Origin of the sequence: Serratia sp. (in: enterobacteria) (assembly GCF_046715635.1) — a bacterium.
Lineage (GTDB): Bacteria > Pseudomonadota > Gammaproteobacteria > Enterobacterales > Enterobacteriaceae > Chania.
In genome coordinates this window covers 56,445-112,458 of the sequence record NZ_JBKJYW010000317.1, presented here as the reverse complement: position 1 = coordinate 112,458, position 56,014 = coordinate 56,445, and the positions used below count along the sequence as shown (strand labels likewise).

58 protein-coding genes and 4 pseudogenes (1 of these 62 running past the window's edge) are annotated in these 56,014 nt (G+C 52.8%); 17 read left to right on the top strand and 45 right to left on the bottom strand.

Annotated features, from left to right (window positions below):
• Positions 1-178: 178 nt before the first annotated feature.
• Positions 179-415 carry an ogr/Delta-like zinc finger family protein gene (locus tag ACLQ7H_RS16915; protein ID WP_337925193.1) on the bottom strand — a complete coding sequence of 79 codons (237 nt, stop codon included), beginning with the start codon at positions 413-415 and terminating at the stop codon, positions 179-181.
• A gap of 73 nt (positions 416-488) precedes the next feature.
• Positions 489-1,607, bottom strand: coding sequence for a phage late control D family protein (locus ACLQ7H_RS16910; RefSeq protein WP_411753662.1), 1,119 nt, complete (start codon positions 1,605-1,607; stop codon positions 489-491).
• A 161-nt stretch (positions 1,608-1,768) separates the two neighbouring features.
• On the opposite strand from ACLQ7H_RS16910, the gene ACLQ7H_RS16905 reads away from it, so the two are divergent.
• The 6 genes from ACLQ7H_RS16905 to ACLQ7H_RS16880 all read left to right on the top strand — a co-directional run bounded on the left by ACLQ7H_RS16905 (position 1,769) and on the right by ACLQ7H_RS16880 (position 7,562).
• Entirely contained in the window at positions 1,769-2,935 is a 1,167-nt protein-coding gene (locus ACLQ7H_RS16905; RefSeq protein ID WP_411753661.1) for a phage tail sheath subtilisin-like domain-containing protein, read from the top strand.
• A 10-nt stretch (positions 2,936-2,945) separates the two neighbouring features.
• On the top strand, positions 2,946-3,461 hold the full coding sequence (locus ACLQ7H_RS16900; protein WP_411753660.1) for a phage major tail tube protein: 516 nt from the start codon (positions 2,946-2,948) through the stop codon (positions 3,459-3,461).
• Between the two features lie 69 nt (positions 3,462-3,530).
• On the top strand, positions 3,531-3,839 hold the full coding sequence (locus tag ACLQ7H_RS16895) for a phage tail assembly protein (protein WP_065685089.1): 309 nt from the start codon (positions 3,531-3,533) through the stop codon (positions 3,837-3,839).
• On the top strand, positions 3,830-3,979 hold the full coding sequence (locus tag ACLQ7H_RS16890) for a GpE family phage tail protein (RefSeq protein WP_074423370.1): 150 nt from the start codon (positions 3,830-3,832) through the stop codon (positions 3,977-3,979). The genes ACLQ7H_RS16895 and ACLQ7H_RS16890 overlap by 10 nt, the downstream gene beginning before the upstream one ends.
• A 3-nt stretch (positions 3,980-3,982) precedes the next feature.
• A complete protein-coding gene (locus tag ACLQ7H_RS16885) occupies positions 3,983-7,102 on the top strand; it encodes a phage tail tape measure protein (protein WP_411753659.1) in 3,120 nt (1,039 codons plus the stop codon).
• Between the two features lie 31 nt (positions 7,103-7,133).
• Entirely contained in the window at positions 7,134-7,562 is a 429-nt protein-coding gene (locus ACLQ7H_RS16880) for a phage tail protein (RefSeq protein ID WP_411753669.1), read from the top strand.
• A 106-nt stretch (positions 7,563-7,668) separates the two neighbouring features.
• Here ACLQ7H_RS16880 and ACLQ7H_RS16875 read toward each other — a convergent pair whose 3' ends face one another.
• From ACLQ7H_RS16875 to ACLQ7H_RS16805, 15 genes are all read right to left on the bottom strand, one after another.
• Positions 7,669-9,915, bottom strand: coding sequence for a phage tail protein (locus ACLQ7H_RS16875; protein ID WP_411753658.1), 2,247 nt, complete (start codon positions 9,913-9,915; stop codon positions 7,669-7,671).
• Entirely contained in the window at positions 9,905-10,519 is a 615-nt protein-coding gene (locus ACLQ7H_RS16870) for a phage tail protein I (RefSeq protein ID WP_411753657.1), read from the bottom strand. The genes ACLQ7H_RS16875 and ACLQ7H_RS16870 overlap by 11 nt, the downstream gene beginning before the upstream one ends.
• Positions 10,512-11,423 (bottom strand): baseplate J/gp47 family protein, encoded by a 912-nt coding sequence (locus tag ACLQ7H_RS16865; protein ID WP_411753656.1) that lies wholly within the window; start codon positions 11,421-11,423, stop codon positions 10,512-10,514. Before ACLQ7H_RS16865 ends, ACLQ7H_RS16870 begins: the two co-directional genes overlap by 8 nt.
• Positions 11,420-11,770, bottom strand: a complete 351-nt coding sequence (locus tag ACLQ7H_RS16860) for a GPW/gp25 family protein (protein ID WP_411753655.1) — start codon at positions 11,768-11,770, stop codon at positions 11,420-11,422. Before ACLQ7H_RS16860 ends, ACLQ7H_RS16865 begins: the two co-directional genes overlap by 4 nt.
• Positions 11,767-12,414 (bottom strand): phage baseplate assembly protein V, encoded by a 648-nt coding sequence (locus ACLQ7H_RS16855; RefSeq protein WP_411753654.1) that lies wholly within the window; start codon positions 12,412-12,414, stop codon positions 11,767-11,769. Before ACLQ7H_RS16855 ends, ACLQ7H_RS16860 begins: the two co-directional genes overlap by 4 nt.
• A gap of 96 nt (positions 12,415-12,510) precedes the next feature.
• A complete protein-coding gene (locus tag ACLQ7H_RS16850; RefSeq protein ID WP_202673339.1) occupies positions 12,511-13,140 on the bottom strand; it encodes a phage virion morphogenesis protein in 630 nt (209 codons plus the stop codon).
• Positions 13,137-13,628, bottom strand: a complete 492-nt coding sequence (locus ACLQ7H_RS16845; protein ID WP_411753653.1) for a phage tail protein — start codon at positions 13,626-13,628, stop codon at positions 13,137-13,139. The genes ACLQ7H_RS16850 and ACLQ7H_RS16845 overlap by 4 nt, the downstream gene beginning before the upstream one ends.
• 63 nt (positions 13,629-13,691) lie before the next feature.
• Positions 13,692-14,237, bottom strand: a complete 546-nt coding sequence (locus ACLQ7H_RS16840) for a hypothetical protein (RefSeq protein ID WP_411753652.1) — start codon at positions 14,235-14,237, stop codon at positions 13,692-13,694.
• Positions 14,234-14,770 carry a lysozyme gene (locus ACLQ7H_RS16835; RefSeq protein ID WP_411753651.1) on the bottom strand — a complete coding sequence of 179 codons (537 nt, stop codon included), beginning with the start codon at positions 14,768-14,770 and terminating at the stop codon, positions 14,234-14,236. The genes ACLQ7H_RS16840 and ACLQ7H_RS16835 overlap by 4 nt, the downstream gene beginning before the upstream one ends.
• Positions 14,763-15,011 (bottom strand): phage holin, encoded by a 249-nt coding sequence (locus ACLQ7H_RS16830; protein ID WP_411753650.1) that lies wholly within the window; start codon positions 15,009-15,011, stop codon positions 14,763-14,765. The genes ACLQ7H_RS16835 and ACLQ7H_RS16830 overlap by 8 nt, the downstream gene beginning before the upstream one ends.
• A 26-nt stretch (positions 15,012-15,037) precedes the next feature.
• On the bottom strand, positions 15,038-15,244 hold the full coding sequence (locus ACLQ7H_RS16825) for a tail protein X (RefSeq protein ID WP_411753649.1): 207 nt from the start codon (positions 15,242-15,244) through the stop codon (positions 15,038-15,040).
• Positions 15,244-15,738: a head completion/stabilization protein gene (locus ACLQ7H_RS16820; protein ID WP_411753648.1), complete on the bottom strand. Its 495-nt coding sequence runs from the start codon at positions 15,736-15,738 to the stop codon at positions 15,244-15,246. The genes ACLQ7H_RS16825 and ACLQ7H_RS16820 overlap by 1 nt, the downstream gene beginning before the upstream one ends.
• A gap of 92 nt (positions 15,739-15,830) precedes the next feature.
• Positions 15,831-16,667: a phage terminase small subunit gene (gpM, locus tag ACLQ7H_RS16815; RefSeq protein ID WP_411753647.1), complete on the bottom strand. Its 837-nt coding sequence runs from the start codon at positions 16,665-16,667 to the stop codon at positions 15,831-15,833.
• 56 nt (positions 16,668-16,723) lie between these two features.
• On the bottom strand, positions 16,724-17,755 hold the full coding sequence (locus tag ACLQ7H_RS16810) for a phage major capsid protein, P2 family (RefSeq protein ID WP_411753646.1): 1,032 nt from the start codon (positions 17,753-17,755) through the stop codon (positions 16,724-16,726).
• A 36-nt stretch (positions 17,756-17,791) separates the two neighbouring features.
• A complete protein-coding gene (locus tag ACLQ7H_RS16805; protein WP_411753645.1) occupies positions 17,792-18,652 on the bottom strand; it encodes a GPO family capsid scaffolding protein in 861 nt (286 codons plus the stop codon).
• Positions 18,653-18,808: 156 nt separating this feature from the next.
• Here ACLQ7H_RS16805 and ACLQ7H_RS16800 point away from each other — a divergent pair, with 156 nt between their 5' ends.
• Complete coding sequence (locus ACLQ7H_RS16800) at positions 18,809-20,530, top strand: terminase large subunit domain-containing protein (RefSeq protein WP_202673350.1); 1,722 nt, start codon at positions 18,809-18,811, stop codon at positions 20,528-20,530.
• A 77-nt stretch (positions 20,531-20,607) separates the two neighbouring features.
• A complete protein-coding gene (locus ACLQ7H_RS16795) occupies positions 20,608-21,633 on the top strand; it encodes a phage portal protein (protein WP_411753668.1) in 1,026 nt (341 codons plus the stop codon).
• A gap of 472 nt (positions 21,634-22,105) precedes the next feature.
• Here the strand turns inward: ACLQ7H_RS16795 and ACLQ7H_RS16790 are convergent, their stop codons facing one another.
• The 14 genes from ACLQ7H_RS16790 to ACLQ7H_RS16725 all read right to left on the bottom strand — a co-directional run bounded on the left by ACLQ7H_RS16790 (position 22,106) and on the right by ACLQ7H_RS16725 (position 32,202).
• Positions 22,106-22,801 carry a DNA adenine methylase gene (locus ACLQ7H_RS16790; RefSeq protein WP_411753667.1) on the bottom strand — a complete coding sequence of 232 codons (696 nt, stop codon included), beginning with the start codon at positions 22,799-22,801 and terminating at the stop codon, positions 22,106-22,108.
• Positions 22,802-22,960: 159 nt separating this feature from the next.
• Positions 22,961-25,213 carry a replication endonuclease gene (locus ACLQ7H_RS16785; protein WP_411753644.1) on the bottom strand — a complete coding sequence of 751 codons (2,253 nt, stop codon included), beginning with the start codon at positions 25,211-25,213 and terminating at the stop codon, positions 22,961-22,963.
• 247 nt (positions 25,214-25,460) lie between these two features.
• A complete protein-coding gene (locus tag ACLQ7H_RS16780) occupies positions 25,461-25,847 on the bottom strand; it encodes a hypothetical protein (protein WP_411753643.1) in 387 nt (128 codons plus the stop codon).
• Complete coding sequence (locus tag ACLQ7H_RS16775) at positions 25,844-26,341, bottom strand: hypothetical protein (protein ID WP_411753642.1); 498 nt, start codon at positions 26,339-26,341, stop codon at positions 25,844-25,846. Before ACLQ7H_RS16775 ends, ACLQ7H_RS16780 begins: the two co-directional genes overlap by 4 nt.
• Positions 26,328-26,522, bottom strand: a complete 195-nt coding sequence (locus ACLQ7H_RS16770; RefSeq protein ID WP_411753641.1) for a hypothetical protein — start codon at positions 26,520-26,522, stop codon at positions 26,328-26,330. The genes ACLQ7H_RS16775 and ACLQ7H_RS16770 overlap by 14 nt, the downstream gene beginning before the upstream one ends.
• Positions 26,519-28,513, bottom strand: a complete 1,995-nt coding sequence (locus ACLQ7H_RS16765; protein WP_411753666.1) for a DNA cytosine methyltransferase — start codon at positions 28,511-28,513, stop codon at positions 26,519-26,521. The genes ACLQ7H_RS16770 and ACLQ7H_RS16765 overlap by 4 nt, the downstream gene beginning before the upstream one ends.
• A gap of 274 nt (positions 28,514-28,787) precedes the next feature.
• Complete coding sequence (locus ACLQ7H_RS16760; protein WP_411753640.1) at positions 28,788-29,609, bottom strand: Dam family site-specific DNA-(adenine-N6)-methyltransferase; 822 nt, start codon at positions 29,607-29,609, stop codon at positions 28,788-28,790.
• Positions 29,606-30,457 carry a 3'-5' exonuclease gene (locus ACLQ7H_RS16755; protein WP_411753639.1) on the bottom strand — a complete coding sequence of 284 codons (852 nt, stop codon included), beginning with the start codon at positions 30,455-30,457 and terminating at the stop codon, positions 29,606-29,608. The genes ACLQ7H_RS16760 and ACLQ7H_RS16755 overlap by 4 nt, the downstream gene beginning before the upstream one ends.
• Positions 30,454-30,657: a hypothetical protein gene (locus ACLQ7H_RS16750; RefSeq protein ID WP_411753638.1), complete on the bottom strand. Its 204-nt coding sequence runs from the start codon at positions 30,655-30,657 to the stop codon at positions 30,454-30,456. Before ACLQ7H_RS16750 ends, ACLQ7H_RS16755 begins: the two co-directional genes overlap by 4 nt.
• Before the next feature lie 276 nt (positions 30,658-30,933).
• The gene (locus tag ACLQ7H_RS16745; protein ID WP_411753637.1) at positions 30,934-31,209 is read right to left on the bottom strand and encodes a hypothetical protein; all 276 of its coding nucleotides are present in this window, start codon (positions 31,207-31,209) and stop codon (positions 30,934-30,936) included.
• 142 nt (positions 31,210-31,351) lie between these two features.
• On the bottom strand, positions 31,352-31,585 hold the full coding sequence (locus ACLQ7H_RS16740; protein WP_411753636.1) for a hypothetical protein: 234 nt from the start codon (positions 31,583-31,585) through the stop codon (positions 31,352-31,354).
• Positions 31,582-31,785, bottom strand: a complete 204-nt coding sequence (locus ACLQ7H_RS16735; protein ID WP_411753635.1) for a hypothetical protein — start codon at positions 31,783-31,785, stop codon at positions 31,582-31,584. Before ACLQ7H_RS16735 ends, ACLQ7H_RS16740 begins: the two co-directional genes overlap by 4 nt.
• A gap of 10 nt (positions 31,786-31,795) precedes the next feature.
• Positions 31,796-31,999, bottom strand: coding sequence for a DNA-binding protein (locus tag ACLQ7H_RS16730; RefSeq protein ID WP_202673283.1), 204 nt, complete (start codon positions 31,997-31,999; stop codon positions 31,796-31,798).
• Positions 32,000-32,010: 11 nt separating this feature from the next.
• Entirely contained in the window at positions 32,011-32,202 is a 192-nt protein-coding gene (locus ACLQ7H_RS16725; RefSeq protein WP_411753634.1) for a hypothetical protein, read from the bottom strand.
• 85 nt (positions 32,203-32,287) lie between these two features.
• Between ACLQ7H_RS16725 and ACLQ7H_RS16720 the strand changes: the two genes are divergently transcribed.
• The 9 genes and pseudogenes from ACLQ7H_RS16720 to ACLQ7H_RS16680 all read left to right on the top strand — a co-directional run bounded on the left by ACLQ7H_RS16720 (position 32,288) and on the right by ACLQ7H_RS16680 (position 40,248).
• A complete protein-coding gene (locus tag ACLQ7H_RS16720) occupies positions 32,288-32,641 on the top strand; it encodes a helix-turn-helix domain-containing protein (protein WP_411753633.1) in 354 nt (117 codons plus the stop codon).
• Positions 32,642-32,669: 28 nt separating this feature from the next.
• Entirely contained in the window at positions 32,670-33,299 is a 630-nt protein-coding gene (locus ACLQ7H_RS16715; protein ID WP_411753632.1) for a type VI secretion system-associated protein TagO, read from the top strand.
• A pseudogene (locus tag ACLQ7H_RS16710) lies at positions 33,299-33,421 on the top strand (site-specific integrase); the annotation flags it as partial. The gene ACLQ7H_RS16715 and the pseudogene ACLQ7H_RS16710, both read left to right, overlap by 1 nt.
• A gap of 258 nt (positions 33,422-33,679) precedes the next feature.
• The gene (locus tag ACLQ7H_RS16705) at positions 33,680-34,030 is read left to right on the top strand and encodes a hypothetical protein (protein ID WP_411753631.1); all 351 of its coding nucleotides are present in this window, start codon (positions 33,680-33,682) and stop codon (positions 34,028-34,030) included.
• Positions 34,031-34,034: 4 nt separating this feature from the next.
• Positions 34,035-35,102 (top strand): tyrosine-type recombinase/integrase, encoded by a 1,068-nt coding sequence (locus ACLQ7H_RS16700; protein ID WP_411753630.1) that lies wholly within the window; start codon positions 34,035-34,037, stop codon positions 35,100-35,102.
• A 308-nt stretch (positions 35,103-35,410) separates the two neighbouring features.
• Positions 35,411-36,673, top strand: a complete 1,263-nt coding sequence (locus ACLQ7H_RS16695; protein ID WP_411753629.1) for a tyrosine-type recombinase/integrase — start codon at positions 35,411-35,413, stop codon at positions 36,671-36,673.
• Positions 36,674-36,883: 210 nt separating this feature from the next.
• The gene (locus ACLQ7H_RS16690; RefSeq protein WP_202729084.1) at positions 36,884-37,543 is read left to right on the top strand and encodes a vWA domain-containing protein; all 660 of its coding nucleotides are present in this window, start codon (positions 36,884-36,886) and stop codon (positions 37,541-37,543) included.
• Positions 37,540-38,301 (top strand): PP2C family serine/threonine-protein phosphatase, encoded by a 762-nt coding sequence (locus tag ACLQ7H_RS16685; protein WP_202729085.1) that lies wholly within the window; start codon positions 37,540-37,542, stop codon positions 38,299-38,301. Before ACLQ7H_RS16690 ends, ACLQ7H_RS16685 begins: the two co-directional genes overlap by 4 nt.
• A gap of 6 nt (positions 38,302-38,307) precedes the next feature.
• Positions 38,308-40,248 (top strand): helix-hairpin-helix domain-containing protein, encoded by a 1,941-nt coding sequence (locus ACLQ7H_RS16680; RefSeq protein ID WP_411753628.1) that lies wholly within the window; start codon positions 38,308-38,310, stop codon positions 40,246-40,248.
• 42 nt (positions 40,249-40,290) lie between these two features.
• On the opposite strand, the gene ACLQ7H_RS16675 is transcribed toward ACLQ7H_RS16680, so the two are convergent.
• From ACLQ7H_RS16675 to ACLQ7H_RS16610, 14 genes and pseudogenes are all read right to left on the bottom strand, one after another.
• Positions 40,291-41,715, bottom strand: coding sequence for an IS4 family transposase (locus tag ACLQ7H_RS16675; protein WP_411753627.1), 1,425 nt, complete (start codon positions 41,713-41,715; stop codon positions 40,291-40,293).
• Between the two features lie 109 nt (positions 41,716-41,824).
• Positions 41,825-41,989: pseudogene (locus tag ACLQ7H_RS16670) on the bottom strand (transposase domain-containing protein); the annotation flags it as partial.
• Positions 41,983-42,138: pseudogene (locus ACLQ7H_RS16665) on the bottom strand (IS66 family transposase); the annotation flags it as partial. The pseudogenes ACLQ7H_RS16670 and ACLQ7H_RS16665, both read right to left, overlap by 7 nt.
• Positions 42,139-42,198: 60 nt before the next feature.
• A pseudogene (locus ACLQ7H_RS16660) lies at positions 42,199-42,534 on the bottom strand (transposase); the annotation flags it as partial.
• 428 nt (positions 42,535-42,962) lie between these two features.
• The gene (locus ACLQ7H_RS16655; protein WP_127377369.1) at positions 42,963-43,436 is read right to left on the bottom strand and encodes an OsmC family protein; all 474 of its coding nucleotides are present in this window, start codon (positions 43,434-43,436) and stop codon (positions 42,963-42,965) included.
• 22 nt (positions 43,437-43,458) lie between these two features.
• Positions 43,459-44,511 (bottom strand): C45 family autoproteolytic acyltransferase/hydolase, encoded by a 1,053-nt coding sequence (locus ACLQ7H_RS16650; protein ID WP_411753626.1) that lies wholly within the window; start codon positions 44,509-44,511, stop codon positions 43,459-43,461.
• Complete coding sequence (locus ACLQ7H_RS16645; protein ID WP_411753625.1) at positions 44,508-45,122, bottom strand: GNAT family N-acetyltransferase; 615 nt, start codon at positions 45,120-45,122, stop codon at positions 44,508-44,510. The genes ACLQ7H_RS16650 and ACLQ7H_RS16645 overlap by 4 nt, the downstream gene beginning before the upstream one ends.
• Before the next feature lie 10 nt (positions 45,123-45,132).
• Complete coding sequence (locus ACLQ7H_RS16640) at positions 45,133-45,408, bottom strand: acyl carrier protein (protein WP_411753624.1); 276 nt, start codon at positions 45,406-45,408, stop codon at positions 45,133-45,135.
• Entirely contained in the window at positions 45,398-46,915 is a 1,518-nt protein-coding gene (locus tag ACLQ7H_RS16635) for an AMP-binding protein (protein ID WP_411753623.1), read from the bottom strand. The genes ACLQ7H_RS16640 and ACLQ7H_RS16635 overlap by 11 nt, the downstream gene beginning before the upstream one ends.
• A complete protein-coding gene (locus ACLQ7H_RS16630) occupies positions 46,912-50,166 on the bottom strand; it encodes a non-ribosomal peptide synthetase (RefSeq protein ID WP_411753622.1) in 3,255 nt (1,084 codons plus the stop codon). The genes ACLQ7H_RS16635 and ACLQ7H_RS16630 overlap by 4 nt, the downstream gene beginning before the upstream one ends.
• Positions 50,163-52,376, bottom strand: coding sequence for a class I tRNA ligase family protein (locus ACLQ7H_RS16625; protein ID WP_411753621.1), 2,214 nt, complete (start codon positions 52,374-52,376; stop codon positions 50,163-50,165). The genes ACLQ7H_RS16630 and ACLQ7H_RS16625 overlap by 4 nt, the downstream gene beginning before the upstream one ends.
• 12 nt (positions 52,377-52,388) lie before the next feature.
• The gene (locus ACLQ7H_RS16620) at positions 52,389-53,432 is read right to left on the bottom strand and encodes an FAD-dependent oxidoreductase (RefSeq protein WP_411753620.1); all 1,044 of its coding nucleotides are present in this window, start codon (positions 53,430-53,432) and stop codon (positions 52,389-52,391) included.
• Between the two features lie 31 nt (positions 53,433-53,463).
• A complete protein-coding gene (locus ACLQ7H_RS16615) occupies positions 53,464-54,819 on the bottom strand; it encodes a lysine N(6)-hydroxylase/L-ornithine N(5)-oxygenase family protein (protein WP_411753619.1) in 1,356 nt (451 codons plus the stop codon).
• A gap of 31 nt (positions 54,820-54,850) precedes the next feature.
• A protein-coding gene (locus tag ACLQ7H_RS16610; protein ID WP_411753618.1) for an MFS transporter crosses the window boundary here: on the bottom strand, positions 54,851-56,014 show its 3' portion. Its footprint extends 105 nt past the window's final position; the window shows 1,164 of its 1,269 coding nt (coding positions 106-1,269); its start codon lies beyond the right edge, outside the window; the stop codon is at positions 54,851-54,853.

Sequence of the window (56,014 nt, the reverse complement as noted above, 5' to 3'; positions counted from 1 at the left end):
GGTACCAGGAAAATAAACTAAGAATAATCAAAGCAATATGTAGTAATGTCGTACCGCCGAGAGGCGGTTTTTTTGTGCCTGCAAAAAGGTGAATGGCTCCTAAATGGCTCCATGGTGGCGACGGTGTTTTTTGGGATGGCAATTTCGGCATGAAAAAAACCGCCGAAGCGGGTTGGTACTAAAATTCTAAGCCCATCTGATCATCACCCAGGTGGCCAGGATGAAAAAGCTCTCTTGGCAGTTCTGCGCCCTCGGTAGGCTTGGCGTCAGTCAGTACCTTTTCAACCTCTTGCAGGGTGGTAAAGCAGGTGCCGCAAAGCATGTTTTGGCACTGGTGATAATTACGCTGGGTTCTCTCTGATAGCCGTAAGCTGGTGCGGGTTCTGGCTACCGCGTTGCACTTAAAACATCTCATCATATCGGCATTCTCCCCGATATTTACTATTACTGTGAGTATATCACCGTTAGGCAATAGAGCACTCTTTCGGTTATTCACCCTGATTATTTTCCTCTGGCATCATATCAACATCGGTTATCTTCACTTCCAATGTGAGCCCGGTAATAAATCCATTCTCATCAATAGTGTGAGTCACTTGGGTGATTATCCAATCGGCATTATCGATCTGCGGTTTAAATCCCATGACCTGTGCGTGCAACTCAGGGAACAGATCGGCGCGCCCCTCGGCCAGCGTAATTGAAAACTCCGCCGCCCCCCGTTGTAGCTGTCGCCATTTTGCTGCAGCTGCACGTCGAGCGGCCCGCTCTGTCTTGAAGGTGGTACGCATCACAAACGTATTACCCTCAGCACCCTCTAAATAGTTTCCTTCCTTGCTGCTTGATGCCGGTTCTTTCTTTTTTGGCGTGGTCTTTTTCTTCCTGGGTTTACGGGTGATCTTGGTGGGGCGTGTCTTGCCGAAGTCCAGATCCAGCCAGTAAGCGGTAACGCCGGTGTAGGCGTCGCGGTCTGCCATACGAAAGGTGTGACGGTCGCCGGATGCGCGGGTGATGGTGATGATTGGCAGCAACTTGCCGCTGGCGGATACTGCTTTACCTGGCCAGATGAATAACAACATACCGTTTTTAATGGTGGCAATGGCGCCCAACATCTCTGCCATGCGGGAAAGAAAGCTGATGTCGCTCTCGTTGGTCTGGTCGGCGTGGTCGATCTCGACGTCGGCCAAGTCCTCACTGACGGCAGCGCGTAAATCGTAACGTGTCGCCAGTGTGGCCACCAACTTACCGACGGTGATGTCCTTCCAGCTCTGCTCCCGCTTGACGTTGAAGGTATCGCGAAAATCGGCGCTGCGGGCGGTGATGATCAATTGATCTGGCGGCCCCTGGTGCTGTATCTCATCAACAACAAAGATCCCCTTGGGTGTCAGCGTCTCGCCGCGCCAGCCGATGGCCAGCGCAATGGCGGTTCCCCTGGTGGGCAGGTTCAGGAGGTGATCGGTATCGTCAAGAGTGAGCTCCAGCGTGTCAGCCTCAAAGCCGCGGTTATCTGATAGAGATAGGCTGATCAAGCGATCATTGACTGCCGTCACTGTCTTGCCATTGATCGCAATGTCGAAGGCTGGTGCCCGGTATTCATCAATGCTGAAATCCATGCTGCTCACTCTGCCGTAACCGTTTGTCGCATCTTCTGATGGTATGACTGGTGAAGTAACCCGGCTGTGATTGTAGGGCGCTTGAGACAATGCTCATTGCGTGTTCTGCGCGCGCGAGGCGGCGATGATGGCGGAGCCTATTAAATTACAGGGGTTATCCTATGAGCGATTTTCATCATGGCGTGACTGTGAATGAAAGCGTTAATTCATCCACGATCATCACTGATGTTGCGTCTGCTGTCATTGGCGTGGTGTGCACGTCAGATGACGCCGATGCCGATGTGTTCCCGCTAAATACGCCGGTACTGCTCACGCGTGTGCGCACCGTTCTCGGCAAGACCGGGACGACGGGCACGCTAAAAACCGTGCTGACCGCCATCTCGCAGCAAGCCAGCCCGCCAACCATTGTCATTCGAGTGGAGGAGGGGACGGACGAAACCGAAACAACCGAGAATGTGATCGGCGGCGTGGGTGCCGACGGTCGTTACACCGGTCTTTTTGCCCTGCTGGTTGCCGAAATGCGAACCGGCATGAAGCCGCGTATTCTTGGCGCGCCTGGTCTGGATTCGCTTCCGGTCGCACAACAACTGGCAACCTTCGCGCAGGAGTTGAAGGCGTTTGCTTACGTCAGTGCCGGTGACAGCGCCACGATTGCAGAAGCTAAAGAGTACCGCGCCAACTTTACTCAGCGCGAGGTAATGATCATTTACCCGGACTGGCTGGCCTATGACACCAAAGCTGGCGTTAACGTTGTTGTCCCGGCCACTGCGTATGCATTGGGGCTACGGGCTCGTATCGATGCGCAGATTGGTTGGCATAAAACGCTATCCAACATCGCCGTTAACAATGTGGTTGGCACGTCTCAGGATATCTATTTCGCGCTGCAAGGGACGGATACCGATGCAGATGCGCTGAATGCCGAGCACATCACCACGCTGATCAAACAAGACGGCTTCCGCTTCTGGGGTAACCGTACGGCGGATAAAGAAACCTTTATCTTTGAGTCGTATACCCGTACCGCTCAGTTGATCGCCGACACGATCGCCGAGGCGCATTTCCCGTATATCGATAAGCCACTTACGCCTAGCCTGGCGCGCGACATTATCGACGGCATTAAGCGCAAGCTTTCCGCCTGGGTCACCGCTGGCCGCTTGTTGGGCGCTGATGTCTGGTATGACACCGACCTCAATACCACTGAGTCGTTAAAGGTCGGCAGGCTCACGATCAAGTACCGCTATACCCCCGTTCCCCCACTCGAACACCTGGTGTTAGAGCAGGAGTTTACGGACGAGTATTTCGCTACCTTTGCCAACGCCGTAAACAGTTAAGGGGATCGTCATGGCACTACCGCGCAAATTGAAGTTGTTTAACTATTACCTCAACGGCAATAGCTATCTCGGCCAGGTTGAGGAGGTCACGCTGCCTAAGTTCACGGTCAAGACCGAGGACTATCAGGGCGGCGGGATGCTGGGATCGGTGGCCGTTGATCTCGGCTTTGAGCCTGGCGCTCTGGATATGGAAGTCACCATGGGCGGCATCATGTTCGAGCTGATGACGCAATACGGCATCCCTAACGCTGATGGTCTGCAATCGCGCTTTGCGGGTTCCTATCAGGCCGAGGACAGCGGCGACGCAATTCCGGTTGAAGTCCAGACGCGTGGCCGCTTCGTTGAGATTGACACCGGTAATGCGAAGCAGGGGGAGAACACGCAGCATAAGTATTCGCTGAAAAATACCTACTGCAAGCTGACGCATAACGGCACCGTGCTGATCGAGCTCGATATCATCAACATGATTTACATCGTCAACGGCGTTGACCGCATGGCGCAGCACCGGGCCAACGTCGGCCTGTAATCGCGTATTACTTACCCGATGCCAGTCTGCGGCAGTGGGCTGGCCTAACTTGCTATATGGAGATATCACATGAGTGAATCGATTACCCTGCAAACACCTATCAAGCGTGGCGAAACACTGATCGCGGTGGTGTCCATCACTGACACCATGAAACAGGCTGGCAGTCTGCGCGGCCTGAAACTTATTGATGTGATGAACAGTGATGTCGACAGCCTGATCACGCTGTTGCCACGCGTCACCGAGCCCGCGCTCACGCCGGTGGAGATTGCCGGAATGGATACCTGGGACTTTGCGCAGATGGCGCTGGGTGTGTCGGCTTTTTTACAGCCTACCTCTGTGGAAAACAAGACCCCGGAGCCCGCGTCGAAATCAAAATAAACAGCGTAGAGGATGCTATCGCCGACATCGCGACTATCTTTCATTGGCCGCCACCCGATCTCTGGTCTATGTCCCTTGTGGAGCTAGCTGAATGGCGAGAACGGGCGGCGCTCCGCAGCGGTAACACAGAAGAAGAGTAACCTATGGCCGACCGCAAACTACAGATACAAGTGGCTTTGGGGGCGGTCAATAACCTGAGTCGCCCTCTTGATGCGGCACAAAAGAGCAGTGCCGCACTCGCCAGCCAGATCAAAAGCACCCGCGCCAGTATCAAGCAACTGTCTAGCTCGGCAGACAGCTTTGACAAGCTCAGCGCCGCCAGTGCAAAGACGACGGCGCGCATTGAGAAAATTCAACGTGCTGCCGATGCAGTCCGATCGCTTGAAAACCCTACCCAGAAACAGATCGCCGCCGTCCAGCGTTGGGATGAGCGCCTGGTAAAACTGCGTGGAACACAGGAAGGGCAGATCCAACGCCTGGTGCGCCTGCGTGGTGAACTGAAACAGCACGGTGTGTTTGTTGATAAGAACAGCAACGCCACTCAGGCGGCCGCTCGCTATACGGAGCAATACAACCGCCAGCTCGCCGAACAAGAAAAACGACTCAAACAAATCGGTGATGCCCGAACCCGCTACGCCGAGGGGAGGGAATTTGCCAGTAACCTGCGTGGGGCTGGCACGTCTGCCTTGATGGTCGGCGCGGCAATGGGTGCGCCAATTGCCCTGATCACCCGACGATACAGCTCACTTGAAGATGCCATGAAAGGCGTGGCAAAGCAGGTTGACGGTCTGCTCACCGACGATGGCCAGCGCACGGCGCGCTATTACGAAGTGCAAAAACTCATTCAGGAAGCTGCGGCAGTCACACCGCTGCCGGGTGGTGGCCTGGATTATGCGGCGCTGATCGAGGGCGGTGGCCGCATGGGGGTAGCCAAGAAGGATGACACCTGGGCGGATCAGCGGCGTGACCTGTTGGCGTTTGCGGATACCGCCGCCAAAGCGTCCAAGGCGTTCGAATTGCCCGCGGGTGAACTGGCGGAAGATCTCGGCAAAATCGCCAACCTTTACCGCATACCGATCAAAGATATTGAATCGCTGGGCGATGCGATCAACTACCTGGATGATAATGCGCAGTCCAAGGGTGCGGATATTATCGACGTACTGAAACGCATGGGGGGCAACGCCGAGCGCATGGGCTATAAGCAGGCGGCCGCTCTCGGTTCGACGTTCCTGTCACTCGGTACTGAGCGGGAGCTTGCCGCCAGCGCCTCCAATGCGATGGTGCGCGAGCTGTCCATCGCCAGCATGCAAAGCGACAAGTTTACTGAGGCGCTGAATGTCCTGGGGATTAACGCCAAAAAACTTGAAGTGTCCATGGCCACGGACGCGATGGGAACTATTCGCACCGTGCTTAATGCGGTCAGCAAGTTGCCAGAAGCCGACCGCCTGAAAGTGCTGACGCAGCTTTTCGGGAAAGAGTTCGGTGATGATGCGGCGAAGCTGGCCAACAATCTGGGGGAGCTTGATCGCCAATTGGCCCTTCTTGAGGGCACCTCTGCACGCGGATCGATGGCACGTGAGGCGAATATCGATAAGGACTCCCTCTCGTCACAGTGGGGGCTGCTAAAGGCTGGGTTGAGCGGGCTTGCAGAAGCCCTTGGCAGCACGTTGCGGCCGCAACTGATGGCACTGATGGCGTGGGCACAGAAGTGGCTGACGTCGGCGCGAGCATGGGTGGCGCAGAACAAAGAGACGGTCGGGACGGTGGTTCGTCTTACTGCGGCGATTGCCGGTCTGTCTGTTGGGTTCGGGGCTCTACTGGTCACGACGGCAACGATAATGAACCCCTTGAAGGCGATCCAACTAGCATTCAGTCTCATTACCGGCGGGGGGGCACCGGGTGCGGTGGGTTTGCTTGCCCATGCATTCACGTTCTTAAAAACATCGATGCTGGGTGCTTTTAATGGTGTCATGATTTTTCTAGGCGGGCTTACCTGGCCGATTGTCGCGATTGGTGCAGCGATTTTCGCGATTGGCGCAGCGCTAATCGCGGTAGGGCTGATCGTTTATAAATATTGGGAACCCATCAAGGCGTGGTTTTCTGGGCTCTGGTCTGGGTTGGCTGAGTCCTCCGTCGGCATCATTCGTGCACTATCACCGTTAACACCAGTTTTTGATGCCATAGGGCGTGCGCTTGGCTGGGTGTGGGAAAAGCTAAAAGGGGTATGGGACTGGTTTACCCGATTAGTAACCCCCGTGAAATCAACACGCGAGGAACTCGATAAAGCGACGGAGTCGGGTAAAAAATTCGGTATGGCGTTAGGGGAGGCCATCTCGATGCTATGGGCGCCGTTCGCGTGGCTGAAGGATCAGATTATTTGGGTGCTGGAAAAACTCAACGCGATCCCTGAGCAGGCTGAGCGCATCCGTATTGCAGCGGCTCGCGCCAATGGCATGAATAACGCGATGCCGAATGGGGAGTACACCCCTAAACCGGCAGTAATGCGTATATGGGATGCGAAGGCAAAAAAATGGACAACGCAGGAATGGAAGCCTAACGCAGCCGTTAAGGCCGGAGGGGATAAACCGACGGAGAATCCACCACCGAACCCACCTCCCAAGCCCCCCGCTATAAAGCCAGCAGGTGCAATCTGGGGTAAGAATCCGGACAGCGGCAAGTCAGGGGCGGGAGTGGGTGTGGCGGGTAAGGAGGCCGAGAAGAGGGATCCCAACAAGCTCGGCGATATCGTCTTTAAGAACGTGGCGCCGCATATTGCCCTTGCATCGCCCTACCTGACCGCTCAGCGTGAGCAGGCGCGGGCGATCAATGGGTTAACCAAGGCGGCAGATGCGCTGCGCAAATCAACGACGGGGCTAGACAAGTTCGGCAGTATCGGGCTTGGCCAGGGGAGTTTTGCCGGGGTGTTTGCTGAACCGCAAAAGCAACAGACCAGCCTGCTTACTCAACTTCGAATGGCGGCAAGTGGCATGCTCCAGCGCGCCCAGGATTGGATTGGTGGCGGTACTCAGTTGGCATTTGCGGGGGCGGGTGCTGTTCTTGCCCCGCAAGCCAATCAGCGCACGCTGTTGGCCCGTTCTGAGCCCGTAGCGATCGAGGGTAATACCTATCACCTGTCGTTTGATTTAAAAGAAGCCGGCCAGCTTGATGAGCGCAAGATCGCGATGCTGGTCAAAGAGCAGATCACCGATATTGAGCGGCAGAAAGCCATGAGAAACCGTTCACAATTGCGTGACCGCGAATAAATCAAAGGGGGGTTATATGTTGCAAATGCCTATGATGATGGCGCTTGGTTTGTTCGTGTTCATGCGTTCAACGGCTCCTTACCAGACGTTGGCGCAGGAGCGTACCTGGCGCCATGCGAAAAATGATCGCGTTGGCCGCTCGCCTAAGTATCAGTATGTCGGGCCTGGAGAGGACAAAATCACTCTGTCTGGCATCCTATACCCGGAGATCACCGGTGGTGATATCTCACTCGGCTTACTGCATACCATGGCGTTTACCGGCTCGGCCTGGCCATTGATCGAGGGCACCGGCGCTATCTATGGGATGTATGTGATCACGTCGATTCAGGAAACGCGCACTGAGTTTTTCAAGGATGGTAAGGCCCGCAAGATTGAGTTTACCCTTAACCTGGAACGCGTCAGCGAGGATTTGCGCGAGGCGTTGGGCGATCTGTCGTTAAGTTTGGATAAGCTGATCTGAGTGGGGTTGTCTGTGCTGGCCAACCTGGCGGTACAGACCGAGTTATCTATACTGCAGGCGACAAAAAGCCAGCTTTCTCGCTGGCTTTATTCTTGTTAAATAACCGTTACCTGACGACGCCCGGGCTTTCTATCATGAGTCGCGCCTGTTGAAACGTGGTTAATGCGCGATCGCTTGTCGCGTTGTGACTGAGGGTTATCTTGTATGCCCTGCCATCTGCTCTGACTTTAAACAGCGGTCCATACATCAGGTTTAATCCTGCCGTACATACATGAGTCACCTGCCCGATATTAACGGTGTCGGCCCAAAATTTCATGGTAATTATTTCACCTGCGGCCATGCCATTTAAACCAATAAAGGGCACCAGATCGTAACAACGCCCATCGGATGCTGAAAAAATCCCGGTGACGGGATCGTAAATGTAGTTTGTTCCTTCTAATGAGTCTTCAAAAATCAAGTCCGTATCTACATTGGGTGCGATATTTTGTGCAACTTTCCGGCGCATCACGGAATAATACTTATCATCAATTCCTCGCGGGATATAGCGACCGGGTTTACCGATCCTGTCCAATGCGGGCTCTTTAATGATGGCCCTTACGGCACCGTCAGCAATAGCGATCACGTTAATTTCAACCAATATCCTGTCTATTGTACTGCTGGGAATAACACCTAGCTCGACATAGGCCAACTGATCGTTTTCTCTCAGGGTGAATGTCCTGCTGTTAGAGGTGATATCCGTTGCACCTGACTTCGCATAGATTGAGAGCCTTATCTGTGCATTAGTCAGTTGCAGAGAGGATGGGCGGAGCCAGAAACAAAAAGGGGTATATATTTTTGTTGGCTTGATGAAATAATTCTGGCTAAGGGTGGCCTTTGCTCCAGCCAGCGTTCCTGCGCCCCCGTTAATATCCAATGTATTGCCACTTTCCCCCGGGCTAAATGTGATGCTGGCATTATTGAATGCAGAGGTGTCGACCGACCATTTATATGGTGCCTGATGCGAATCTGATATTTTATCAAAGCGTGAATTAATCAACAGGTTTTCGCCGCCGCTGTGTTGCAGTGCGGTGGTGATAGGCTTATACCTTGCAACCCATTCTGTTGGCGTAACAACGGCGATCTCTTTGCTTTTGATATAAATCATCAGATCGGCCAGCCAGCCGGGATCGAGGTGAGTATAAAAACATAAATACGTGTTCGTTGATATGGCGTAATCAACCAGTGATTTTGCATGTTCCAGCGTTATTGCTTCGATGCTGACGCGCTTCATATTATAAACGTCATCCGTTAACCGGTTGACGGAGAGCGTGGGTTGCGTCTTGGTGACGCTTCGGGTAAACGCATAATCGTGTTGCACCCTCAGTTCATTGTAGAATTTACTGTCAAAAACGGAGTCTGGGGCAACAAAACCCGCAATGTTGAACCCCATTTGAACCAGCGCGCTCTTGCCTGCCCGGATCAGAGATTCACCATAGGACTGTGGAACATCACTGTTTAGCACTAGCCCGTTGGATGAATGACTTAGCACCTCACCACCGGTGTCCTTAATGAACTGGTGGGCATCTTCCATTCTTACGCGATTGTAGGAACTCCCCATACCATAGACAAACAAGGCCAGTGCGGCTTTGAATTTGTGTGTCACGGCCAGCGGTATCAAGACGTTTTTTGATACATCTGTCCCATCGTCAAAGACGATTGATACCGCCCCTTGCAAGTGTGTCAGCCCAATATTCCTGACTGCGGAAGCCTGGACAGACTCGCCTGCCGTTTTTAATTCACTCAACCCGCCAGCAATGAGGGGGTATTGTGTGTGTGGGTTTTCCTCGGCAACATGTTGATTCATTGCATTGGTGGTAGTATCTGACGCGTATTTTTTTGCGGCTGCACTGGCGTCATCAACATATTTTCGGGTGGCCAATACGATGGCCGGATCGATTTTCACCGTCACGCTGGATGTATTGCTGACAATAATCACCATGCGAACTGTCTGGGTGCGCCCCGAGCCTTCTTGCAACAAGGGTTTATAGGTTTCCGGGCAGTTGGATACCGCAACCAGATCGCCATCCTCGTCATACAGACCGACTTCCTTGATCCACCAACCGCCAATATTCTCAGGGATCACCTGCTCAACAATGATCTGTGCATCGTTAAGTGGGTCAATAGATAACTGATTGATGGGCGCTCTACGACGTTCATTTACCAATGAAGTCTGGTCTGGGGTTGGTGTCGGTAGCGAACCTCCGCCATCGCCGACGGCCATTTCGGTAATATTGAGCTTGATGCCCAGTGCTGCCGCATTGGTTATCTTTGCAACGCCAATATTGGTTAGTAAGGCAAAATATCTAGCGCTCATTGGTCACACTCACTGTATCAATCAAATGGATTGCCGCACCGGCGTAGGTTTCTGGTGAGCCCACTTCCAGTAACTCAGGGAAATAGGGGTAAATTGTCAGCTCATCCCCCAGGTAATTAGCCGCCCCCGCGTAAAGCGGGGCGATTGTTTTCAAACGTATGGCGAGGCCAATCAGATGGCGGCTACGTGGTTTTGCAGAGTCAATCAGGCGCTCTAGTTCGTCATGCATGGCTTCGGTGATGCCTTTGTCCATGACGTCAACGATGGCCCGCCAGGTTCCCGGCTCGTCGTCAGTTTCCCACCATTCCGTTGGGGAAAGCTCAAAGCCCAGCGGCATGATGGCGCGACGCACGGCGCCCATGGTTCCCTTGCGCTGATGCAGCACAAAGGCGGCCTTGACCACGGCGCGCTTGGTAGCCTCTGACCATGAGTCATCCCAACGATCGACAGATCGCGCCCAGGCCAGATAGGGCAACAAGGCAACCGGGCATGTGTCCGGGTTCCAGGTGTCCCGCAAAGGAACGGGGATATCATCAATACCTGCGCATGCTTTCGCGACATTGTGTTCAAAGGGAGAGGCTGAAATAGGAAGTAGGCTATTCATCCGAACCACCAACCGTTATTTGGTAATCAGTGCAGTACGCCGCTTGTGTACGATCAAGCACCACATCCTCCAGCGGGGCGGCTAACTCAACGCGCTGCACCCCTTCGGTATGCAAGGCGGCATAAATTGCCGAGCGGCGAATATCACGCCCCAGACGTCGCTGCTGGCTGATGTATTCCACCAACCGTACCTCTGCGTTTTCCCTGACGAGTGCCGCCTCCGGGCCGGGGAAGAGAAAGAGCATGGCATCGATACGGTAATTCACGATGCTGGCTGATTGGATCAGTAACCGATCGGCAACGGGGCGGATTTCCTCACTGTTCAGAGCCCTGTCAACGATGGAGAGCAGAGCATCGGACGCGGTGCCGTCGCCCTCTCGGGATAGCACCGTGATCGTCACGTTCGCGGGGGAAGGGCTCAAGGCGCTGGCATCTGCTACGCGACCGTCGGCACTCGCGGCATGGAATTCATAAGCCCCGGTTGGCCCAGCCACAGACATCCCCTCAAAAGCGGCAGGGATCCGCATTCGAAAATCACCGTCAGACTCCATGACAGCAGCCACCGGCGGTATGGCTTCCTCATTGCCAGGGGTGATCACCAGCCGTTCCACGTTGTTGTTGGCGCCAAGCTGATCCAGATCGCTGAGTTGTGAATAAGCCACCATGCCCGCCAGTGCGGCCTGATTGACACGCTGGCGCAACAGCAACTCACGGTAGGTACTTTCCTGCAACAGCTTGACCAGTGGCTCAGACTCCAGTTGCAGCGTCCTGGCGATAGCATCCCGCTCGGCCCCTTCGGGGTACAGGGCAAGCAGCCGGTTTTTGTTCAGCTCAAACAACACCTCAAAACTGAGCTCCTCAATCACCAGTGGGGCGGGAAGGCGGGACAGGTCGATCACGCTCATTGACCAGCCTCCAGGGGGATATCAAGGGTGAATGGCTGGTTGTTGCTGCTGATCCTGCCGATTAATCTGGCGGCCAGGTGTGCATCATCCCCGTTTAGGGTGATAGAAGAGAGGGCGATCCGCGGCTCCCATTGCAATACGGCACTGTAAATGGCTGACATCACCTTAAGCTGTGTCGCGGGGTTCTGCGGATTATCCAGCAGGGAAAAAATCAGAGAGCCGTAGGTTCTGCGCTGGATCCGTGAGCCGATTGGCGTACAGACGATGTCGGCAACGGATTGCTTGATGTGAGCCATGTCCGTCATGGCTCGGCCCGTGTGGCCGTTCATGCCGAGATAGGCTGTCATACCGGATCCCCGCTGATATCGTCGCCCGCTTTAACGCCGCTGTGACCATGGCGGTCAACGGTGATGCCATTGGAGGTCATCTTGCCGCCGCCCTGGGTAACCTCACCGTTAACGATGGCATCACTGTTAATGCGTAGCCCGGTGCCGGAGGTTTTGCTGTTAAAGGCGGTATCGGCGTTGAAAACAATGTCTTGCGCATTAAAAGCAATGTCCTGCGCATTGAAAACCATGCTTTTTGAAGAAATACGCAGCGTGCCGTTTGCATCAATGCGCAAATCCACCACGCCCGTTATATCGCCGGTGCTGCTCGCAGGGTCATACCCGAAAGTGGCGCCATCCGGGTAGCGCGTCAGGTTCACTGCGGGGTTATCGCTGGGAGCGGGGGCGCTGTCGCCATACAAGCCAAGGAGCGCAACAGCGGTGGTAAGCTCCCCGCTCGCCGCTAAAACGACGACTTGCTCACCGACCGTTGGCGCCCACCAGGTGACGGCATTACCCGCACGCAGTGCCAGCCAGGGGATCCAGGTGGTGACCAGTTCACCGGTGGCGATACGTACGCGCGGCGGATCCATTTGGACACTGTCAACAGTACCAAAGCGAATGAGGTTAGCCAGGCGGCGCAGGATTTCGGCGATATCGTTCATGAGTTACCGGCAGTGACGAAAAGTATGCCGGTATTGTTGCCCCCTCGCGCGCGGGCAGGCAACGTGGGGGCATTGTAGGGGGGCTGCTACAAGCAGTTACCACCGCTTATCGACAATGAAGTCGAAAACAGCATCTAGCATCAACTCCCGATCCTGCGGGGTGACGCCCAACAGTTCTCGCAGTGGGTAGCGCATGCGCACGCTAGGGTTGACCTGATCCTCAAGGCCAAGCTGATGCACGTTCGCTATCTGTGCGGCCACACCATCAAAACCGACAACGGCAGAATCTCCAGAGGCTCTGGCGCGCAGAAATGAGGCGGTACGCAGGCGGCGGAACATGGGTTGAGGCTTTCTAACGCGCTTTGTGGTGGTAGCTGTTTCAACCGAGATATAACGCTCAATACGGTTGCGCAAGAAAGTACGAATTGCGCCGCGCTTGTTATCCCAGCCGGTGATCCGGTCGTGCCCGCGCTTCCAGTTCTTGAGGTCGCGCAACTCACCAAAGTAGATAAAGCGCAGGCGCTGTTGCGTGACTTCGGTGCGTGGGCTGCGCGCCTGGTACTTGGTGCCATCGGTGTTCTGCTGTTGGGCAATGCGCTTTTGCTGCCCCTTGCGGAGTGTCTGCGCCAACTTCTTGACCATCAGGCGACGGCGTGCCGGTTCGACATTGCGTAACATGTCTTGCAACTCTTTTTCGAGCTGTGCCAGATCGTTGGTATTGCTCATGATTTACCACCTACCTGCTGACTTACCCAGGTGTTAACCATCTCCCCCACGCTGTCTAACGTCCACTCACTGACATCGGCATGGGGGTCGTGAGGGGGTTCAGTGCGGTGCGTGACGATCAGCTCACCGTCTTTCTTGGTGACAATCGCCGCCTCGGTCAGTTGTAGGGTGATCAGCAGGTCAACGGTTCCGTTGCCCAGAATATCGACCTTGAATTTAACCCCTGTCTCCCGCAAGTCTGAGTTGAAATGCAGATCCGGCTGGTGTTTACGGATCCACAACTGCACCGGCAACATGACAGTATCCACATCATGGGGGTAGTCAATCACCAGCAGGTTGGTCTGATAGCGGTATTCGTGCGACAGGGATTTTTGCCCGGTAGAAACAGTCTTTCCCTCTGGAATCCAGATAGTCAGCGAATCGGGGTTCATTCGCAGATAGGTATTGGCGGCGCTGATGGCCTCGCGCAACAGTTGGGGTTTTAGCATGGTGTTCTCCTTCGTCTGCAGCACAGCTATTTTTGGCTATGTCTGCCGGTATGGCCAAGACAGTCATTTTTGACTGTGATCGATGGTGTCCCCGGATGAACGCGCCTTTTCAGCGGCCCGGATGGCGGCCAGGCGGTTGTTGGCCTGCTCAATGGCATCAAGCAACATCGGCAACCATTCAAGCGCCTGCGCGTAACTCAATCGTCTGGCGGTAGTGGCACCAGTATTGGCGTGGTCAGGCTGGATGGGAGGGGTTGGCAGGGCGACGGCACGTAAACGGTGGGTGAAGTAGAACAGCCGGTCACTAACATCACCAGGCAGATACTGCACAGCGCAAGGCTCTTTTTTAATGAGGGTGCGTATTTCGGTACGCACGGTGTCGTTTTTGGCGCTGGCTTGGCGGTTGTCATGCTCGGTAGCCTCGGAAATGGTATTGAAAATGCGTGATGTGGCGGCCTGGGTGCTGATGATGGCACGGGATTTCTTAAGGTCTATATCTAGCGTGCTGACCTGTTTCGCCAAGTTGGCGTTACTTTTACGCAGTAGCTTGGCGTCAACGAACAGCGCGACAATCAACAACAGTCCCGCCACGGTAAGCCAGCGATTCATGATGATGCCCCACTTAAACAGTGGGCCATTTCGATATTTCTGCGGATCTCAAGGCCACGCAGGCGCTTGCCGCCGGAGTAGGAAAAATCGGGGATGCGTTGACACATGGCAGGCCAGTTTTTTACCTGCGCATATTGGTAAATTTGCGTGGGGCGCTTGGCTTTGCTGTTCCAGCGCATCCCGGCACAGCCCAGGTTAAACGCCAAGGACGTCATGGCCTCAAAAGTAGGCTGCGGCATGTCTCGGCCATTAAACCGGCTATTGACGCAACTCTCGGCGGTCTTGATGTCGTCTACCCATCGGCGGGCGATCTCTTCATCACTGTAGCGCTTTTCCGGGTTCACACTTCCAGTGCTCCCCATACCTACGGTTAATACGCCAGCAGGGCAGTGGTAAGGGTCGCGGATGCACCCCTCGGCATTTCCTATCATGGATAGCCCAGCCTCACCGGTTCGGATCTCGCCCAGGAACAAGGCTAGCACCAGTGCAATGATCGCCGTGACCGAGCAGCCTGCCAGTTGTTTTTTACTCACGATATTCTCCTTTGAATGCCTGGCGCTTTTGCTCGTACTCAAATTCGAACATCTTGATACGCCAGGCGTGCTCCGCAGCCCTGCGGGCCTCTTCACGGCGCTTGTAATAGCGGTTGGTCAAGTAGGTGCCCAGACCGGTAAGGATCCCGACCAATACCGCCCATTCATTGAGGGAGAGCCCCCCAAAAACTGCCAACAGCAGTGACCAGAGGTAGGACGCTGCGGAGCTGTACTTTTCCATGAGAGAGGCTCTAAAAGGCATGATGATTAGTCCCAAAGCTGGATCATTTGTGTGTCCGTTGCCTGTTCAACCTGGTTCGGCAATTCAACCGGTGTTCCTGTTGGCAGTATCGGGCCCAGCTCGGCCAGGTGTGGATTGGCGGCTAACACCGCCTCCAGCGCGCCCGCCAGCGCGCCGTAATAGCGATAACAGATGGCATCCAACGTGTCGCCTTGCACGGCCATGACACGCATTACACCAACTCCGCAATGCCGCGCTGATTACCCTGAATATCCTGTATCGCCCACCGTGCGTCGCGCCACAGATCGGTAATGGTGGTGCTTAGCTTCTCTGCGAGGTTGTCACCGTCGCCGGTGGTGTCCACATCCCTGCGGCGCTCAACCAGGTTGGCCTTGGTGTGGCAATACACTGCGCGCCGGTAACGCTGGATCAACACCGACTCACCGTCGATCTGCTCATCATCGCTGACGGGGACATCCTTCAGCGCTTCAAAACCTGCGGCCTGCTGTTTTACCCGCCATTCGGCCAGCTCGTTGTTGACGTTAGTCATGGCTTCGATCGCAGCGTGGTGCAGACGCTCTGTGGTGACTTGCCCGTCAAGGCGCATGACCTTGCGCAGATCCCCTAGGGAGATATCTGGCCAGAATGCGGCGTTGGTGATGACGGTATCGGTATCGATCGGCGTTTCGCTGGCCGGGCGCGCCGGTTCTGTCGCTAAAAAGCTCATCTCGTCACCTCAAAAAAAAGGCGGGCGGTGGACGCCACAAACAGAGAACTCTCTTTGTGGACGTGCCGCCCTGACGTGCGGGGCACGATACGTTAAGCGCGGGGCTTTTTGCCTGGCGCGGTTGTTTTTTTACTTGCTGCGGGCTTTTTCGGCGCTGGCGCCTTTGTGGTGGCCGCAATATCTTGCACCTTGCCTGCGGTGTCGGCTGTGATTTCTGGTGGCGGGTTGCCGCCCCCCTCGTCACCGATCTCGGTGCGCGAGGCTTTGCTGATGTCGCGGATCAGATTCTGCACGTCCTTCACTACGCCGATATTGGCGTTAAGCGCCATGGCACGCTGCAACCAGCTCAGTGAGGCTGCGAGGTCTGGCTCCTCTGTCTTGTCACGCAACGTGAAGCCAATCGCCTTGTAGAGCTTGGCGCGCGCCTCATCCGGCATATCAAGGCCATCAGTCAACCGCTCGATACGCAACAGAATATCCAGGCTGACCGGGGCGCTGGCGGTGTCGCCAATCTTGAAGTGGCTCAAGGCGGCGTCGGCAATTTCATCAACGATCAGGCAGGCCGCGCCGCGCTCGTAATGGTCTGGTAATGGGATGCCGTGACGGATCACATACTCGGCCAACGGCAACGCCGTGCCGTAGTTACCCGCATCGATATGCCAAATCATGCAGGTAGTGACAATCTCGTCAGCTTGGCCGCTATCGGCTTTTAAAACGCCTTCCAGCCAGCCCTCATAGGCGGGCAGAAGCTCTTTTTTCAGCTCCACCTTGGCTTTAACCGACTCGATCCGCTTGAGTCGACGCTTGTCGTTTTCCAGGCGGAAAAGCTGTTGCTCGTATGCGGTTTCAGACTGGCGCAAGGGTGCGTCCACGTCGCCACGGCGCTGCGCCATAATGCTTTCAAAATGCCTGCGTGCAGGTGTCAACATAATATGCCCCGTTAGTGTGTTATGGGGCGGCGTCGGGCGCCGCCCGGTTCCCGGCGTTACTCGGCAGGGGTAATGTCTTCGATCAGACAGCCGCAGCCGTAATCCTCAATGACATAGGCATCGTTGCTTGATTCATAGGTCGCAATACGATCCCATTCCGGTTCGTCCTTGATCATCCGGCGGTGTGTATCTTCCTGCCAGTAGATCGAGAGGTTGTCGAAGCGGGTGATCAGCATCGCGTTGGGCGGGAAATACGGCACCCGATAGGTTGGCATTGCCCCGATCTGCTGTTGTGACAGCAACACTTTGCCCGCCAACGCCTCGGTGTTTGGATTGGTTTTGCTGAGGGTGTTCAGGATCGGGAAATAACGGTCAGACAACAGATTGCGGCCACAGATCACAACCAGATCGGTATCATCTTGGAACCAGGGGTCGATCATGCTGTTAACGGCGTCATAGGCCAGTGAGTCAAGGTTGCCATAATCGCCTTTAGCAATAATGACGTTGTCCTCATCGCGTGACGTGACCGTTTTCCCTGCCAATACACGCTGCGGCGAATACAGCCGGTATTTTTCTAACCAGCCGACGTTTACGTCTTGCAATAGCGGATTCTGCGCCTTATTGGACTTGGCGGCGCGCGTAACCCCGTTCAGACCGATCATGATGCGATCCAGCCCTCGGCGCTTGACAATCTGGTTGGTAACGCGGGCCTGGAAGTCCTTGAACTTCGCCCAGGCATCCAGACGCGCATAGCGAATGAATGTATCGCTGTTGGTCTGCTCGCAACGGTATTTCCCGCTGTCCAGACTTTCAACGCTGGCAGGCTGACGGCGCTCGACAGTGGTGTCCGTCGTGCTGGCGATAGGGTCATCGACACCCAGACCGAGTTTTTCACCCTCCTGCTCTGAGACGGGGGAAATATTGATACGGGTCAGGAATTCGCTGCTTTGCTGAATGCGGTCTTCCAACGTCTGAGTGATGGACGGATCAACGGAAAACTTGGCCATGACCGAACTCACTGGGACGTGGTTGAGTTCGGCCTGTCGGCTCAGATATTGGTCAAACTTGACGCGTGTTTCGTTTTTCATGGGTTCTTCCTGTCAACAATGGGCTAATAGCGCCGCTTAGCAGTCGGTCAGCTCTGACTGATCGCCCTCGGTGTGGCTACCGGCTGCGGGTGGGCGTTTTTTCCCTGGCTCAGGTTGACGGCTCAGAGATTCGGTAAGTGTGCTGAGGTCGGTGGTCAACTTGGCAACGGACTGTTTCAGTGTGGTATTTTCGGTTTCAATCGCTGACAGCCGGGTTTGACCGTCCAGCAGTTCCTTTTGGCTCAGTGCGATTTGCTCAACGGCTTGCTGGATCTGGCTGATATCACCGGTGGTTTTTTGCTGGTTGCCGGTCAGGATCCCCTTGATCCGATTGAAAAATTGCATGCCGGTATCTGCCGGAGCCGGGGCGGTTTCTTCCAGCTCGATGCTTAAATCCATCGTTTCATCAACCGCAGCAATCAGGCACTCGGCATGCTGTTTACGGCCGGTGAGCGGGTTATCTTTTGCCTTTGAGCAAAACTCCAGCATTTCTGTGCCCAGACTGGCGGGGGTGTCCGTGAGGGCCAAGCCCATCAAGTAGGCGCCGCCGGTATGCTCGAATTGCGGATGAAACTGGATTGATGGGTAAACCTTCTGGCGCTTCTTGTTCAGAGCGATCAGATCGTCGGTAGCGTCAATCTGTGCGTACAGCGCCAACTTGCCTTTGAGTGGCCCGTCTGCGATCACCTCGGTTTTCAGCGGTGCCAGGACATCACCATAGGCGCGGAACACACTATCGGGGGCGTAAGCTTTGATGTGCTCCAGATCGACGCGAGCGCCATACAGCGCCGGGTCATAAGTGGACGCGATGTCCAATAGGTCGCGTTTGAGGATGGCGCGACCGTCAGTCGTACCACCTTCGACTGCAACGCAGAACATTTTGGTTTTCTTACCCATCTGGTAGCCCTCCGGGCGTGTTAATGTGAGATGGCAACGAGCCAGGGCTTTATCATTACCCTTGGGCTTATCCCTCTCAATTCCTTGCGGTTGTAGGGCTCCCGGTACAATTCAACGCAATACCTCCCCATTCCCCGCGCGCGATAGTCTGAGCGCATGAAAACAAACGTCACCGATCCCCGCCGACAGGCGCAGACCTTATATTGGTCGGGATATTCAATCCCTTACATCGCGGAGCTGACCGGCGTTAAGCCGCCGACGCTGTACTCATGGCGTCGGCGCGATACCTGGGACGACGTTGCGCCGCTTGACCGTGCCCGGATCACTACCGAGGCGCGCTATCAGATGCTGATCAGCAAAGACGTCAAGAGCGGGCGGGATTTCAAAGAGATTGACCTTCTGGGGCGGCAGTTGGCCCGGTTTGAACGACGCGTGCAGGATGAGAAGCAAGCCGAGAAGAAGAAGGCGCCTAAAAACCACTTTACGGATGAACAGATCACCGAGCTGCGCGCCCTGTTTTTCAACAGCCTGTATGAGCATCAGCGCCGCTGGTACAAATACGGCAGCAAGCGTAACCGCAACATTTTGAAATCGCGCCAGATTGGCGCTACCTGGTACTTTGCCCGCGAGGCGCTGATCGATGCGCTGGAAACCGGCAGGAACCAGATTTTCCTATCAGCCAGCCGGGCGCAGGCGCACCAGTTTCGGCGCTTTATCATTGCGTTTGCGCGTGAGATCGGCGTCGAACTCAAGGGCGATCCGATGGTGTTGTCGAACGGTGCAACGTTGTACTTCCTCGGCACGTCGGCGGCGACGGCGCAGTCCTACAGTGGCAACCTGATTTTTGATGAATACTTTTGGACGAGTAACTTTATCGAGTTGCGTAAAGTGGCTGCGGCAATGGCGACGCATTCGCAGTGGCGCCGTACCTACTTTTCCACAGCCTCAACCGAGGAGCATGAGGCTTACGGGTTCTGGACGGGTGCAACTATCCAAGAATCGAAGAAGAAAGCCGATCGCACTGAGATTGATGTTAGTCACAAGGCACTGAAAAACGGCAAGGCCTGTGCAGATGGCCAATGGCGGCAGATCGTCACCATTCGTGACGTGATAGATAGCGGGTTTGACCTGGTCAACCTTGACGAAATCATGCAGGAAAACAGCACCGAAGATTTCGACAACCTCTACATGTGCGAGTTTATCTCCAGCGATCAACGTCCGTTTGGCTATGACGAACTGATCCGCTGCGGTGTTGATGCCTGGGATCCCGGTAACCCGGCGGCCTGGAAGGATTGGAAACCCTACGCGGCGCGGCCGTTCGGTGATCGTGGTGTCTGGTTGGGGTATGACCCCAACGGGGACGGGGAGGGTGGGGACAGTGCCGGGTTAGCCGTTCTGGCTCCACCGATGGTGAAAGGCGGAAAATTCCGCGTGCTGGAAGCGATACAACTGCGTGGCATGCCATTTGAAAAGCAGGCTGATGAAATCCGCAAAATGACGAAGCGGTACAACGTGCAGTTTGTTGGTATTGATGGCACGGGCATCGGCAAAGCGGTGTATCAGATTGTTAAAGCGTTCTACCCGGCTGCGGTGATGTTTGAATATTCGCCATCGGTAAAAGCGGCCCTGGTACTCAAGGCGCAAATGGTTATCCGGCGCGGGCGGTTTGAATACGATGCAGGACTCCAGGTGGTTGCGCGTTCATTCCGCACCATCCGGAAAAAAGTCACGCCTGGCGGCATGGTGACCTACGCGTCCGACAGGACGAAAGGGGCCAGTCACGGCGACGTAGCTTGGGCCATCATGCATGCCCTACATAATGAGCCTATCGGCACCGAGTCCGGCGGCACCGGCAACAGCTTTGTAACGGAGTTTTAAACGTGAGCCGAAACCGCAACAGGAAGAATCCGCGCAGCATGCAGAACCATGCGCGAGAAGTGATACTCGATCCGTTTATGGAGGCGGCCGCCGCACCACAACAACCTATTGGTGATATCCAGTCGTTTACGTTTGGTGATCCCAACCCAGTATTGAGCCAGCGCGACCTGCTGGATTGCATGGAATGCGCCAATAATGGCCAGTGGTATGAGACGCCGATCAGCTTTTACGGCCTGGCGCGTACGCTGCGGGCGGCCGTTCATCATGAGTCGGCTATCATGTTCAAGCGCAACGTTATCATGAGTTGCTTTCAGCCTCACCCGATGTTGAAACGCCAGGCGGCGGAGTCGTTTATTCTGGATCAACTGGTGTTCGGCAATAGCTATCTTGAGGTGGTAAAAAACATGCTTGGTCGCCCATTGGAACTGCGGCATGTCCCGGCAAAGTACATGCGCCGAGGGGTGGATCTGGATCAGTATTTCCTGGTGACCTACTCGAAACCCGATCACGCGTTTACCCCTGGCTCGGTGTTCCATCTGATTGAGCCGGATATCAACCAGGAGATTTACGGCCTGCCGTCCTACATGGCAGCGATACAGTCGGCGCTGCTCAACGAAGACGCCACGCTGTTTCGCCGTAAGTATTACATCAACGGGAGCCACGCCGGGGTGATCGTCTACCTGTCCGATGCTATCCAAAACCAAAGTGATGTTGATGCACTCAAGCGCACCCTGACCGATGCGCGTGGGAAGGGGGCGTTTAAAAACGTGTTTGTCTATGCTGCAGGCGGTAAGAAAGATGGCTTACAAATTATGCCGTTCAGCGAGATCACGGCGAAAGATGAGTTTAGCGGTATCAAGAACGTCACGCGTGATGACCTGCTGGCCGCGCACCGAGTGCCCCCGGTACTGATGGGTATCATGCCGAATACCAATGGTGGCTTTGGTGATGTAGAGAAGGCGGCGAAGGTGTTCGCCATCAATGAATTGGCGCCGCTTATGTCGCGCCTAAAAGGTCTTAACGAATGGATTGGCGTTGACGTCTTCCGGTTTGATCCGTATGCCCTGATCGAAGCAGCGGGCGGAGTACCCCCGCGCACCTAAAGTCATTCAAATATTTTCCCTATCACCTCGCCCGCAACCCGCGCGGGCGCTGGTTTCCCTCCTTCTCACCACCCCCTCAACCTAAGCGCCTGGGCACCTCATGGCGAGGCGATTTCGATCCTCGTTCCGCAGGCATGCCCCATCAGAGTGCAACCTCACCCCGACCCGCAGAGGCGGCCCCTCGACCAGCCAGCGCCGACCCCTCCCAGCACCCAAAGCGCGCGATTTGCTCCCCTCCACGCCCGCACGTGAAAAGTGTCGATTTCTATGCATTGGTGCATCCTGCCCGAAGCCGCGCCAGCTCTGGCCCTGAACGGCCTGATTATGGTCAAAAAAACTGTGCAATCCTATGCAGTTTTATGCGGCTATTTTCGGTGCGTTGTCAATGGTCGGAGGATAGGGGTTTTTGCTGCCGCAGGCCAACCAGTTAACTAACTAAGCTACTAGCTTAATAAGTTAACCGGTTATGAATTTATTCATTTCCTTTTAGCATTTCCGCCAGTATTGCCAACTGCTCGCCTGGCGGTAAATCACGGTATCTGGCGGCCCAGCGCTCAGCTTTACGCTTGATACGCTGGCGATCGATGTAGTCAGTGCCAGCATATGCAGCAGAATAAGCGGCTCCCTCGGCAAAGTTCATCCACAATTGTTCCGTGCGAACGCCGCCGCGCGTCATGACTTGAAACTGCATCGATCGCCAATCGGCTAGCAGGGTGCCATAAAGAGCGGATGGGTAACCCGAAATCATGACCATGACGCTTGAAGGAAGATCGCGCAGGGTGGCAATCAGCTTGCGGTGATCGTCAATGGTATATTCATGCCGGTAACGGGCGCGACTGGTGCGGGTTTCCGGCAGATAGGGGGGGTCAACATAAAGCAGGGTGCGACCATACTGCTCAAGCGGTGCGGTTCGCAGCAACTCTACCGCATCGCCCACCTCAATCATGAGGCGCTCCGCCTGGTTATCCAGAAATTCAGGGTTGCCCTGACAAAATGCCTCGACCGTCACCGGATCGATATCCCAGCCGATGGAGCGCACCGCAGGCGGTTTGCGCAGCATAATAGCGCCACCACCCAGGTGCGTTTCAATGTAAGTGTCATGCGGTGGCATCTGGCTGATGATTGCTTGATATGCCCCTGATGCTGCCTTGCTTCCTAAATACCCCATATTGGCGGGCCTCCATAGTTGAAAATAACTTTGCTGCAGTTGGCGGTACCACATAGACGCTGTCGTCTGTACTCGATGGCCATAACAGACGTTTCTGTCTGTGCGGTACCGCCATGTGGTACAGATGTATTCGTCTATGCGATCCGGACAACATAGCTATCAATGACTATTAGCCTTTCGCTGTACTGCATCTTTCCATCTTTCGATCAGGCCGCTGGTTTCTTTACGCGATATTGACTTGCGCCACGGCTCGAATGTGCCGCACTGGATGATTTCACCGGTATTGAGGTTGGCGCGGTACACGCCATCGAGCACAGTCACTTCATTACCCTGTGCAAGCTGTACCGCCTGCGGCTTGCTCAGTGGCACCTTGCGGATTTCCGCCCAGCGCTGGATCTGTTCGGCTAGCGCAGAAACACCGGCGGTTACCGGTTGCTCTGCCTGCCTGATGGCGCACGCAGCGCGGAGGTAGCTGTCGGCGCGGCTGCGGTCATAATCCGAACATTCGCCACTGACAATGGCCTGCGCCAGCGATTCGAGATCGTCAGCGGGCGATTTCCGCCGCTGCGCTGGCTCATTATGCAAGCTGGTTTGTAGTCGTTTTCGCTGCGCTCTGGTTGGCTGCCCGAAAGCCAACTGTTCCGGCTCGATCTGACACTGATATTCCTGATCGTCTGGCGGTTGATCGCTGCCCGGTTTTGTCTGTTTTTTGGCCTCGGTACAGTTATTGACACGAGTCCTAGAGGGCGCGGACGCGCCCGGAAGGTCAAAATCAAAACCAACGTCAAGGTCAACGGCTTGGCCTGCGTCGTCAGTCTTGGCGTTCATCTTCACAATGCGGTAACTGTGTAGGCGGGTTTCAACTGGCGGCAGCGCCATGCCAGGCATGTATACACCCTTGATGATTGGCAGGTATTCGCCGTAGGCGTTTGGCTCATCTTCCTGCTTGTAGTAGGTGCGGACGTGCAAGGCGTCGCGGGTAACGAACGGGCCGCCCTGCAACTGTACGTACTCGTCCCACAACCCCTGGTCGGCGGCGTAGTGTATCTCAGCAAACAAGGGATTTATTTTGTCAGCCTGTTCCTGGTCGCTCATTCTGCGCAGTTCGCGCCAGACTGACACCGGTGCGCCGCCGAGAAATTGAAACTGCCTGATACCCCAGCACGAAGCCCATGCCGTCGCATGCTTGGCGGTTTCTTTCAACGGTTTGCCGCTTTCGTCGTCTACCTCGCCGTCGAGCGCGTAACCGTCGATGTTTTTTGAAATGTACTTAACAACGTAGCCAGTAGCGCTGCCGAGTGCCGCATCAATGGGTTTCATCTCGAAGCGTGGCCGATTGCCGTGCTTGCCTTGGAGTTCTTCCGGATCCTCACGTGTGGCGTAATCTTCCATCACTTCGGACAGTTCATTGCTGTGCTCTGGTGCGGTGAATAACAGACCGTGCCAGTGCGGCGTACCGTCGTGGTGAGACTCGGCGACGCGCAGCCCAAACACAGGGATTTCACGGCGGGCCAGTTCTGCACGGATCTGTTGCCACAGGCGGGTGAGGTAGCGTTGCGATTTGCGCGGGCTCGAACCGTTCCACTTGGCGTTACGGTGGCCGAACATGGTGTAAGCATGGTATTTCGACGGTGCGGTAAGCGTGAAGAAACTACCGGCAAACCCTTCACTATTAGCCACCTTTTCAAATCCACCGATGCGAGTCATGAGTTCAACCCGGCGCTTGCCAGGGTTAGACGTGCTTTTATCAATTTGTTCTATCAGGGAGATCCGCTCTTTGGTTTCTTTATCTTCCAGCTCAAGGCGGCTCATGATCGCGCGGCTGCGCTTGCGGCGTGCATCCCATTCGTCAACATGGTGCTTGCTGCAATAAGGGGCCGCACCGCGCTTCACATCACCAAAGGCTATGTGCAGATGTTCACGCCAGCGCGTGGCGTATTTGCGCAGGTTGCGCGACCAGAAACGGGCATCCATCATCTTGCTGATCGCCGATGCGTCAGCATCCCCCTGTGCTGTCTTGCGACTGGGTAGCGGTGATGGCTGGCGAAACACCTCAGTAACGTTTGCCGCCTCTTGGTAGAGGTGGTGCGCTAAATGCCAGTCACTTTCTGATGCAAAGAATTCGTTTACTTCGCTCAGGGTTGCCGTCATGTAAATGGCAATGCCCTGCGCCAGCAACTCTATATCTTCGTGGGTAAAGTCAGGCAGGTGATTGAATCTATCGATCAAGCTATTCAGGTTGGCAAAGGAGTGATAGAGCGGGTTTAGGTGCCTGAATGCATCAGTGTAAGATCCCGTTGGCGCGTCGCTATCCTGCGGGATAGCGTACTGTTCAGTTATCATATTGATGAACGGTAGATCGCGCCGAATGATATCGCGCAGAGTCAAACGTGCGATGTGCCGCCCTTTCATGGTGTGAATACTATTGATGCGTGATGCAAGGCGCTGGCGTATAAAGCGCGGGAAAGGCTTGAGCGCGGTAGTGATATGGCCTAAAAACTCTTGCTCTTGACCCAGTTCAACGAGATCAACAGCAGGAGTTTTATCAACGAATACCGCGGCTTTGGGTTTGTTCCATTCGTACTGATACTGGACATTGTCAGTAACAATGCCCGGATAGGGTAAAGGCTCGGAAGGTGCGCGTCGGCCCCTGATGCTTTTACTCATCAGAACAAGGCCATTCATCAATGCTTATTGTGGGTTTATCGCCCAGGCGACGCTCCACAGTGTTTGTAGAGATTAACGTGAACGCACCTGTAGCATGGTCGTATTTAAATACGCTTTCTACTGCTAGCTCTCCGTTATGGCCTGGATCGTATCCAATTATACGCTGTGTGCTTGGTGCGCCCCCCTTGTTAGCTTTGATGGCCGCTTCAGCAGATGAGCCCTGCGTCTGCTGGCTTAAATGTTGACGTAGCGCAAAGCTGCTTCTTCCGCAGCGGCGGCCGCCAAATACCATGAAGCGATTTCTTATGTAGAAATCTAGCGGTGATTCTTGTTCTGACTTGCTGCATGCAGCTTTAATGGCGGTTGTGATAGCTTTCATGCGCCAGCTCTATCGATACGCTCAATTTCAGCGATGATGAGTGCGGCGGCTTTAACCAGATCCCTGCGACGGTCACCAAATTTTGCAACCCAGCCATTCGGGCAAATCGCTTCAGCCCAATTCGCGCCGTAGCCCGTTTCTTCAGCTGGCCAATCCCGGCAGGCTTCAGGCATGGCGTAAAGCGCAGCAAGCGCGGCTATTTCGTCATTAACGTGCTCGTCGTCATGGTCTGGTGTCCAGCCTTTGGCGGTTATCTGCCTTTGGCGTTCAGCGATAATGTCAGTTATCGCTAATTCCTCGCTGGCTGGAACCCAACCGCAATTACGCAGAAACTCATCAATGTGAATACCGTCGGCGTTGTCTGGCTTTTCATCAGACATAAGGATTACGGCAAACTTTTTCCCGCGCGAGGCGGCGTATTTGAACTCGTTGCCGTCAATGTGAAGGCTGAGGTTTTTCGCGTAACACTTCATGCCTGGCTTAAGATTCAACATGTGTACCTCCCGTTTGAAAAGTGATCCCTTTGGCGGGAACCAGCTTGATTTCACCCTCGGCCATACCCGCTAGCGTATTGGCGACAAAGAACTCGGTAGGCTTGTCGGTGATGACCTGGTAGATCTGATCGCTGCCTTCCAAGCGAACCAGCACAATGACTTTGTTGATATTGGCTTTCATGCTGCCTCCCTCCACACGCACTGATGGGGCATGCTTGCTCGGACTAGCGCTTCTGCGAATGGCGGTGGAACAGCGTTACCGCATCGAGCAACTTGTTCAGACTTCGGCCACTTGGTGCCATCTGGGGCGTGAGCAATGATGTAATCTGGCGGGAAACCATTTGCGTTATACAGCTCGCGCGGCTCCAGCATGCGCATGCAGATATCGACAACAATGTAATCACCAACACTGATGTACTGCGGGCGAGGTGCAGGGAATAGGTGACTATCGTCGGGCGCGTCGCTGAATTTATCCATCAGTCGAGCGCACCACCACGCACTGTAGCGCTGCTCATCTGTCAGCGGTTCAATGTCGCAATGCGCCTCAGTAAGGGCGAAACGGTCTTTTGTAGTGACTGCGTGGGCGGGCTCCACGATGCTAGCCGCTGTTGCGGTGCCGTAATATTTAGTGAGGAATGCTTGAACGTGGCCGATGTGCTGGCCGCCGGCCGTTACTGTTGGTACTGGCTCGGTGGTCTTCCTGCCGTGCTTGCAAGATCCGCGGAGGTGAATAAGGTGCGAGGTGCAAAGCGCATGGTGATCGACTTGCGTGATGGTATGTAATGGTTCATCAACGCCCAGGCCTGCTCCGGTGTAGTTGCCTCCGTAATGCTTCACCATGTGAACCGCTGCCAAGGCTGTATGTGACGTTGCCGGAAGGGTGATCATCGGCACATCAACAGCACGCGGTTTACCCGAATATTTCGGCCCGCCAGCCCCAACAAGCACCGCACTGGCCACTTGAGTTTTGCCACCACCGCCCGGCATGATCGTGCCAACTGGCTTATCTGCACGTTGGCCGGTGCTATTCCCAAACTGGCGAACCACAATCGGCGCGGCTACCGCAAAACCGTGTTTTTGCGTGACTGTTTGCAACGGCAGTCGACCTGATTGCCCGCGGAAACAATCGTATTTGGTGCGGTTTGAAGTGTGATTGCACTTCACAACGAAAGGCTCGATCAGCAGGTGCTCTGCTTTGCTTGTGACTGTCGTCAGAGGTTGCCCTGTTGAATACTGTCGGCCATCACCACCAAATCCCGTTTGCCCAATCTGCACAATGTATGGATCTGGAGTATCGATCACGAATCGCTGCATGCCCTTGACAATGCGGCGCAACGTATTGTCTGCCAGGTCTTTTTTGCGGCCAAAGATGCTGCGCGTTGGAATAGACCAATCAATGCACTCGGCGGCGGTGCGCCACGGCTTTAGCTGCCCTGCCAACACCTCTTTGCTATCAGGTGCGCCATGCGATGGCATCGGCCAAACAACAGGCTCGCCATCACAGCGGGCAACAACGAACAGTCGTTTTCTGATGGTTGGGGCACCGTAATCACAAGCGCGTAATTCTCGGTGGTCTACGTTGTATCCAAGCCCAGAAACAAGGCGGTGAGCATCGGCGCTGTCGATATCGATTTTCAGGAACTCACAGACTTCTGCTAGTGCAGGGCAATCCTGATCAACACCAGTGCTGAGCATGCCGATAAAGGCGCGGAAGGTTTCGCCAGCAAGGGAGGGATCTGGCCGACCATCCAGAAGTGGCCCCCACGTCTTAAACTCTTCGACATTTTCAAGCATCAGGTGCTTAGGTCGAACCGCTAGCGCCCAGCGCAATACTACCCACGCCAGCCCGCGTATCTCTTTTTTAACTGGGGTTCCACCTTTCGCTTTTGAGAAGTGGCGGCAGTCTGGCGAAAACCATCCCAGCAAAACAGGTAGGCCGCCGGTGGAAATCAAGGGGTCAACACTAAAGATATCTTCAGGGTAGTGCAGGGTGTGAGGATGGTTCGCGGCATGCATAGCCATTGCAATGGGATTATGGTTCATCGCGATGTGTGGCTCATACCCCAACGCTTGTTTGATACCTTCACAGCTACCACCACCGCCAGCGAAACCCACGACGACAAGCCCTTCCTGAATATCGGGGCAATAAGCCTCGATTTCTTCACGGCGCATCTGCTCTTGAAAATGCCCTTGAACCTCTTCAACGGTGGATCTTTCCAAAAGCATTTTGTTGATTACGCTGTATGCCTGCATGCGCTTATTTTCTGGCAATGAAGGTAATCCGCTAACTTGCTCAACAAGCTTCTTTACTTCTGTAGGCCAAATAATCATGCCATTACCCTCGCAACTTCCATCACTACGCCAACAGCTAACAACCAGAAAACAGAGCTGGTGATAAATGTGCATGCCCACGCGTGGCGCAATATCCAACGCTTGATGGTGTTTTTCATGCAGATACCCTCATACTTGCGATGATTTCACCAACGCGCGCCCGGCCAGCAGCGTTAGCGCTGACAGAGCGACGGGCGGTGATGGCGGTGATGTTGAAATCGGAGTACAGATCAAGTGCTGCTGCGGTTTCGCTGTTCGATGCAACAACGTTGCGCCCTCGGTGGGCTGCAATACGTAGCATGCATGCCAGCTTTCTCTGTTGATCGCTGGTGAAGCCGTCAGTGTGGTAACTGGTGAAATTGGCGGTTGCCGATGCAGGTATGTAGGGTGGATCGCAATAAATTACATCGCCAGCGTTAGCCATCCTGATCGATTCTTGAAAGGTGCAGCACAGGAAAATTGCTTTCTTATCCCGCGCTTTCTCGGAAAAAGCGTAGATCTCTTCTTCTGGGAAATAAGGGGCTTTTCGATGACCGAAAGGCACATTGAAATCACCTTTCAGGTTATAGCGGCACACGCCATTAAAACCGTGGCGATTGAGGTAGAGGAACTGCGCTGCACGGTACAGGAAATTACTGTCACAACCCTGATTGAAACTAGCCCGTACAGCGTAATAGCCAGCCTCGTCGCTGTGCTCTTTGAATAGATTTCGAGCCTCTCTGATCAGCACATCAGGCAGGGTTTTAGCCGTGTTGTGGAAGTTGATCAGATCGTTGTTGATATCGGTTAGCAGATAGCTGTCGTAATCGGTATTGAGAAACACAGCCCCGGAGCCGACGAACGGTTCAACCAACCGCTTACCTTCTGGCAAGTGCTGGCGCAACGTGTCTATGATGCTGGCTTTACTGCCGAGCCATTTAAGGGCGGGACGGATCATAAATCCTCCCCCTTGGCTGCATCGTTAAAGACGGTAAAGCCCGTTAATGCCTCACCATCGTAGATGGCCGCGATCACTTCTGGGGCGATCAGTGCGTTGATTATGCCAATCATGCCGACAACATAGGCGCTATCATCAACGCCGACGATTGCGGCGGTTTTTGTGGCGAATTCCTCAGAACACTCGACACGGTGATCCACCAGGGCCGTAATGGCATCAGGATCAGCACAGAAAAGCCTGGTAAGGATATCCGCGGTCTTCTGTGCGGTGAGTTGCCGAGAGTCGCACTGCTTCCCATTGGCCGCCATGGCCTTGATAACGCCGAGCGTTGTCAGGCAATCTGAAAGGGCGCGGTGCGCGGTTCCCTGGATTTTGATACCTTGCTGCTCGGCTGCGGCTGTGAGTTTCTGCCATTTGTACCCGCCGCGCTCGCTGCATTGTCCGTAAAACTCAGCATAGGCTCTCATGGCGCACTGAAAATCAGCGAGGCCGTTTTTAAGATCAGGAATAACGCCCCAAATTAAATCCGTCTGATCCAGTAAACGTGCGTCATAACTGGCGTTATACATAACCACCGTCCGGCCAGACATTAACGCGCCTACTTTATGGCAAACCTCTGTCCAGAGTGGTGCGTTCATCACCATCGCATCGGTGATGCCATGAATTGCTGTCGCTTCGGCAGGTATAGCCTTTGATGGTTTTACCAACGTGTTGATCAGGGGCTTGCCGGTAGTGTCGATGATAGTGATTTCCACGATCTCGGCGTCGTCGCCAAGCCCTGTGGTTTCGGTATCCAGAATAAGGCAGTCCTGATCAAGCCACTGTTGCGCCTGGTGCTGTGGAGTCATATATTGCGCCCCTTGATGATTGTTATTTGTCGAGTGGATGCCCATGTTTTCAGGGTGGTGATGATCTGATCTGCATCGGCGTTATTGGCTTTCAGGCGATCAAGTTTTGCTTCCAGCATTTCAAGCAATTGAAGCCGTGCAGAAAGGCGAGCATCTGAAAGCATCTGTACCAGTTCGGTGTTTACTTCCGTGTGTGTCATACGGCCTCCATAAATTCAGGATGAGTGAAGCCCGACGCCATAATTGACACCGTTGCTCATTTACCTGGACGGATATTTGAAATAGATGCCGGGTATATTCATGCCCGGCGCATGTTTCCGTTGTAGCTATATTTCGCCTGGTGCTGTCCATTCTTGTAAGGACTCAGGCGCAATCAACTACATGGAACCTTTACTATTTGAGAGCGCACCCCATTACGCCAATCACCCACCAAGAAAAGGAAAGGTGCGCTCTCAAATAGGGCCGGGCTAACCCGGCTATGCGCGCCAGCGTGGCTGCGTTGGTGGGGGCGGAATATCACCGCTATTGCAGCGGCGCACCAGCTGATCAATGACGGATGTAGCCACACCATCGCCAGCGGCTTCCGCTGTGCTCAACAAACCTTCAAGCCCTATGCTCAAACGGAAAGCATAATCATTAAGCGATACCTGCCTGACTTCTGGCGCTACAGCGGAGCAGCGTTGAAGATTGGCTGTCTTGGCGTGGTATTGCAGCAACAGTTCATCGATAAGGAAGCTGTAAGCCTGTTTCATTTCTGCCCCTCAGTATTGCGCTTTGCCTCACGGCGGCTGCGGTAATCACTCACGATAAGCACTGCGGATAGCACAGCAATGATTGCGATAACAACCAGGTGCGCGATTGCGTCAGGTGTGAGTGTTTTGAAGAAATTAAGCATTAGAGATCCCCAAATAATCTGGGCGTTTTACCTGTGCACCTCCAGTGACTTGCCGCTACCTGGATATAGGCCGCCGATTCATCACCTGCATAATGGGCAACACCTGCTAATTGCTCCAGCAAGTCTACTGCTGTCAGCATTTCTGCTGTTGCACGTTCCGGCTGCGTGTGTTCCATGCGCTTATTGAATTTGGCAATAACGGCGTTTGCGGCTGAATAGAAAACAATGTTCATGCCGTGGCTTCCTTCTGCGCATAGAGCTGATCGATATAACCGGTAGCCAGCGCCTGAGCATCAAACTTGCCGTAGGACTGATCACCCTGGCGAACGTGGTAGCGAGTTACCGGCTGTAACGTCTTGCGGGGAAGCTTGGTAACGCTGAAGCCCCGGTAAACGCTGGTGTGTTCGCTGACTTTTACGATTGCGTGTTGCATTTCGATACCCTCAGCTATTAGCAATTGCATCCTTGAGCATGGCGACGAGGTTTACTTCAACCTTGTCTTTGGCGTTCTTCTTTTCACGGATAATAATTCGACCATCGCGCACCATATTGCGACAGGTTCCGATCGGGATCTGAACTAGCTCTGAATACGCTTTTAAAGAGATGTAACCAGTAGGAATAGTGATGTTGATGGTGATGTTTTCCATGTGGCCCCCTGCTATTCAGAACTAATCGCTGCCATGCCACGCAGGTGAACGAGGCGGGCCATGCTGGAAATGGAGCGACACTCTTTTTCTGCAAGTGCCTCTAATTCCATGTGTTCCTCATCCGACAAGCGCATCGGGATCGGGTTTTTCGATGTAATGCCTTTGGGTAGGCGTGATCGCTGATCATGATTGACTTGTTTCATAGTGCTATATTGTGATCCACTAGGTTTTCATGAAAAACAGTATTGATCACGTTTGTGATCACGTCAAGAAGGTTGGTTTATTTTTATGTCGACAATCGGAAGCAGGCTCAGAGAGGAGCGAGATAAACTCGGGTTAAATCAAACGGATTTCGCCAAGTTAGTGGGGCAATCTCGCGGCTCCCAGGCGTACTATGAAAGAGACGAAAGGGCACCTGATGCGCGCTACCTTTCGGCTTTGGCTGCTATTGGCATTGATGTTATGTACATCCTGACAGGTAATAAGACCCCCACCACTGTGGATGAAGTCTCCATGGAAGAACAAAAACTCATAGAGAATTACCGCGCTATGGATGAGGCGGCGCGTTTAAACATACAGGCGGTTGGCGATGCGTTCGCGCAATCAAGGGTAAATGTGAAGTCTAAGAATGTAGGCTCTTAGTCAAGCTCTATTAATAAGGACGTTTGATATGATAATTAAACCATTCTTACTTTACATTACAGTTTTTATATTTTCATTTCTATCTTGCGCTAATATTGCCCATGGCACTACTCGAGACTGTAAAGTAATAGCTGATAGCGGATCGCGATTAGAATGTTTTGATAGCCAGAAAAACACCTTATCTGACGATGATGATGCCAATGATATTACCGACCCCTTAGGGGAAACCGGCAAGTGGAGGATAAATAAAATTCGTTCAGAAACAGATGGTTATTGGAATGTTTATATATCACTTCAATCTAATACTCCATTTAAAGGGCGGTTGGGCGATTTTTTCTACCCATCACTCAATATATATTGCGATGAAAGAGAGACAGAGTTGTATATTAACTGGGGCTTTCTTGTTAGTTCTAATGATCTCCCTGTTTCTTTTGTGGTGGATAAACAAAAAATTGAAAGTGAACAGTGGGTCATATCCGATGATTATATGTCAACCTTTTATCCTCGTAACGTTATGAATTTTATTGATCGCTTAATTCAGGCTAGCACCTTTTATGCGAGTGTATCTACTGTCGGCGAAGACTCGGCCACTGCAAATTTTAATTTATCTGGGCTTTCGGAAGCTATAAAGCCTTTGCGCGGAGCGTGTGGCTGGTAATGACTGTAACTAGACTTTCTTCCGGTAAATGGCTATGTGAATGCTATCCATATGGCAAGACTGCCGGAAAGCGCGTGCGCAAGCAGTTTGCAACCAAAGGCAAGGCGCTTTCCCATGAGCGTATTGAGTATGGCGCTCAGTCTTTTTCCAATGTATTGGCTTTATTGCATAAGTGCTTCGCATCACGGGCAAGACCTGCCGGATCTTTTAGTGCACGACACATGACGCTTGGGAGGGACTCGCAGATCCCATCAAGTTTTGACAATTCGCTCTGATTTCGGCAGCTCCATGAAAGCCGCGCAGAGGGCGTGAGTAGCACCTTAACGGCTAGGCTGATAAGAGTGCCAAAAATACGAAATCGATCTAAAGGAGTTTTTGCAATGGTTAAAAGTATAAACATGGATAGCCTCCGTTTTTCCGCTACAGGTGCCAGTATATATCATTTGGAGAGAGAGCTCGATGGTGCGGGCTTCCCGCTCATAAAGCGCAGTCCAATATGTTACAGTCCTGGAGCTATTGAATTTCTTGAAATCGCTTTTCCTGCTGGCGCTGGTGTTGCCGCCATTCATGCACTATCAAAAATTCTTATTGCCTACATAAACAAAGATCGCAGTGCTGAGTGTTCTGTGATTATAGGCGGAAAAGAACACAAAGTGAGGGCCTCGACAGAGGAGGGTGTACTAAAGATTTTAGCTGAACTCAAAGCTCAGTCCGACAGTGAGCAAGGGTAGATAAATGACAGTCAGCAAACTCCCCTCCGGTAAATGGCTATGCGAATGCTACCCCCATGGTAAAGCTGCTGGAAAGCGCGTGCGTAAGCAGTTCGCGACAAAAGGCGAGGCGCTTTCCCATGAGCGCAAGTTGTTGGCGCAGCGGAATAAGAACGATGTATCGATCGGCGCTGTCACGCTCGCGGAGCTTGTTCAGCGGTGGTATGACATGCACGGTAAAACGCTAGAGTCCGGTGAATCTCGTTTAGCAAAACTGAAAGCCATCTGTGAGCGGTTAGGTGATCCCCTGGCTCATGAGGTTGATAAGAACATGTTTGCGGTTTACCGTGAGCGCCGCCTTGCAGGGGAGTGGTTAGCCAAAGGAAGAACGACAGTTAAAGAGGCCACCGTTAACCGAGAGCAGTCCTACTTACACGCTGTTTTTTCTGAACTAAAGCGCCTTGGCGAATGGGACGGTAGCAATCCGCTGGATGGGATACGCCAGTTTAAGGAAGGGGATAACGAACTGTCATTCCTTTATGCCGATGAGATTAAGCGGTTGCTGGCGGCGTGTGATCAGTCTGAAAACAAAAGCCTTGGTCTGATTGTTCGAATCTGCCTGGCAACTGGTGCGAGGTGGGGGGAGGCGGAAGGAATGCGGCAATCACAGGTTTTGCCTGGGCGCCTGTCTTTCGTTAATACCAAAAGCAATAAAAATCGTACCGTTCCGATCTCAAAGCGGCTGCAAGATATGCTACCGAAAAAGCGGGGTGAGCTGTTCTCAACGGCATACGATGCTTTCAAGCATGCACTGAAACGGGCGGGGATTGAACTACCAACAGGTCAGCGCACCCACGTTTTACGGCATACTTTCGCCAGTCATTTTATGATGGGAGGTGGCAATATTTTGGTGCTGCAACAGATCCTAGGACATAGCACCATCATGATGACGATGCGCTATGCGCACTTCGCCCCAAACCACTTGGATGCGGCGTTAGCACTCAACCCATTTGATAATATTTCTGATGAGAAAAAACCGCAAAAAAGTGGCTCCTCAAACCAACTACACACTACAATTGGCAATCATCAGTAATTGTAAGTCACTGACTTGCAATAAGTCTCTGATTTTAAAAAGGTATCGATATTTTTTAAAATCCCTCGGCTTATGGCTGTGCGGGTTCAAGTCCCGCCCCGGGTACCATTTCGAAATCAATAGACGTCAACCGACGTCTATTTTTTTGTCTGAAACCCACGGTATCACTCACTTTCCTCCCTTTTTTACTCTCCGTAAGTCAACGCAATTCAACCTACATCAAGCTGCTTGCAAGTATACATTTGAGTATATACGTTGTTTCTATGATTCTCTGTATACTCACCGCAAGCACATGCGAGGACATGGATATGGCCCTGACAGATATCAAGGTGCGTTCGGCAAAACCCGAAGACAAAGAGTATTCCTTAACCGACGGAGACGGGATGTTTCTGTTGGTCCATCCCAATGGTTCCAAGTACTGGCGGTTACGATTTCGTTTTGGCGGAAAGCAACACCTAATGGCACTTGGTGTCTACCCAGAAGTCTCCCTTTCAGAAGCCCGTCAGAAACGTGATGAAGCCAGGAAGCTAGTTGCCGCTGGCACCGATCCGCGAGAACACAAGAAAGCGATCAAAACCAAACTTCAGGACGATGAGAAAACGTTCGAGGCAGTAGCCCGTGCCTGGCATGCCGATAACAAGAAGTGGTCGGCTTTGCATGCTGAACGTATCCTGAAAAATTTGGCTGACGAAATTTTCCCTTCTATTGGTAATACGCACATAGCAGATCTGAAGACCCGTGATCTGTTGGCACCGATCAAAAGCGTCGAACGTTCAGGTCGTTTGGAGGTTGCCAAACGTCTAAAACAGCGTGTTACCGCGATCATGACCTATTCCGTACAGAACGGGCTGATTGATTATAATCCGGCTCAGGATATGGCTGGGGCGCTTATGCCTGGCAAAGTGGAGCATCGCCCAGCTTTGGAGCTTGAGCGGCTTCATGAACTCCTTGGCCGGGTTGATGTATATAAAGGAAGGTTGTTCACCCAATGGGCTATCAACCTTTCGCTGCTTCTATTCGTGCGTTCTAGCGAGTTACGTTTTGCACGCTGGCCGGAGATCGATTTTAAGCGTGCATTATGGACCATACCTGCAGAGCGAACTCCGATCCCAGGAGTGAAGTTTTCTGAACGGGGATCAAAAATGCACACGCCTCATCTTGTTCCACTAAGCCGTCAGGCATTGGAAATCTTCCAAAATATTCGGGAAGTAAGCGGCCACTGTGAGCTGGTGTTTATTGGCGATCATTCGTCGAGAAAACCACTGAGTGAAGGGACGGTGAACAAGGCACTGCAAACCATGGGCTATGACACTAAGACCGAGGTTTGCGGTCACGGCTTTCGCACCATGGCCTGTAGTTCACTGATCGAGTCGGGGTTGTGGTCGAGGGATGCGGTGGAACGCCAGATGAGTCACCAGGAGCGGAATGGTGTTCGTGCGGCCTATATCCATAAAGCAGAGCATTTGGATGAGCGCAGGCTGATGTTGCAGTGGTGGGCGGATTTTCTGGATACGAACCGGGTGAGGGCGGTTAGCCCGTTTGATTTTGCTAAGGCAATCCCCTACAAGTAAGTGAAAAAGGTGACAAAATTTTATTTCCAGTATTAAAGTGTGGCCATTACTGATAAGTTTTCTATGACTGAAACGGCCCAACGTAGGTTTTTGTTCTTGCCTGTGTTGTTCAAGCGCTTTATGCGCGCCTTCCGTTTTTACACATGCAAGGGGATTATCAGTAATCCCCTATGTCCCTGATACTTAAAAGTTAAATAAAATGGAGATTGTGTGAGCGAACAAATTTCTTTTGAAACCAATGATTTTGCAAGTAATCCTGAACCACGCTGCCCTTGTGTGCTGCTATTAGATGTATCTGGCTCAATGAATGGACGTCCGTTGGATGCGCTGAACGCTGGACTAGCTACGTTTCGTGACGAACTGTCTGCAGATGTTTTGGCAATGCAACGTGTAGAAGTTGCTATTGTCACGTTTGGCCCTGTGAAAGTCGAAATACCTTTCACTAGTGCTTCTAATTTTTATCCTCCCATTCTACAAGCTCAAGGTGACACCCCGATGGGAACTGCTATTACGCAGGCCCTCAATATGGTTGAGGATCGAAAACGCGACTATAGAGCTAACGGAATTTCATATTATCGCCCATGGATTTTTCTCATTACTGATGGTGCACCTACAGATTCTTGGATAGAAGCGGCGACTGCTATTCGAGACGGTGAAATGTCCAAAAAGTTTGCTTTCTTCACTATTGGTGTCAAAGGTGCTGACATGAATACGCTTAAGCAACTTAGCGTTCGTGATCCATTGGCTCTCGATGGTTTGAAATTTCGTGAATTATTCAGTTGGCTATCTACTTCTTTGAGTTCTGTATCTAGGTCTACGCCAGGTACAGATGTTCAACTAGAGGCTCCGAAAGGCTGGGCATCTGTGTGAATTGGCGATTCGTTTCCGCCTCAACAGTTGGTACTTCACACGAATATGCTGACCTACCTTGCCAAGATAGTTGCTGGGCTCAAGTGGATTTGCTAGACAATCAGCAACCATTATTGTCTATGTTTGTTTCTGATGGCGCAGGTAGCGCGATAAAAGGGGGAGAAGGAGCTGAACTGGCTATTGAGGTTGCAGCTTCATTCGTAGCAAATAAAGTTAACCAGGGTGAGTTCGGCCTTACTGATGCATTGGCTACTGATATTGTGCTTGCAATCCGTGAGCGAATTTTTATTGCTGCCGAATCAGAAAATCTTAAAGCTCGTGATTTTGCTTGCACATTTCTTGGTATCCTGTCCGCTACAAATGGAACAATTGTCTTCCAGATTGGTGACGGAGGTGTTGTGGTTGATATTGGTGATGGGCTTGAATTGGCTGTAATCCCTATGTCTGGTGAGTATGCTAATATGACTCGTTTTGTTACCGATGAAGATGCCGTGACCATTCTTCAGACGAGGTTGTACCCTGAGTGTGCTTTAAGAGTTGCTGCTTTCACCGATGGTATACAACGCTTGGCACTGAATTTAGCGAATAACACCCCTCATGAACCATTTTTTGCGCCTTTCTTTAATGGGATGCTTAAGGCAACATCTGAACAGGAAGATTTACTTCAACCTCTACTAGTCAAATTTCTAAGTAGCCAACCTGTCAATGAACGAACTGACGACGATAAGACGCTTGCACTAGCAATCTGGATGCCTTGATTAACTATGATGAAAACGTTGTTCACATCCAAAGGAACGCAACTAACTATAGGCCGAGAACTTGGCAAAGGGGGCGAAGGAGCCGTATTTGAGATCCCTTCACTTACCAGTCAAGTAGCCAAGCTTTATCATAAGACTGTGGACCCAAAAAAGCAGGACAAGCTTATATTCATGGCTTCCTCGGCCAATAATAAGCTCATGAGTTATATCGCTTGGCCGCAGGAAACACTGCATTCTAGTCGAGGAGGGCCAGTTGTTGGTTTTCTCATGCCAAAAGTATCGGGTAAAGAACCAGTTCATCTGATTTATAGTCCAGCCCATCGCAGACAGGATAACCCCAAAGCGACATGGGACTTTTTGCTGTGTGTGGCACGTAATATTGCGGCCTCGTTCGAGACTGTTCATGAGCATGGTCATGTGATTGGGGATGTAAATCAGAATAGTTTTATGGTTGGTCGTGACAGCAAAGTTGTACTTATTGACAGTGATTCATTTCAGGTAAATGCGTACGGAAAGCTTCATCGATGTGAAGTCGGTGTTTCACATTTTACCCCGCCTGAATTGCAATCTTTAACATCCTTTGGTGGGGTAACTCGAACTCCCAATCACGACAATTTTGGATTGGCACTTCTTATTTTTCATATCATTTTTGGTGGACGTCACCCTTTTTCAGGAGTTCCACTCATCAGCGGTGTAGGGGATGCACTTGAGGCTGATATAAAGTTTTTTCGGTATGCTTATGCGCGCGACAATCAGGCTAGGGGTTTTAACCCTCCACCTCGTTCAATATCAGTTTCAACATTACCAGACTCAATGGAAGCTATGTTCCACTTAGCTTTTACTGAACGAGGGGTAGCCGGAATGCGCCCATCAGCTCAGCAGTGGGTAGTTACGTTAGATAATCTTAGAAAGCATCTTAGGAAATGCAGTGCTTCGAGTATGCATCTTTTTTCGAGCCACCTTGGTTATTGTCCTTGGTGTGAACTGGAGAAACAGGGGGTTGTTTACTTCATAGATCTTGGGGCAACATATACCCCGCAGCCCAATGGCTTTGTGCTGGCGCGAGTTTGGGCACTTATTAAGACCGCTCCAGTACCACCTGCTGTAAGTTTTCCTAACCTTAATAATTTTAGTGTAAAAGCTCGGTCTTTACCATCAAACGTACCAAGCAAGAGCATTGTAACGTGTTATAGATTAGCTGCTTTGGCGATCGCGTTTGGAATCATGGTCTATATGCCCAGTATATGGATGATAGCGGTGATAATCGGTTGGTTTGGCTGGACTATAGCTAGTAATGTGGGGGCCTCGGCTCGTGCTGCGGAGACATTTAAAAGACGTTGTGTTATGGATGCAGCTCGTCAGGAGTATGATCGACTTGTAGAAATGGTAAAGAAGGATGTTGGGCCCGAAGGTTTTTATGCTCGTCAGGCGGAACTAGAAAAACTCAGGGATGAAATCGAAAATCTTCCCCGAATTGAGAAGTCCGAAATAGATAGATTGCATACAACAGCGCGAGAACGACAGAAGCAGAAATACCTCAATACACTTTTCATCGATAATGCTGTTATTCCTGGTCTTGGTCCTGCACGGAAAGCCGCGCTTCGATCTTTCGGTATAGAAACAGCTGCTGATATATCCAAGGACAGAGTGAGCCAAGTCAGAGGTTTTGGAGATAGTCTGACACGAGCAGTGCTAGATTGGAAAGCAAGTTGTGAACGAAGGTTTACATTTAATTCTGCTGTTGCAGTCACTCAAAGCGACAAAAATGCCGTCCATGCTAAATTTCTCACGAAACGAGCTTCGCTTGAAGTCACTCTTTCTCGAGGTGCTAGTGATCTGCAGGCTTTCCGACAGAGGGCTATCTCACAGACTCTAATATTGCAACCTCAGTTAGATTTAGCGGCAAGGGCGTTAGCACAAGCTCAAGTCGATTTAGCGGCTATCTAAATATTTTTGCCAACATTAGTAAGCGTACAGCGAAGCTTGCAACTACCCACATCTTTCAGTCGCCATTTCCCATCCGGTCTGTATTTCGTTTAATCGCCTCAGACCACGCCAGATAACAATATTGCCGGGCGGATGTTTGTTTTTATTTCCCATGTACCTACCAAGTTGGGCAAGTTTTATCGTATATTTTTCTAAAGGAGGTGACGACATGATTTTCGCTGTATCTTTAACCATCACGTCCAGTATTTTTATCTCTGCTTCGCTGAAAGCAAGTTTTGCCGGTGCCGTGGGCATTTCTCTGCTTAACATTGTAAGCCAGAATACCCGCCAACTCAGGATACAGTAACAACATAATAAATTTGTTAACCGTTCTGCCGAGCCTAATCTGGAGCGCTCAGCCTGACATCCTGACTTCATAACCTTATGGAAAGTCTCTATTTTCCAGCGATGACCGTACCATTCCAGTTTCTCTGTGGCCTCAGCCAGATTTTTCACCGACAGATCAGTCAGTAGCTTCCACTCAATCCTGGTGTTATTATTTTTCGGACCTTCTTCCGTCGCAATAATTGCCGTCAGTTGTAGATCTGGGTATTGCTTTGCCTTACCTATCGGGGGATGTAGCGTGAGCTTTTTCCAACTAACATTCAACGTTACTTCACGCACACCATCTTTGTCCTGCCGGAGGAAAATTCGATGATGCCCCTGGCACTTAGGGGAAATATTTTTCATTTCTTCTTCCAAAGTAGTATTTTCAGCCAGGCGGTTTACACACGTTCTGACCAGAAAGTGTGTATTTAATTCTGATGCCAAGCAATAAAGCTCGTAAATGTCACTTTCACGATCGCCAACATGTACGCACCGTTCCGGGCACTGCAACAGCACTGTTGACTGCCGTAAATTTTCCAGCCAGCGATAGCTTTCCTTTTCCTCAATGGGGACACGGGTAGGATTTATTTTTCTTTTTAATGCATTAGTTCCTTTAAATTTCTTGCGGGTCCAAAATTTAACCGCCGTCAGACCCAACGGGAGCCCCTCTGTCGTCACCGCCAGACTGGAATGCATCAGGATCCCGCAATTGATGCCGGCATCATTGCCTGTTTTGATTAGCCCTGCAGTATGGTTTCCTGCAAACCCCACGGCATCAGGATTATCCCGGTGATAGCCAAATGTCGTAGTGTCCTGAAGGAGCAAAATAGTGTCTTTTTCCGTGGCGCGTATCCGCGTCCTGGTAGCTTCAGTATGTCCCTGTAGCAAGGTTTGTTCATCAATTTTGTCACTGGCAAGGAACCGATAAGCTGCTTTTGTTGCAGCACTGTCCTGGCAGGCAAAAGGGAGGCTGTTACCCATTCCGCGCCAGAGTCTTTGCATGAGAGATCTAAAGCGACTTGCATGGCGACGATCTCTAAAAGCAGATGAGTTAATTTCTTCATCGAGCCATGAAAGTGAAGTCTGTTCTTGATTAGCCATGTCCATCCGTCCCTGAGAATAAAATTATCCAACTATCTTAATGATTACCTTAATATAATTGTGGGTAGTTGCAAGACAGCGACGGCCGTATTGACAGCGGACAGGTAGCTTATTCTGTTGGCAGGGTTACTCGCCAAGGTAGGAGCTCACCAACTCGGTTTACCGGCCAGTCGGCGATCACATTCAGTATGTGGTGCAGATAACGCTCAGGATCTATACCATTCAACCTGCATGTCCCGATCAACCCGTACAACAGTGCGCCACGTTCAGCTCCAGTTGCTCAGCCGCATCCTCTCCCAGATATGACAGTACGCCGCCAGAGTCCGGGCAGCAGGTTTCTGCTGGCAATAGACGCTTTTCATCGCGAGGGAGTAATTCAGGGAACGGTTTGCGCGTGCGGGTCTGACGAAGTGGCTGTGGGACTTCCTGTATCAGCATTGCCAGCAGATTTTCGCTGACGGTGCCATTCAGGCGGAGTGTGCCGTGCCGGAACGTTATCTCGCAGGACAGCGGGAGCGCTTCTGACTCCGCAGGGGGCGGGGAGAGTTGATTAGCCGGTTCGATTTCAGCATCAAATGTTACCGGGAGTAACTCGGGAATATTTACTTCTGGCGATGACGATAGTTGGAGTTTTCCTTGCCGCCAGTGTTGACGCCACTCAAACAACAGATTGGCATTGATACCGTTGTCCAGAGCCAGTTTTGAGATAGAGACGTTGGGTTCACAGGAGGCTGCAACAAGGCGTTGTTTAAATTCAAGAGGATAATTGGGGCAGCCTTTTCGCCTGCCGGCAATACTATTTTTCTGTATATATGACATTTTGGTTCCCACTACTATTTGGTGGGAACCACTTTGTTGAAAGTGTCAGATATTCGCCAGACGGTGCTGGGATGACGCTTACCCTGAATCTTGTTTGTGCGGGCTATGATTCTTTGTTTATCACGGATCGTATGCGACATTCTGAAACCACCGCACTGGCGATTACGCACACTCAGTGGCAGAAAATGGGAAGCCCGTGATGTATCGCTGGTCACAACACGGGAGACTGCTAAGTTTTCACAGCTTTTTGATTTTGTTGATAAGGGTGACGATTTATCGTCCCACTGTGGCACAAGAGATGGGAGGCGACAATTCCATTAACAAAGCCGTTTTTAAGTGGTAAACGACAACCAAAAATCCTGCCGTGTATTAGCCGCAGTATAAAACTGGTACCGAACAGTGCCAGTCTTTTATCTGGAAACTGACACCTAATCTGCTTTAACTACCGAGTTACTGAGCGTCAACAGTACAGGGAAATTCATAGAATTGGCGATATAGCACTTTTCATGAGCCAAATGGTGCAATTCCACTGCCAGATCTACATCTGATTCGGCAGAAATCACAACGTTAGGCACGAGCGTCACCTCGATGAATTTGCCGCTCAGTCCGTCCATGATCCCACGAGGTGTGTCAGCATAAGTTAACACCCGCACTCCGGCATCGGCACAAAGGTGTAAATACCACAGTTGGTGGCAAGCGCTTAAGGAAGCTAGCAGCATCTCTTCCGGGTTCCAACACCCAGGGTCGCCTAAAAATTGCGGATCTGCAGAGCCCTTCAACAGCTTGCCCTCCGAGCCTTTGATATCGTATTCGCGCCCATAGGCGTTATAGCCTGATGTTCCTGCACCTCGGTTGCCAGTCCACACTAACTCGACCTGATAGTGATGAAGATGTTTTGACATGCGTTGTCCTTAATGGCGTCGATTAATCAGATAATGAAAAAGTTTGTGTCTTATTAACGGCGGGGTTGCCAGGGCGCAGTAGTAGTCGCCCCTGTTTCGGCAACATGATCGCCGCCGCTACGGTGCGTTCACGCCGAATGTCGCCGTTATTGGCCACGCATACGGGCGCGGCGCTGAATAGGGAAAAACAGGCTTCGGCATCATGTGGGCCAGAGGCCAAAAAGGCCTCGGCTTTGCTCAAGCGCTGCACGGACGAATTCCTTGCAAAAATGTTGAGCGCATCATCTGTCTGAAAATCCTGATGCAAAAAGTGATTGGTATGCATCGTTGTCCTATTAGCTTGCCGAGCGTTGCCCTGCGAAACGATACGCCACTGATTGTTCATACTCTCAACACAGATAACCTGTTGGTGGTCACAAAGCGTAAAGGAGCGAGAGCTGGAGAGCGGCAGACGTATCAGCGCTTCCAGTGCGTGCTCTACGCTGGCACAGTTATCCAATATATGGCGGATCGCCAGGTAAGGGGGAATACCTGGCCCCCATTCACCCCCGAGCACCATATTCAACCCGACAGATAAACCAGCCTGATTGATCCCGAGATACCCCAGCAGCCCAGCAAAGCTCAATACTAATGAGGGAATGCGCGTGCTCTGGCAGGAAAAGACGTGGATAAAATCGTCCAGATTACCGTTCAAATCCACTGTCTGAGCCAGCCACGGCTCGGTCTGCAAAGAGGCAATCGTAGTGCAGTCACCGCCGGTATTGATTCGATTGTAACCGAGCACCTCGCGCCGCAGCTGTAACAACCAGGCGAGATCCTGCGGCATCTGAGCGCCTTTAGCTACTCCGTCGATCTCCTGCGCAATCTCCGGCAGCCAGTAAGTGATGATCTGGCGGTATCGGTTGATTTTTTCGCTCAGGCCCGCCAGTGACAGCGGGCTATCACTGAGTTGGTTGAGACGGCACAGGTGATCGTCCGTGAATTGCCACAGTGCCTCCCGGCACTGTTCACCTTGCTGGATCCCTCGGGTTTGCGCGTCACCGCGCAGTACTACGACCGGTACTGCGACGCTCATTGCGCCTCCGCAGGGCGAAGGGCTTTCACGTGTTGCTGCAATGTCTCACTTACCCAAGGCCACTCATTGGCGAGCACGCTGTAGAATATAGCGTCACGTCGCCGGCCATCTGGCATATAGTTGAAGCTCCGCAGGGTGCCTTCCTCTTGCGCGCCGATATTGCGCAGACCTGCCCTGGCTTGAAGGTTGAGCACATCCGTTTTGAATTCGACCCGCAGCGCGTCGAGCGTTTCAAAAGCATGGCGCATCAACAGGTATTTCGCCCAACGATTGATCCCCTTGCCGCGAAAAGCTTCGCCGAGCCAAGACCAACCGATTTCCAGCCGGCTCTCTTTTTCCAACATGTTACCGAAGCTCATGCTGCCGGCAATTTTCCCGCTGGATTTGTCGATGACCACGAAGACAGCGCGCGTGCCGGATTCCTGATCGGTAAGCATGGTGTTAAAAAATGCTTCAAACTCATCGTCATTGCTGACGCGGAAAACAAAATACCGCCAGATATGGCTGTCGTGCGCCAGCGCGCGTATCGCTTCCTTGTCATCTGCGCGAACGGGGCGAAGCAGGACATGTTCGTTTTCCAGCGTGGCAGAGGCCTTGGTTTTCCAGTTCATACTTTTTTCCTTACAGGTGACTTGCCATTTGCGGATTAACATGCGGCGCCAAAATGCGGATTACATCGCCCAGCGAATTCATATGTGCCAAATCATCTTCTGTCAGGCCAGCCAGATCGATGTTCATTTCCCGGCAGAGCGACGTAATAAATAAGATTTTATTCAACGACGTCAGCCCATATGCATCGCGCATATTGGCGCTGCTATCGAGGCTGTCGCTTTCCATCGGGGGCGTCAGCGTAGCGGCAAACTTTTGACGTGCAATGGTTTCCAGATTAGTGGTCATGGTGAAGTTCCTTAACTGCGGTGTTGAGTTCATGTTGGTAACGTTCGAAGATCGCCTTGCGAATCGGCTTGTATTGGGAGGTCAGCAGGCCGTTGTCGATGCTGAATGGCTGGCTCGCAATAACCAGGCGGCTGATGAATTCGTCTTTTTCCGTTATTGCGTTAACGCTTTTCAGGGCGGCGTGGATGGCTTGCGTGTCAGCAGGAGTCGAGGCTGGTGAGATAACTGCCACCAGTTCCGTTTGCTGCGGGCTGAAAATGACGCATTCCGTGATGGCCCCCTCATTGCGCAAACGGGCTTCGATCGGCTGAACGTCAATTTTTTTGCCGTTATCCAGCACGATAACGTTGTCCGAACGCCCTTTGATATATAAAAAGCCGTCTTTATCGATGAAGCCTAAATCGCCAGTACATACGCCACCCTCAGGGGTAAAGATCTTCTCTGAGGCTCCCTCGGGGGCATAGAGGTAGCGGGTGTTTACAGGATATTCGCTGTAAACGATGACGTTGCCGTTATCATCAATCACCACTTTTTTACCGTCGATCACCAGTCCGACACTGCCGGGACGAGATGCGCCGGGATGATTTTTGGTGACAATGCAGGTTTCGTTCATGCCGTATCCCTCATAGAGAGGCAGGCCCATCTGCAGATAAAAATCGAGCGTAGCGGTGTCCGCCGGGGCCGATCCCGTCCACAAATAGCGGATCCGCTCACCAAACAGCGCGCGAGCCTGTGTTTTCATCGCTGCCTCATCGCCACCTTGTCGCAAGATGTGCTGCCGTGCGGCTTCGAAGAAGGCGGGAACCCCCATCACGACGGTAGGTTGCCGTTGTGCCATAAATACGAATGCCGATTGGTAATTGCTCAGCACGATGTCATGCCCATATTTCAGGGCCGAGTAGATCCAGTAACGCTGTTGCAGCAAAGATAACGGCAGGAACACAAACAGGCTGTCTTCCGGCCCGTGTGCGAAGATGCGCTGGACGCCGTGCAACGAAGCGTCGATGCTGCCCACGGTGGCGGCGAGGCCCTTCGGTATCCCGGTCGAACCGGAGGTAAATTTGATGGTGGTGGTGTCGTCGGGGGTGTATTCCACGCTGGGTAGCGTTGCCGGGAAATCGGCGAGAAACGCGTTGATTGCTTTAATGTCCCGGATCGCCGTACAGGCTGTATCGACCTTTTTATCGGTGAACAGGCATTTCAACTGGTAGTCGCGCACCAGCGAAGGCTCAGCGGTGAATTTACCGGGATCGAAACCGGCGGTACGTACCTTTATCCGCAGTGCGGCCAAGTCAAGCAGCACCCATTCAAGGCAGTTATCTGACAGGATACCGATCGTGTCGCCAGCGGTGATCCCCTGCGCGAGCAGGCCATTGGCAACTTGCCCCGCCATAGAATACAGCTCGTGCAAAGGAAGCGTTTTTTGCTCGCCAAGCGTGGCGATAAACAGGCTTCCACCTTGCTCCGGCGGCTTATTAACAATCTCGTTGATGATGGAATAGGTCATAGCTTACCCCCGCGTTCGGCGATTTGATTGGCCATCCCCTGTACGGTATTGAATTGATAGACGGACTCCAGCGGCAGCGCTACGCCAAACTGTTTGCGTACCGATGTTAAAATACGCAGCGCCTTGAGGGAGTTACCGCCCAGGCTGAAGAAATCCTGCTCTACCCCAACGGTTTCGCTGGCCAGAATTTCTTGCCACAGCGTCTGCAAAGCGCGTGCAATATCGCTTTGAGCTTGCTGTGACTCGGCACTGCCGCTGGCTTCGACAGCCAGAGAGATTTGTGCCAAAGCTTTGCGATCGATTTTTTGGTTGCGATTAAGGGGCAAAGCGTCGTGCCAGAGTAGTTGTGCCGGGATCATATAATCCGGCAACAAATGGCCGACCCGCTGGCGCAGCTCGGCGAGCGTCGGCTTATCGCCATTGGCTACCAGATGCGCGACCAGTAGATCGCCATGCGCATTTTTGGCGGCGACAACAGCAGCCTGGCCAATCTCAGGCAATGTAGCCAGCGCGTTCTCAACCTCACCGGCTTCAATCCGGTAACCGTTGATTTTTATCTGTAAGTCAACCCGGCCAAGAATGTCGATGTCGCCGTTCGGCAGATAACGCCCTAAGTCGCCAGTCCGGAAACAACGCTGTCCGCTCAGTTCGTCCACGGGATAACGTTCAAGGGTTCTGGCTTCGTCATGCCAGTACCCCTGGGTTATTCCTACCCCGCTGGCATAGATCTCGCCCGCGACCCAGTCAGGGCATTCGCTGCCTTGGGAATGGCGAATGGCACACTGATTATTCGCATTCGGGCGCCCGTAAGGGATATTTTCGCCGTTACAATCTTCAGGGGCGATCGGGTGGCAAATGTTCCAGATTGTCGTTTCCGTCGGGCCGCCGAGAGACCAGTAAGCGATATCAGGGCGCTGCGTTATCATGGCTGCCGGCAGATCCGGCGGGATGCGATCGCCGCTCATCATGATCAGGCGCAGGCTGTCTGTCAGCATCGTCTGGTGTTCAAACATCATACGGACGATGGCCGGTACCGAATTCCAAACGGTGACACGGTGCATTCGACACAGTGTGGCCCAATGTTCCACATCGTTTGCGCGGTCGGCATCCGGCATCACCAAGGCCGCTCCGGCCGACAGGGCACCGAAAATGTCCCAAACGGAAAGATCGAAGTTGAAGGCGCTGATGGCAAAAAAGCGGTCATCCGTTTGAATGTTGAAACGCGTTTGGCAATCGGCAACTAGGTTCACCACGTTGCGATGGGTCACCATCACCCCTTTGGGATCGCCGGTGGTTCCTGAGGTATACAAGACATAGGCCAGGTCATCCTGCGTCGAGGCGACATCACGAGCCGGTAAAGCAAACGTCTGTTCATCAGGATGGCGCAGGTCGAAACATGGCAGTGAAAGCTCAACGTCAACGTTCATCAACACAACCCGAACGCCTCCATCCTGCAACATGTAGCGGCGGCGTGCCTCGGGCAAATCCGCGTCGATCGGCAGGTAGCAAGCGCCAGCCAAAACGATCGCCATGATGCCGACAATCTGCTCCGGCCCACGGGTCGCGATAAGACCGACAAGTTCGTTGCGCTTGACCCCTTGAGCATGCAGCCACTGTGCCGCTTCTGCGGCGCGATTGAGCAACTCGCCGTAGCTTATCTGCCGTTCCAGGGTACAAATGGCCGGGTTGGCCGGATGCTGGCGAGCCTGAGCGACAAATGCATCGCCGAGCAAGTGATGGGGGATCTCGGCGTCGGTAGCGTTAATTTGCGCACGTAACTGGCGCTGTTTTTCGGGCAGCAGATCGAAGATCTTCCTTTCCCAGCCGCCCGGTTGGCACAGTAACAACAGCATGCGTTGCATACCTTCTGCTATCGCAGCCAGGAACCCCGGCGGGAATGCCGATTTAACGCCGTCCAGCCGGATGATCAACTGCCCCTGTTGTTCAAACAAAAACGTATCTAGCAGCACCTGTGGCGTTTGGCTGAGCGTGTACACTTCGCGGCCCAATAAGGCCAGCGCATCGCCGTTTACGCCTTCAAGCGCTCCCAAAGTACAGTTAAACGTGTAAGGCATGCGCGCATCTGCCAGTCCCCGCGTTTTTGCCATTTCGCGCATGACGTCAATGCCGGAAAAATAGCGGTGATCAATATCCTGATGAAGCTGGGTTTGCAGGCGTTGGGCGCGCTGAATGAACGGGCTTTGATGATCAAGGTGGATCTCGGTCAGCATCGGATCGGAGAAAGGCCCGATCGTTTTGAAAGCCTGTGGATGAATAGGGCGGCGTTCAGAGATTGTCACATTAAGAGTGAAATCTGCACCGGCACCCCAGATATACAGAGTTTCCGCCCATGCGGCCATCAACACTGCGGCGGGCGTCAACTGATGGGCCTGGGTTTGCTGCTGCAATAGCTGCCAACGCGCCGCATCCAGAGTGACGAGATGCTGTGTGAAGCGCGGCGTGTCTTCCATCGGCTTGGCGTTTTGCGGCAGCGCAGGGGCTTTCGGCAACGTTGCCAGCCGTTGCAACCAGTAGTTGCGGGAACGCGTGCTGATGGCATGTTTTTTATCTTGCTCGCGTGCGGCGATATGCTGATGGAAAGCCAGGTATTCAGTCTGCGGCAGGGGTGTCTGATAGTGCTGATACCAGAGTCTGAACAGCAAAAACATACTGATACCGTCCACGATCATGCCGTCATGATTGACGTACAGCACCATGTTATCCGGTGAGAAGATCGCCACTTCGACCTGCAACAGGGAGGCTGCTGGCGATAAGATCCGATGGGATTTCTCATCACGTAGCCGCGCCCGTTCCTGCTGTTGCTCGGTGGCCGTCAACCCTTGCAGATCGCGGCGCGCGATACGCGGAAGCTCGCTGCTCTCATATTGTGCATTGTCGCTGGTCATACGCAGGCGCAGCGCGGAGTGTTCCCGAGCCACGCGCTGTAACGCCTGCTCCAGGCGGTCGATGTCCCAGACGCCCTCTATTTCATGGAAAACCTGATTGGCGACGCCTCCGCCTTCTGCAACCAGCGCTCTGCCGCGATAATACGCCTGCTGCAGAGGCGTCATCGGGAAGGTATTCTGGCTTTCGGATAACCATGAGAGCAGTTCTGTCTTATATGTACGGATCTCCGTCACCAACTGCGGTGGAATGGTATTAGTCATTCCTTCAAGTTTTATATTGTCTCCCTGCGCGCTGATTTTCAGCCCGGCATCTGTGATGCGTTCGAATAATTCTGCCACGCTCATACTGCAGCCTCCCGTTGCTGGCGAGCGATATGCTCGGCGATCGCCCCCAAAGGTTGGTTCAACAGCGTTTCCAATGGTAGATCCGCCTGACATTCGTGCAGCAACTGGTATTGCAACGTCACCGTCATCAATGATGTCGCCCCTAATTGTGTCAACGCTTGTGTCGGATCCAGACGGGCTTCTGGCAGCAATACGCTCAGTTTCTCCTCTAGCCATTGCCAGTGGGGATTTTCATCTTGCTGACGAGGCTCGTAGAAGAAACGCGTTGTCCGCAGCGCAATGCTATTGCCTGGGCGAACCAACTCCACTTGCTGCGGCCATGCGCGTGGCGATTCATTGCCGAGCGCCGCCGCCAGGTTAGCGGCAAACCGTGGCATCAGCGGGCTGGCCATGGTGGAAAGCAGGTGAGCGGCTGCCAGCTCCAGTGCGATGGCTGTGCGATATTCATCGCGCCATTGTTCAATACCTGCCAACAGTTGCTGGCTACGGGAGAAGGCTCGTGTTTCGGCAACCAGCGTTTTTAGATGCTGGGCCGCGCCGCGCAGCGAAAAGCCGTCGGGATTAAGCGCATCGGTAACCGCCTGCAAGCTCCCATTCAAACGTGCCAAAAATGCCACGTGTTCCTTCGTCCAGATGCCGGCGTCCGGCGCTTTCCCTTGGTAATGTGTGTCAACCCGCGCGCCGAGATCCTGCATCCAGCTCTGCCATTGGCCGATCAGCGTGTTGCGCACTTCATCTTCCCATTCCGACAGTTGGAAGTTGGTTCTTTCCTGCTCCGGGCGCGTCAGGCACAAATAGAAACGGACGGCATCGACGCTCTGCGGCGTCAGGATCTCCTTCCCCCATACGGCATGACGGCGGCTGGTGGAAAACTTTTTGCCGTCGAGCAGATAAAATTCGTTGTAGTGGTAATCAATGTCCGGCTGCCATTCCGGGTAAGCCAGATGGTAAAGCGCCGGGTAAAGAATACTGTGGTAGAAACTGTTGTCGTAGCCGAAGAAGTGAACGATCTTCCAGTCCTGTTGAGGGGCATCCGCAGACCAGGAACGGCCCACTTTCTTGCCCAACTGTTCGATGTCATACAGGAATCCGAAGCTCATTTCCGGCCAGACCCAGATCACCTGATCTGCGGTTTCCGCCGGTGGGATCCCCCATTGGGAAGGATGGGAAACGGGAATGGTGAAGCCGGGGCGTGAAAATACGCGGTTGGCCAATTCACGCATTCTGGCGGGCACGCGTCCAACTTTATGATGTTCTGCTACTTGTTGAGCGAATTGATGCAGCGGTAACAAATAACGAGCGACCTGAGTGTGTTCGGGTGTGGTCTGGTTGGCTTTCGACACGGGTTGTGCCATATCCACCACCACGTTCGGCTCGCCGCACTCTTCGCAGATATTGCCATTAGTGCCACCGCCGCAACCAGGGCAAAGGCCGGCAACATCCACTTCGTAGAGATATTTTCCGCTTTGCGCATCACAAAAAGCATCGCTTTCGGCAAACGTCACTTTGCCTTCACCCAGGGTCTTGCTGAAGAAGCGTTGGGTTCCCTCAACATAGCCGGGCGCATCGTTGGTCACGGTATAGTGATCCGGCTCTATATCCATCATCTTCAGGGTTTGTAATATTTCCTGAGAGAAATGGCTTGCCGCCGCCGCCGGGGTGGTGCCTTCACGTTCCGCCAGCGCGATGACATAACTTTGATAGTCGTCCGAACCCGTCATATGCCAGGCAGGATTGCCGAGCATGCGTTGATAGCGGACATAGGCATCCGCGCCCAGATAAGGGCCGGAAAGGTGACCGAGATGCAAATCACCATTCGGCGTTGGCGGTGTGGAAAAGACAAACTGCGGGCGCTGTGGATTTTGCCGTTCTAGGGAAGAGGCGGAGCGTCGGGCATTCTCAGCGTCACGACGGTATTGCAGAAAGAACAGCACATCCTCCTCGCCCGTATTTTCCAGCACGTGCGATTCAAAAGGGGCGAACTGAGCCGCGCAGCCTGCGGTTACCGGATGACGATGGCCATCAACGATTAGCACGCCGGTACCGGCAACGATGACGAACATTTCGCTTTCATCATGCTGATGGCTGTCCGAACGTTCCCCAGGGCGAACTCGTCCCCAACCGGCCGGAAAGTCCATGCCCTCAATACTGCCGATATCAATGCCGAACTGCCTCGACATGTGCGTAGCATCATAACGACGAATAATCATATTCTGTGGTCCTCAAAAAGCAGTTTGCGATAAAAGGTGAACAGCATCGGCGGCGATTGCCGGTGCCAGCCGATAACCGGAGCCGTTGGCTCCACCGGCGAAAATCAGGTGCTCATCTAGACGGGTGACGACAGGCTCTCGCGATGGGCTGTAAGCATCGCAAAATACGCGGCCATCTTTTATTGCTGCGGCCAGTGATGGCGCATAGCGGTTCAGGATCTCGCGCGCCTGCGCCAGATCGTGCGCCTGCAGGGGGGCGATATTTTGCGGCAGAACATCCCATTCCTGGCAGGTATAGCTGAATAGCCAATGCCCCCGGCTGTGGCAGGGCAGCAGAAACGCGTCTTCGTCATGGAAAATGGTCAGCGCCGCGTCCGGTTCCGGTTTTTGGGCAATATGAACCGCGACGATCTTTTTCACCCGGATGCCGAGTTTGGCGATATGTTCTTGCCAAGCTGGCGCAGCCAGCCAGGGGCCTGGTGCCAGGATAACTTGCTTGGCATGTCGGCTGCTGCCATCGCTGAGTGCCAACTGATACCCTCCGGTTTGTGGCCGCAGCGCCATAACGCTCAATCCCTCACCAACCGTTATCAGCGGACGCAGCGCCAACAGCCACTTTTGGATCAGGGCGAAGACATCGGCGTAATGCGCGCCATTGCCATGCAAAATAACCTGCTCTGCGCGATTGATGGAAAGACCCTGCGCAGGATCCAGCGTTTCCTCCGGGGTAAAATCAGCCAGAGGAAGATAACTGCGCAGCGTATCCTCCTGATGCGCTTTGGCGGCAATCAGTTTCATCGGTAAAGAATAAAACGGAGCACCACCGCTTATATAAGGCATATAATAATCATGGCTATAACGGGACATCTCCCGGACGCGTTCGGTTGAGCCGCGAGGGAAATGAACGCCAGCAGAATAAAATGAGCTGCCGACACCACAAAGCCGTTTTTCGATCAGCGAAATAGTTTCATTCGGGTATTTTTTTATTGCCTCACGTGCGATGGCGATACCAATAATACCGCCACCGACAATAGCAATATCGTCTGTGTTTTTCATGGTGTGCTAACATCTTATCTTGATGGTTGAATTATCGTGCCGTCATTATTTTCTTTTCTTCTATGGCGTCATTATTAACGCTGTGCTGGGCGCTATAATTATCCCCAGGTGACCAATCAACAAATGAAGAGAGTTGCTGCCGCGGATATTTGCCACATAAACGGCCCATAATACGCTGTGCCCGCCAGGCATTCAGGCTCAGGTTAACGTCCGGTAAACCTCTTTGCCCACGTACGGCATTTTGCACAAAGATATTGTTGTTCTTGGGGCCGTCCCAAACGATGGCAAAATCATCGTCAACCACAAACTCGTCATTCTCATAGTTTATTCTATCGTGTAAACCAGCCAGGAAGTTTTTTTCCGCCGGGCGATAGCCTGTTGCCCAAATAATTACGTCACCTTCGAGATGTTCAACATGCCCGGCGTCATTATGCTTAAATTCAACATGCCATGAACCAAACGGTGAACGATTGACTTTATGCACCGAACGGCTGGTCATTAAGTCGAAATCCAGTTCACCCGGCGTAATGAATTTCAGACAGTAAAGCTTTTGATAGATTGCCCGCAATGTTGATTCAGAGATGCCATCGGAGGTGAGGACATTTTCTCTATTGGTTTTTTGGCGCAAATGTAAGGGCAACTTACTGAAATAATCCGAATAGCACGGCATGTAAAAATCGTTGGTAAAGGTCGAATCGTCAATTGGGAAAAAATTACGCCGACGTGATATCCAGGTAATATGCTTCGGTCGTTCGCTCTCCGGCTTCGACGATAAATCGAGAAATGCCTCGGCACCGGACTGACCGCCGCCGATAATCACAACACGTTTACCGGCCATTGTGCGGTTCTTTTTCATATATTGACTGATATGGAATTGTGAATCACCCAGCAACGGTGCGGCAAAATCCGGCACCCAAGGCCGGGTGCCGACGCCAATCGCCAGATTTTCAGCGGTCAATTGACGTTTGTCTGTTTCAATGCAGAACACACCATTGAAATCGATGTTTAACACGCGCTCGCCAAACTGGACGTTCTCGTTTTTTTCCGCTGCCCAGGCCATGTAATTGCGAAATTCGCGACGTGGAATTTCATCGAACTGGGCGTTGAGAAAGTGATAAATGCGGCCTTTCTCATGCAGATAGGACATAAAGGTAAACTTATTGGTCGGGTCGGTCAGCGTGCTTAAATCCTTAAACAGGGAAACCTGCAACGTGGCGCCGTCAATCATTTGATCGTCGTGCCAGGAAAACGTGTTTTTTTGATCGAGGAATACATTGCTGACTTCTGGCTTGTCATGCAGCAGGGAAGCCAGACTCAGGTTCGCCGGCCCCGCACCGATACCCAAAAGGGTATAGTGAGAGGGGATGCCCTTTAGTGCCTGTTTCATAAAATTACCCTTATAGGTTTTAGATAATCAATTACTCGATAGCTTCATCGGTTTTGTTTAACGCCTGGCTGGGTACGGAGGCTGAACTTTCGGCAGGCTCTCGGACGCATTGGCTGCAAACCAAGGCGGCGAAGATGGAACCCATCGCGACGATCGGCCAGAAAATCGTATCCAGCGACAGATAAAGCCAGCCGCCAATGACTGGGCCTAGCGCGATCCCCAGGCTGAACATGAAATGGAAACTGCCCAGATAGTGGGACTTCAGATGCGCAGGGCCTGCGTTGGCAGGGAAGGCAAAGAAGACCGGGCCAGAGATGATTTCACCCAGCGACCAAATCAGCGTACCGACGATCAGTGCGGCTGGGCCGATGGGAACGGCGTAGAAAGCGACGCCAGCCCCAATCAGCGTAAAGCCAATTGCCAGCACATATCTTTTGTTGTAGTTCTGGGTGAATTTGGTGATGAACAACTCAAAACAGATCACGATGATCCCGTTCAGCGACACCGCCAAGGTGTACCAGAACAGAGGGATCCCTTTGTCCTCAACATAGAGCGGCAAGGTTGTGATGTATTGCACATAGACGGCCGAGTGGCAAAAGGTTGCCAGCAAGAACATCACAAAGCGGCGATCGGCCAGAACATCCAGGTAGCTTCCCGTGGTCGCTTTGCTGGCTGCGGTTGCCGTTCCCGAAGCCCCATCGGTTCTTTTACCGGGCAGGGTCAGCATCGCCAGCAACGCGTAGAGCGCAGCGATAATCGCCTCTCCCCAGAATAGCCAGGTAAAACTTTCACCGCCCCAGTGATAAAGGGCATAACCGATGAGAGGGGCACCGGTCGCACCGAGGTTCAGGCCCAGGCGATAAATGGCGAAAATCATCGTTTGCCGCTCGGGTGGCGTTTGCCAGGAAAGCAACGCCGCCGAAGCAGGACGGAACAACTGGGCGCACAGGCTGGCCAATGCCACAACGATCAGGATGGAAACAAAGTGGTCAAGATAGAGCAACGCCGCCGTCAGTACCGCTGTTGCTCCCATGCTGATCATGCTGGCAAAGCGTGGCCCGAACCGTTCGCTGATGGCACCACCGGCCAGAGCGCCGATCACCGCGCCAGTGCCGTAAATCGCCAAGGCGATGATGGTTTGCTGGTGCGAGTAACCGAGCGACACCAGATACAACACGATGAAAATTTGCAGGAA

Bases quoted from the DNA above. Each gene is read 5' to 3' on its own strand.
- ACLQ7H_RS16820 (WP_411753648.1), bottom strand. From the start codon at position 15,738: ATGAGCTTTTTAGCGACAGAACCGGCGCGCCCGGCCAGCGAAACGCCG.
- ACLQ7H_RS16850 (WP_202673339.1), bottom strand. From the start codon at position 13,140: ATGAGCAATACCAACGATCTGGCACAGCTCGAAAAAGAGTTGCAAGAC.
- ACLQ7H_RS16860 (WP_411753655.1), bottom strand. From the start codon at position 11,770: ATGACAGCCTATCTCGGCATGAACGGCCACACGGGCCGAGCCATGACG.
- ACLQ7H_RS16770 (WP_411753641.1), bottom strand. From the start codon at position 26,522: ATGAAAGCCAATATCAACAAAGTCATTGTGCTGGTTCGCTTGGAAGGC.
- ACLQ7H_RS16840 (WP_411753652.1), bottom strand. From the start codon at position 14,237: ATGAATCGCTGGCTTACCGTGGCGGGACTGTTGTTGATTGTCGCGCTG.
- ACLQ7H_RS16680 (WP_411753628.1), top strand. From the start codon at position 38,308: ATGATGAAAACGTTGTTCACATCCAAAGGAACGCAACTAACTATAGGC.
- ACLQ7H_RS16825 (WP_411753649.1), bottom strand. From the start codon at position 15,244: ATGCGTGTCATGGCCGTGCAAGGCGACACGTTGGATGCCATCTGTTAT.
- ACLQ7H_RS16625 (WP_411753621.1), bottom strand. From the start codon at position 52,376: ATGATTATTCGTCGTTATGATGCTACGCACATGTCGAGGCAGTTCGGC.
- ACLQ7H_RS16885 (WP_411753659.1), top strand. From the start codon at position 3,983: ATGGCCGACCGCAAACTACAGATACAAGTGGCTTTGGGGGCGGTCAAT.
- ACLQ7H_RS16800 (WP_202673350.1), top strand. From the start codon at position 18,809: ATGAAAACAAACGTCACCGATCCCCGCCGACAGGCGCAGACCTTATAT.
- ACLQ7H_RS16865 (WP_411753656.1), bottom strand. From the start codon at position 11,423: ATGAGCGTGATCGACCTGTCCCGCCTTCCCGCCCCACTGGTGATTGAG.
- ACLQ7H_RS16735 (WP_411753635.1), bottom strand. From the start codon at position 31,785: ATGCAACACGCAATCGTAAAAGTCAGCGAACACACCAGCGTTTACCGG.
- ACLQ7H_RS16905 (WP_411753661.1), top strand. From the start codon at position 1,769: ATGAGCGATTTTCATCATGGCGTGACTGTGAATGAAAGCGTTAATTCA.
- ACLQ7H_RS16630 (WP_411753622.1), bottom strand. From the start codon at position 50,166: ATGAGCGTGGCAGAATTATTCGAACGCATCACAGATGCCGGGCTGAAA.
- ACLQ7H_RS16640 (WP_411753624.1), bottom strand. From the start codon at position 45,408: ATGACCACTAATCTGGAAACCATTGCACGTCAAAAGTTTGCCGCTACG.
- ACLQ7H_RS16755 (WP_411753639.1), bottom strand. From the start codon at position 30,457: ATGACTCCACAGCACCAGGCGCAACAGTGGCTTGATCAGGACTGCCTT.
- ACLQ7H_RS16720 (WP_411753633.1), top strand. From the start codon at position 32,288: ATGTCGACAATCGGAAGCAGGCTCAGAGAGGAGCGAGATAAACTCGGG.
- ACLQ7H_RS16730 (WP_202673283.1), bottom strand. From the start codon at position 31,999: ATGGAAAACATCACCATCAACATCACTATTCCTACTGGTTACATCTCT.
- ACLQ7H_RS16830 (WP_411753650.1), bottom strand. From the start codon at position 15,011: ATGGAAAAGTACAGCTCCGCAGCGTCCTACCTCTGGTCACTGCTGTTG.
- ACLQ7H_RS16790 (WP_411753667.1), bottom strand. From the start codon at position 22,801: ATGGGGTATTTAGGAAGCAAGGCAGCATCAGGGGCATATCAAGCAATC.
- ACLQ7H_RS16750 (WP_411753638.1), bottom strand. From the start codon at position 30,657: ATGACACACACGGAAGTAAACACCGAACTGGTACAGATGCTTTCAGAT.
- ACLQ7H_RS16855 (WP_411753654.1), bottom strand. From the start codon at position 12,414: ATGAACGATATCGCCGAAATCCTGCGCCGCCTGGCTAACCTCATTCGC.
- ACLQ7H_RS16705 (WP_411753631.1), top strand. From the start codon at position 33,680: ATGGTTAAAAGTATAAACATGGATAGCCTCCGTTTTTCCGCTACAGGT.
- ACLQ7H_RS16650 (WP_411753626.1), bottom strand. From the start codon at position 44,511: ATGAGCGTCGCAGTACCGGTCGTAGTACTGCGCGGTGACGCGCAAACC.
- ACLQ7H_RS16805 (WP_411753645.1), bottom strand. From the start codon at position 18,652: ATGGGTAAGAAAACCAAAATGTTCTGCGTTGCAGTCGAAGGTGGTACG.
- ACLQ7H_RS16875 (WP_411753658.1), bottom strand. From the start codon at position 9,915: ATGAGCGCTAGATATTTTGCCTTACTAACCAATATTGGCGTTGCAAAG.
- ACLQ7H_RS16880 (WP_411753669.1), top strand. From the start codon at position 7,134: ATGATGATGGCGCTTGGTTTGTTCGTGTTCATGCGTTCAACGGCTCCT.
- ACLQ7H_RS16785 (WP_411753644.1), bottom strand. From the start codon at position 25,213: ATGAAAGGGCGGCACATCGCACGTTTGACTCTGCGCGATATCATTCGG.
- ACLQ7H_RS16870 (WP_411753657.1), bottom strand. From the start codon at position 10,519: ATGAATAGCCTACTTCCTATTTCAGCCTCTCCCTTTGAACACAATGTC.
- ACLQ7H_RS16615 (WP_411753619.1), bottom strand. From the start codon at position 54,819: ATGAAACAGGCACTAAAGGGCATCCCCTCTCACTATACCCTTTTGGGT.
- ACLQ7H_RS16795 (WP_411753668.1), top strand. From the start codon at position 20,608: ATGGAGGCGGCCGCCGCACCACAACAACCTATTGGTGATATCCAGTCG.
- ACLQ7H_RS16675 (WP_411753627.1), bottom strand. From the start codon at position 41,715: ATGGCTAATCAAGAACAGACTTCACTTTCATGGCTCGATGAAGAAATT.
- ACLQ7H_RS16810 (WP_411753646.1), bottom strand. From the start codon at position 17,755: ATGAAAAACGAAACACGCGTCAAGTTTGACCAATATCTGAGCCGACAG.
- ACLQ7H_RS16765 (WP_411753666.1), bottom strand. From the start codon at position 28,513: ATGCGCCGTGAAGAAATCGAGGCTTATTGCCCCGATATTCAGGAAGGG.
- ACLQ7H_RS16655 (WP_127377369.1), bottom strand. From the start codon at position 43,436: ATGTCAAAACATCTTCATCACTATCAGGTCGAGTTAGTGTGGACTGGC.
- ACLQ7H_RS16900 (WP_411753660.1), top strand. From the start codon at position 2,946: ATGGCACTACCGCGCAAATTGAAGTTGTTTAACTATTACCTCAACGGC.
- ACLQ7H_RS16700 (WP_411753630.1), top strand. From the start codon at position 34,035: ATGACAGTCAGCAAACTCCCCTCCGGTAAATGGCTATGCGAATGCTAC.
- ACLQ7H_RS16915 (WP_337925193.1), bottom strand. From the start codon at position 415: ATGAGATGTTTTAAGTGCAACGCGGTAGCCAGAACCCGCACCAGCTTA.
- ACLQ7H_RS16725 (WP_411753634.1), bottom strand. From the start codon at position 32,202: ATGAAACAAGTCAATCATGATCAGCGATCACGCCTACCCAAAGGCATT.
- ACLQ7H_RS16620 (WP_411753620.1), bottom strand. From the start codon at position 53,432: ATGAAAAACACAGACGATATTGCTATTGTCGGTGGCGGTATTATTGGT.
- ACLQ7H_RS16910 (WP_411753662.1), bottom strand. From the start codon at position 1,607: ATGGATTTCAGCATTGATGAATACCGGGCACCAGCCTTCGACATTGCG.
- ACLQ7H_RS16760 (WP_411753640.1), bottom strand. From the start codon at position 29,609: ATGATCCGTCCCGCCCTTAAATGGCTCGGCAGTAAAGCCAGCATCATA.
- ACLQ7H_RS16740 (WP_411753636.1), bottom strand. From the start codon at position 31,585: ATGAACATTGTTTTCTATTCAGCCGCAAACGCCGTTATTGCCAAATTC.
- ACLQ7H_RS16635 (WP_411753623.1), bottom strand. From the start codon at position 46,915: ATGACCTATTCCATCATCAACGAGATTGTTAATAAGCCGCCGGAGCAA.
- ACLQ7H_RS16775 (WP_411753642.1), bottom strand. From the start codon at position 26,341: ATGTTGAATCTTAAGCCAGGCATGAAGTGTTACGCGAAAAACCTCAGC.
- ACLQ7H_RS16645 (WP_411753625.1), bottom strand. From the start codon at position 45,122: ATGAACTGGAAAACCAAGGCCTCTGCCACGCTGGAAAACGAACATGTC.
- gpM (WP_411753647.1), bottom strand. From the start codon at position 16,667: ATGTTGACACCTGCACGCAGGCATTTTGAAAGCATTATGGCGCAGCGC.
- ACLQ7H_RS16780 (WP_411753643.1), bottom strand. From the start codon at position 25,847: ATGAAAGCTATCACAACCGCCATTAAAGCTGCATGCAGCAAGTCAGAA.
- ACLQ7H_RS16745 (WP_411753637.1), bottom strand. From the start codon at position 31,209: ATGAAACAGGCTTACAGCTTCCTTATCGATGAACTGTTGCTGCAATAC.
- ACLQ7H_RS16715 (WP_411753632.1), top strand. From the start codon at position 32,670: ATGATAATTAAACCATTCTTACTTTACATTACAGTTTTTATATTTTCA.
- ACLQ7H_RS16695 (WP_411753629.1), top strand. From the start codon at position 35,411: ATGGCCCTGACAGATATCAAGGTGCGTTCGGCAAAACCCGAAGACAAA.
- ACLQ7H_RS16895 (WP_065685089.1), top strand. From the start codon at position 3,531: ATGAGTGAATCGATTACCCTGCAAACACCTATCAAGCGTGGCGAAACA.
- ACLQ7H_RS16845 (WP_411753653.1), bottom strand. From the start codon at position 13,628: ATGCTAAAACCCCAACTGTTGCGCGAGGCCATCAGCGCCGCCAATACC.